This window comes from Streptomyces sp. NPDC107550 (assembly GCF_055639095.1).
The window spans coordinates 1-55,882 of sequence record NZ_JBVKBC010000034.1 but is presented as its reverse complement, the minus strand read 5'-3'; the positions used below and the strand labels follow the sequence as shown (position 1 = coordinate 55,882).

General features: G+C 72.5%; 45 protein-coding genes, 1 tRNA gene and 1 riboswitch (1 of these 47 cut by a window edge). Of the genes, 20 read left to right on the top strand and 26 right to left on the bottom strand.

The features are described 5' to 3' along the window. Positions 1-242: the 5' portion of a hypothetical protein gene (locus ACZ7LY_RS29820; protein ID WP_471627858.1), read on the bottom strand. 73 nt of this gene lie to the left of the window's left edge; the window shows 242 of its 315 coding nt (coding positions 1-242); the start codon lies at positions 240-242; its stop codon lies off the left edge, out of view. 184 nt (positions 243-426) lie between these two features. Here ACZ7LY_RS29820 and ACZ7LY_RS29815 point away from each other — a divergent pair, with 184 nt between their 5' ends. Beyond that, positions 427-999, top strand: a complete 573-nt coding sequence (locus tag ACZ7LY_RS29815; protein WP_471627857.1) for a GNAT family N-acetyltransferase — start codon at positions 427-429, stop codon at positions 997-999. A 112-nt stretch (positions 1,000-1,111) separates the two neighbouring features. Beyond that, complete coding sequence (locus ACZ7LY_RS29810) at positions 1,112-2,194, top strand: AI-2E family transporter (RefSeq protein WP_471627856.1); 1,083 nt, start codon at positions 1,112-1,114, stop codon at positions 2,192-2,194. 13 nt (positions 2,195-2,207) lie between these two features. On the opposite strand, the gene ACZ7LY_RS29805 is transcribed toward ACZ7LY_RS29810, so the two are convergent. After that, a complete protein-coding gene (locus tag ACZ7LY_RS29805; protein ID WP_471627855.1) occupies positions 2,208-4,364 on the bottom strand; it encodes an ATP-binding SpoIIE family protein phosphatase in 2,157 nt (718 codons plus the stop codon). Positions 4,365-4,512: 148 nt separating this feature from the next. On the opposite strand from ACZ7LY_RS29805, the gene aspS reads away from it, so the two are divergent. Beyond that, a complete protein-coding gene (gene aspS, locus ACZ7LY_RS29800) occupies positions 4,513-6,279 on the top strand; it encodes an aspartate--tRNA ligase (RefSeq protein WP_471627854.1) in 1,767 nt (588 codons plus the stop codon). A gap of 171 nt (positions 6,280-6,450) precedes the next feature. Next, positions 6,451-7,041 (top strand): Uma2 family endonuclease, encoded by a 591-nt coding sequence (locus ACZ7LY_RS29795; protein ID WP_471627853.1) that lies wholly within the window; start codon positions 6,451-6,453, stop codon positions 7,039-7,041. A gap of 57 nt (positions 7,042-7,098) precedes the next feature. On the opposite strand, the gene metG is transcribed toward ACZ7LY_RS29795, so the two are convergent. The 3 genes from metG to ACZ7LY_RS29780 form a co-directional block, all read right to left on the bottom strand. Beyond that, on the bottom strand, positions 7,099-8,826 hold the full coding sequence (metG, locus tag ACZ7LY_RS29790) for a methionine--tRNA ligase (RefSeq protein WP_471627852.1): 1,728 nt from the start codon (positions 8,824-8,826) through the stop codon (positions 7,099-7,101). A 176-nt stretch (positions 8,827-9,002) separates the two neighbouring features. Next, positions 9,003-10,505, bottom strand: a complete 1,503-nt coding sequence (locus ACZ7LY_RS29785) for a VWA domain-containing protein (RefSeq protein ID WP_471627851.1) — start codon at positions 10,503-10,505, stop codon at positions 9,003-9,005. A gap of 70 nt (positions 10,506-10,575) precedes the next feature. After that, on the bottom strand, positions 10,576-11,571 hold the full coding sequence (locus tag ACZ7LY_RS29780; RefSeq protein WP_471627850.1) for a LysR family transcriptional regulator: 996 nt from the start codon (positions 11,569-11,571) through the stop codon (positions 10,576-10,578). 186 nt (positions 11,572-11,757) lie between these two features. Between ACZ7LY_RS29780 and phnA the strand changes: the two genes are divergently transcribed. Both phnA and ACZ7LY_RS29770 read left to right on the top strand, forming a co-directional pair. Next, a complete protein-coding gene (phnA, locus tag ACZ7LY_RS29775; protein ID WP_471627849.1) occupies positions 11,758-13,038 on the top strand; it encodes a phosphonoacetate hydrolase in 1,281 nt (426 codons plus the stop codon). A gap of 153 nt (positions 13,039-13,191) precedes the next feature. Then, positions 13,192-14,478: an MFS transporter gene (locus ACZ7LY_RS29770; RefSeq protein WP_471627848.1), complete on the top strand. Its 1,287-nt coding sequence runs from the start codon at positions 13,192-13,194 to the stop codon at positions 14,476-14,478. A 323-nt stretch (positions 14,479-14,801) separates the two neighbouring features. Here the strand turns inward: ACZ7LY_RS29770 and ACZ7LY_RS29765 are convergent, their stop codons facing one another. Beyond that, on the bottom strand, positions 14,802-16,307 hold the full coding sequence (locus ACZ7LY_RS29765; protein ID WP_471627847.1) for an aldehyde dehydrogenase family protein: 1,506 nt from the start codon (positions 16,305-16,307) through the stop codon (positions 14,802-14,804). 101 nt (positions 16,308-16,408) lie between these two features. Next, positions 16,409-17,356: a LysR family transcriptional regulator gene (locus ACZ7LY_RS29760; protein WP_471627846.1), complete on the bottom strand. Its 948-nt coding sequence runs from the start codon at positions 17,354-17,356 to the stop codon at positions 16,409-16,411. A 128-nt stretch (positions 17,357-17,484) separates the two neighbouring features. Between ACZ7LY_RS29760 and snpA the strand changes: the two genes are divergently transcribed. Continuing rightward, positions 17,485-18,141, top strand: coding sequence for a snapalysin (gene snpA / locus ACZ7LY_RS29755; protein WP_471627875.1), 657 nt, complete (start codon positions 17,485-17,487; stop codon positions 18,139-18,141). A gap of 245 nt (positions 18,142-18,386) precedes the next feature. On the opposite strand, the gene ACZ7LY_RS29750 is transcribed toward snpA, so the two are convergent. From ACZ7LY_RS29750 to ACZ7LY_RS29740, 3 genes are all read right to left on the bottom strand, one after another. Next, positions 18,387-18,782, bottom strand: a complete 396-nt coding sequence (locus tag ACZ7LY_RS29750; protein ID WP_471627845.1) for a DUF7144 family membrane protein — start codon at positions 18,780-18,782, stop codon at positions 18,387-18,389. Between the two features lie 253 nt (positions 18,783-19,035). Then, positions 19,036-20,052 carry a hypothetical protein gene (locus ACZ7LY_RS29745; protein ID WP_471627844.1) on the bottom strand — a complete coding sequence of 339 codons (1,017 nt, stop codon included), beginning with the start codon at positions 20,050-20,052 and terminating at the stop codon, positions 19,036-19,038. A gap of 62 nt (positions 20,053-20,114) precedes the next feature. Continuing rightward, complete coding sequence (locus tag ACZ7LY_RS29740) at positions 20,115-20,531, bottom strand: hypothetical protein (RefSeq protein ID WP_471627843.1); 417 nt, start codon at positions 20,529-20,531, stop codon at positions 20,115-20,117. Positions 20,532-20,806: 275 nt separating this feature from the next. Here ACZ7LY_RS29740 and ACZ7LY_RS29735 point away from each other — a divergent pair, with 275 nt between their 5' ends. Then, a complete protein-coding gene (locus tag ACZ7LY_RS29735; RefSeq protein WP_471627842.1) occupies positions 20,807-21,469 on the top strand; it encodes an NAD(P)-dependent oxidoreductase in 663 nt (220 codons plus the stop codon). Here ACZ7LY_RS29735 and ACZ7LY_RS29730 read toward each other — a convergent pair. The 4 genes from ACZ7LY_RS29730 to ACZ7LY_RS29715 all read right to left on the bottom strand — a co-directional run bounded on the left by ACZ7LY_RS29730 (position 21,397) and on the right by ACZ7LY_RS29715 (position 25,034). After that, a complete protein-coding gene (locus tag ACZ7LY_RS29730; RefSeq protein ID WP_471627841.1) occupies positions 21,397-22,695 on the bottom strand; it encodes a PP2C family protein-serine/threonine phosphatase in 1,299 nt (432 codons plus the stop codon). The genes ACZ7LY_RS29735 and ACZ7LY_RS29730 overlap by 73 nt on opposite strands. Positions 22,696-22,936: 241 nt before the next feature. Beyond that, positions 22,937-23,773 carry a ParB/RepB/Spo0J family partition protein gene (locus ACZ7LY_RS29725; protein WP_471627840.1) on the bottom strand — a complete coding sequence of 279 codons (837 nt, stop codon included), beginning with the start codon at positions 23,771-23,773 and terminating at the stop codon, positions 22,937-22,939. Continuing rightward, entirely contained in the window at positions 23,773-24,564 is a 792-nt protein-coding gene (locus ACZ7LY_RS29720; protein ID WP_471627839.1) for a ParA family protein, read from the bottom strand. Before ACZ7LY_RS29720 ends, ACZ7LY_RS29725 begins: the two co-directional genes overlap by 1 nt. A gap of 41 nt (positions 24,565-24,605) precedes the next feature. After that, on the bottom strand, positions 24,606-25,034 hold the full coding sequence (locus tag ACZ7LY_RS29715) for an ATP-binding protein (RefSeq protein ID WP_471627838.1): 429 nt from the start codon (positions 25,032-25,034) through the stop codon (positions 24,606-24,608). Positions 25,035-25,259: 225 nt separating this feature from the next. On the opposite strand from ACZ7LY_RS29715, the gene ACZ7LY_RS29710 reads away from it, so the two are divergent. Then, entirely contained in the window at positions 25,260-26,108 is an 849-nt protein-coding gene (locus ACZ7LY_RS29710) for a helix-turn-helix domain-containing protein (RefSeq protein WP_471627837.1), read from the top strand. Beyond that, the gene (locus tag ACZ7LY_RS29705; protein WP_471627836.1) at positions 26,068-26,340 is read left to right on the top strand and encodes a DUF397 domain-containing protein; all 273 of its coding nucleotides are present in this window, start codon (positions 26,068-26,070) and stop codon (positions 26,338-26,340) included. The genes ACZ7LY_RS29710 and ACZ7LY_RS29705 overlap by 41 nt, the downstream gene beginning before the upstream one ends. On the opposite strand, the gene ACZ7LY_RS29700 is transcribed toward ACZ7LY_RS29705, so the two are convergent. Next, positions 26,257-27,531 (bottom strand): MFS transporter, encoded by a 1,275-nt coding sequence (locus tag ACZ7LY_RS29700; RefSeq protein ID WP_471627835.1) that lies wholly within the window; start codon positions 27,529-27,531, stop codon positions 26,257-26,259. The two genes, ACZ7LY_RS29705 and ACZ7LY_RS29700, sit on opposite strands and share 84 nt — an antisense overlap. 80 nt (positions 27,532-27,611) lie before the next feature. On the opposite strand from ACZ7LY_RS29700, the gene ACZ7LY_RS29695 reads away from it, so the two are divergent. Then, the gene (locus ACZ7LY_RS29695) at positions 27,612-28,565 is read left to right on the top strand and encodes a LysR family transcriptional regulator (RefSeq protein WP_471627834.1); all 954 of its coding nucleotides are present in this window, start codon (positions 27,612-27,614) and stop codon (positions 28,563-28,565) included. 319 nt (positions 28,566-28,884) lie between these two features. On the opposite strand, the gene ACZ7LY_RS29690 is transcribed toward ACZ7LY_RS29695, so the two are convergent. Beyond that, positions 28,885-29,628 carry a cobalt-precorrin-6A reductase gene (locus tag ACZ7LY_RS29690; RefSeq protein ID WP_471627833.1) on the bottom strand — a complete coding sequence of 248 codons (744 nt, stop codon included), beginning with the start codon at positions 29,626-29,628 and terminating at the stop codon, positions 28,885-28,887. 205 nt (positions 29,629-29,833) lie between these two features. Here ACZ7LY_RS29690 and ACZ7LY_RS29685 point away from each other — a divergent pair, with 205 nt between their 5' ends. Further along, complete coding sequence (locus tag ACZ7LY_RS29685; protein WP_471627832.1) at positions 29,834-30,559, top strand: DUF4232 domain-containing protein; 726 nt, start codon at positions 29,834-29,836, stop codon at positions 30,557-30,559. A gap of 4 nt (positions 30,560-30,563) precedes the next feature. On the opposite strand, the gene cobM is transcribed toward ACZ7LY_RS29685, so the two are convergent. Beyond that, positions 30,564-31,313, bottom strand: a complete 750-nt coding sequence (gene cobM, locus ACZ7LY_RS29680; RefSeq protein WP_471627831.1) for a precorrin-4 C(11)-methyltransferase — start codon at positions 31,311-31,313, stop codon at positions 30,564-30,566. Beyond that, positions 31,310-32,611 (bottom strand): precorrin-6y C5,15-methyltransferase (decarboxylating) subunit CbiE, encoded by a 1,302-nt coding sequence (gene cbiE / locus ACZ7LY_RS29675; RefSeq protein ID WP_471627874.1) that lies wholly within the window; start codon positions 32,609-32,611, stop codon positions 31,310-31,312. The genes cobM and cbiE overlap by 4 nt, the downstream gene beginning before the upstream one ends. A 756-nt stretch (positions 32,612-33,367) precedes the next feature. Between cbiE and ACZ7LY_RS29670 the strand changes: the two genes are divergently transcribed. Both ACZ7LY_RS29670 and ACZ7LY_RS29665 read left to right on the top strand, forming a co-directional pair. Next, entirely contained in the window at positions 33,368-35,260 is a 1,893-nt protein-coding gene (locus tag ACZ7LY_RS29670; RefSeq protein ID WP_471627830.1) for a DUF6049 family protein, read from the top strand. A gap of 421 nt (positions 35,261-35,681) precedes the next feature. Continuing rightward, positions 35,682-37,850, top strand: coding sequence for a bifunctional glycosyltransferase/CDP-glycerol:glycerophosphate glycerophosphotransferase (locus ACZ7LY_RS29665; RefSeq protein WP_471627829.1), 2,169 nt, complete (start codon positions 35,682-35,684; stop codon positions 37,848-37,850). Positions 37,851-38,274: 424 nt separating this feature from the next. Here ACZ7LY_RS29665 and cobJ read toward each other — a convergent pair whose 3' ends face one another. The 3 genes from cobJ to ACZ7LY_RS29650 are packed head-to-tail and all read right to left on the bottom strand — an operon-like array spanning position 38,275 to position 41,596. Beyond that, on the bottom strand, positions 38,275-39,759 hold the full coding sequence (gene cobJ, locus ACZ7LY_RS29660) for a precorrin-3B C(17)-methyltransferase (RefSeq protein WP_471627828.1): 1,485 nt from the start codon (positions 39,757-39,759) through the stop codon (positions 38,275-38,277). Next, a complete protein-coding gene (locus ACZ7LY_RS29655) occupies positions 39,756-40,397 on the bottom strand; it encodes a precorrin-8X methylmutase (RefSeq protein ID WP_471627827.1) in 642 nt (213 codons plus the stop codon). The genes cobJ and ACZ7LY_RS29655 overlap by 4 nt, the downstream gene beginning before the upstream one ends. A gap of 14 nt (positions 40,398-40,411) precedes the next feature. Further along, positions 40,412-41,596 carry a cobalamin biosynthesis protein CobG gene (locus ACZ7LY_RS29650; RefSeq protein WP_471627826.1) on the bottom strand — a complete coding sequence of 395 codons (1,185 nt, stop codon included), beginning with the start codon at positions 41,594-41,596 and terminating at the stop codon, positions 40,412-40,414. Positions 41,597-41,682: 86 nt separating this feature from the next. Further along, positions 41,683-41,810: riboswitch (cobalamin riboswitch) on the top strand. Between the two features lie 32 nt (positions 41,811-41,842). Here ACZ7LY_RS29650 and cobN point away from each other — a divergent pair. Beyond that, the gene (gene cobN / locus ACZ7LY_RS29645; protein ID WP_471627825.1) at positions 41,843-45,781 is read left to right on the top strand and encodes a cobaltochelatase subunit CobN; all 3,939 of its coding nucleotides are present in this window, start codon (positions 41,843-41,845) and stop codon (positions 45,779-45,781) included. A 181-nt stretch (positions 45,782-45,962) separates the two neighbouring features. Then, positions 45,963-46,967 (top strand): ATP-binding protein, encoded by a 1,005-nt coding sequence (locus tag ACZ7LY_RS29640; protein WP_471627824.1) that lies wholly within the window; start codon positions 45,963-45,965, stop codon positions 46,965-46,967. A 490-nt stretch (positions 46,968-47,457) separates the two neighbouring features. Here the strand turns inward: ACZ7LY_RS29640 and ACZ7LY_RS29635 are convergent, their stop codons facing one another. Together ACZ7LY_RS29635 and ACZ7LY_RS29630 are read right to left on the bottom strand one after the other, a co-directional pair. Continuing rightward, positions 47,458-49,029, bottom strand: a complete 1,572-nt coding sequence (locus ACZ7LY_RS29635) for a PTS ascorbate transporter subunit IIC (protein WP_471627823.1) — start codon at positions 49,027-49,029, stop codon at positions 47,458-47,460. A 41-nt stretch (positions 49,030-49,070) separates the two neighbouring features. Continuing rightward, positions 49,071-49,913, bottom strand: coding sequence for a PTS sugar transporter subunit IIAB (locus ACZ7LY_RS29630; RefSeq protein WP_471627822.1), 843 nt, complete (start codon positions 49,911-49,913; stop codon positions 49,071-49,073). A 164-nt stretch (positions 49,914-50,077) separates the two neighbouring features. Between ACZ7LY_RS29630 and ACZ7LY_RS29625 the strand changes: the two genes are divergently transcribed. Beyond that, positions 50,078-50,890, top strand: a complete 813-nt coding sequence (locus ACZ7LY_RS29625) for a hypothetical protein (protein ID WP_471627821.1) — start codon at positions 50,078-50,080, stop codon at positions 50,888-50,890. 54 nt (positions 50,891-50,944) lie between these two features. Here ACZ7LY_RS29625 and ACZ7LY_RS29620 read toward each other — a convergent pair whose 3' ends face one another. From ACZ7LY_RS29620 to ACZ7LY_RS29610, 3 genes are all read right to left on the bottom strand, one after another. Next, a complete protein-coding gene (locus ACZ7LY_RS29620; RefSeq protein WP_471627820.1) occupies positions 50,945-51,667 on the bottom strand; it encodes an MIP family channel protein in 723 nt (240 codons plus the stop codon). A 1,604-nt stretch (positions 51,668-53,271) separates the two neighbouring features. Beyond that, on the bottom strand, positions 53,272-53,598 hold the full coding sequence (locus tag ACZ7LY_RS29615; RefSeq protein WP_471627819.1) for an NUDIX hydrolase: 327 nt from the start codon (positions 53,596-53,598) through the stop codon (positions 53,272-53,274). Between the two features lie 314 nt (positions 53,599-53,912). After that, a tRNA-Gly gene (locus ACZ7LY_RS29610) sits at positions 53,913-53,986 on the bottom strand. Between the two features lie 269 nt (positions 53,987-54,255). Here ACZ7LY_RS29610 and ACZ7LY_RS29605 point away from each other — a divergent pair. From ACZ7LY_RS29605 to ACZ7LY_RS29595, 3 genes are all read left to right on the top strand, one after another. Continuing rightward, on the top strand, positions 54,256-54,423 hold the full coding sequence (locus ACZ7LY_RS29605; RefSeq protein ID WP_471627818.1) for a hypothetical protein: 168 nt from the start codon (positions 54,256-54,258) through the stop codon (positions 54,421-54,423). Positions 54,424-54,609: 186 nt separating this feature from the next. After that, positions 54,610-55,185: a dCTP deaminase gene (gene dcd / locus ACZ7LY_RS29600; RefSeq protein ID WP_471627817.1), complete on the top strand. Its 576-nt coding sequence runs from the start codon at positions 54,610-54,612 to the stop codon at positions 55,183-55,185. An 11-nt stretch (positions 55,186-55,196) separates the two neighbouring features. Further along, positions 55,197-55,694, top strand: a complete 498-nt coding sequence (locus tag ACZ7LY_RS29595; RefSeq protein WP_471627873.1) for a phosphoribosyltransferase — start codon at positions 55,197-55,199, stop codon at positions 55,692-55,694. Positions 55,695-55,882: the final 188 nt, after the last annotated feature.

Sequence of the window (55,882 nt, the reverse complement as noted above, 5' to 3'; positions counted from 1 at the left end):
GAGATGGGCTTGGCGAAGACGAACAGCGCCTCCTCGTTGCCCTTCTGCAGCTCCTGGAGGTGCTCGCTCGCCGAGGTCACGATGGAGCTGAGCACGGCGCGCTCGTCCGCGGTGAGCTCGCCGGCCAGCAGGCCGAGCTTTTCGGCGAGCGTGGGCAGGGCCGCTTCGAGAGCGGCCGCGTCCAGCTCGGCGTCAAGCAGAATGTCGGGGTTCTGGTCGGTGACTTCCGTCTGGTTCGCCATTTCGGCGCCTCCCATTCGGGCTTCTACAAGCCCGTTCTTCTTGCTCGAACCTTGCCTGAATGTTGCTCGGTTGAACGAGACCACAACGTAACAGTGGCAAATGATTCGCCACAGAGGGCTTTTCGCGGTCGGGTTCGTCATTGGCCGAGCAGGCGCTCTTGCGGGCGGTGGCTAGGATCGCCGCATGCCTGAGGAAAAACGCTGGCCGGCTGCCGCTCTGGTGGACTCGGAGCGTGTGCGACTGGAACCATTGACCATCGAACATGCCGCGGAAGCTGCGGCTTTTCTCGACGACGTCCGTTTGCACGAGTGGATCGGCGGCACGCCGCCCACCGCGGAGGAGCTTGATGCGCGCTACCGGCGGCAGGTGGTCGGTCACTCGCCCGACGGCCGCCATGGTTGGCTGAATTGGATGATGCGGCTCCGCGAGAGCGGGCGGCTGATCGGCACCGTCCAGGCGACCCTCTACCCCGTCGGCGCCGACCGCGTCGAGGCCGAACTCGCCTGGACCGTCGCCCACGACGCCCAGGGCGCCGGGTACGCGAAGGAGGCCGCCCGCGCCATGGCCGGCTGGCTGCGGGACCAGGCCGGGGTCGCCGGCTGCGTCGCCCACGTCCACCCGGAGCACGGCGCCTCCCAGGGCGTCGCCGCCGCCCTCGGCATGAAGCCCACCGACGAGATCGACGACGGCGAGGTCCTGTGGACCGACTTCGACCTGAGCGCCCACCCCCGCCCCCGCGCCGACGACAACGCCTGACCCGCGCCCGAAGGAACACGACCCGGCCCGCTCACCGCGGGAATTGACTGAGCGTCACCCGCGTGGCCCCGCCCGGAAGGTCGGGGCCACGCGCCCGTGATGCGGTGAGGGAGTGCAGACAGCCCGAGCCCTCCTGCCCGTGACCGCCCGCCGCGTCGCCGCCTGGTGCGCCGTCGCCCTGCTCGTCGCCGGGGTCGCCTGGGTCGGCATCCGGCTCTGCGTCGAACTGCGCACCGCCGTCGTCCCCGTCCTGCTCGCCCTGCTCGGCACCGCCCTGCTGCGGCCCGTCTATCTCGCGCTGCGCCGCGCCAAGGTGCAGCAGTCGCTCGCCGCCGGGCTGACCTGCGCGCTGATCCTCGTCGTCGTCGGCGGCGCCGGATACATCGTCGTCAAGGCCCTCATCGACACCGGCGACCAGATCGTCGCCTCCGTCAAACAGGCCGCGCAGGACCTCTCCGACCGCTTCGGCACCGGCGCCCTCGACGTCGACCACCTCGCCTCCAACGCGCAGGAACTGCTGAAGAAGTACGGCAGCGACGCCGCGTCCGGCGTCCTCAGCGGCATCGGTGTCGTCGGCGAGATCGGCGCCATGGCCGTCCTCGCGCTGCTCCTCTGCTTCTTCTTCCTGCGCGACGCCCCGCGCTTCCGCATCGCGCTGCGCCAGGCCGCGCCCGGTCCCGGCGGCGAGGCCCTGGAGGCGATCACGCGCCGCGCGTTCGCCGCGGTCTCCGGGTTCATGCGCGGCACGACCCTCATCGCCCTCATCGACGCGACCTGCATCGGCATCGGCCTGCTCGTGCTGCGCGTCCCCGGCGCGGTCGGGCTCGCCGCGCTCGTCTTCGTCGGCGCCTACATCCCCTACCTCGGGGCGTTCATCTCCGGCGCGGTCTCCATCCTGGTCGCGCTCGCCGACCGGGGGTTCGTGATCGCCGTGTGGGCGCTCGGGGTCGTCCTCGCGGTGCAGGTCCTGGAGGGGCATGTGCTCCAGCCGCTCATCCAGTCGCGGACCGTGCAGATGCATCCGGCGGTGGTGCTGCTCGCCATCACGGCCGGCGCGTCCGTCGCCGGCATCCTCGGCATGCTGCTCGCGGTGCCGCTGACGGCCGCGGCCTTCGGCATCGTCAGCGAACTGCGCGGGCGGTACGGGAGCGCCGACGCCGTTTCACGTGAAACAACGCCGCCCGCCGCCGGGTGAGCCCCCACAGTCCCTAAGCGCCGCCGCCCGCGCCCTGAGCGCCGCCGCCCGCGTCCTCGCCGCCGCCGGCACCCTCGTACAGCTCGAACCAGATGCTCTTGCCCTCGCCCCTCGGGTCGACGCCCCAGTTCTCGGCCAGCAGCTCCATCAGGACCAGGCCGCGCCCGGACGACGCCAGCTCGCCGGGCCTGCGCCGGTGCGGCAGGTCGTCGGAGGCGTCCGCGACCTCCACCCGCAGCCGGCGCGGTCCGCCGCCGGGGGCGCAGGTCACCTCCGCGATCAGCAGGGCGTCGCCGTCGGTGTGCACGAGGACGTTCGTCGCCATCTCGGAGACGAGCAGGACCGCCGAGTCGACCTGGTCGTCGTCCGCCCAGTCGTGCAGCAGCTCCCGCACCTGCTGCCGGGCCGCCGCGATCCGCTCGGGCTCGGCCTGCGCGATGGTCATCGCGGTGCGGCGCGCGGCGGGCGGCAGCGCGGGCACGGCCGAGCGGCGCAGCAGCAGAAGCGCGATGTCGTCCTCGCGGCGGTCGGCGAGCGGCCCGGTCGTGTGGTGCGAGGAGGGGCCGTGGACGGCCTGCACGAGCGCGTCGGCCAGCTCCTCAAGCTCGCCCGCCGGCCCGTTCTCCAAAGCCGTACGGATACGGGCCCAGCCCGAGTCCAGGTCGTGGCCGCCCGTCTCGATCAGGCCGTCCGTGCACAGCAGCAGCGTCTCGCCGGGCCCGAGCAGCAGCCGCGTCGTCGGGTAGTCGGCGTCCGGGTCGATGCCGAGGGGCAGGCCGCCCGCCGTGGGCCGCATCATGACCGTGCCGTCCGCCATGCGTATCGCGGGGTCCGGGTGCCCGGCGCGGGCCAGCTCAAGGACGCCGGTCGCCGGGTCGGCCTCCACGTACAGGCAGGTGGCGAAGCGGGTGTCGGCCCCGGAGCCGTCGCTGATGCCGTTGAGGAAGCGGGAGGCGCGGGAGAGGACCGCGTCGGGGCGGTGCCCCTCGGAGGCGTAGGCGCGCAGCGCGATCCTGAGCTGCCCCATCAGGCCCGCCGCCCGTACGTCATGGCCCTGTACGTCACCGATGACGAGGGCGACCTTGCCCGCGCCGGGCAGCGGGATCATGTCGTACCAGTCGCCGCCGACCTGGAGGCCGCCGCCGGTCGGCACATAGCGGGCGGCGACGTCCATGCCGGGCAGGCGCGGGCCGAGCGTGGGCAGCATCGACTTCTGGAGCCCGTCGGTCAGCTCCCGCTCCGACTCGGCGACCCCGGCCCGCGACAGCGCCTGCGCCAGCATCCGCGCGACCGTCGTCAGCACGGACCGCTCGTCGGGCGTGAACGTCACCGGGTAGTCGAAGCCCGCCATCCACGCGCCGATCGTGCGCCCGGCGACGATCAGCGGCAGAAACGCCCAGGACTGCCGGTCGAAGCGGGCGGCGAGCGGCCAGGCGGCCGGGTAGCGGCGCCGGTACTCCTGCGGCGACGACAGGTACACCGCGCGCCCCGAGCGGCAGACGTCCGCCGCCGGGTAGTCGGTCGCCAGGTCCATGTCGGTGAAGGGGCCCTCGTCGCCGGCCTGCTGCCCGTGGTGGCCGATGACGGTGAGCCGGTCGCCGGAGACCCCGAACACGGCGAGGCCGCTCGGCGTGAACCCCGGCATCGACAGGCCGGCGGCGACCCGCAGCACCTCCGCCGTCGAACCCGCCTCGGCGAGCGCGCGGCCCGCGTCCAGCAGGAACGCCTCGCGCGAGCGCCGCCAGTCGCCGGTGACCGGGGTCCTGGAGGCGGCGCCCGGGGGCGGCTCGGAGACCTCCTGGATGGTGCCGATCAGTTCGTAGGCGTCCAGCGAGTCCCCGTTGACCAGGGGCTTGGAGCGGCTGCGTACGGTCCGCAGGACATGGCCCTGCTCGTCCATGATGCGCAGTCGGGCCTCGGCGAGGGTGCCCTCGGCGACGGCGAGGCGGACGATGCCGTCGATCTCGTTCCAGTCGACCGGGTGGAACCGGGAGCGGGCGCCTGCCTCCGACAGGGTGATGGGGCGCCCGTCGGGCGAGGGCAGGCCGATGAGCCGGGCGGCCTCCGCGTCGAAGGTGACGAGGCCCGCCCGGTTGTCCCACCGCCACAGGCCGGTGGCGAGTGCGGCGAGGACGTCCTCCACCGGCGGGAGGGGCTCACCAGCACGCATGGGGCTCATCAGTACGCATGGCCCCACTGTAAGAAGAGGTGATCGCTCACGGCCACCAGAGACGGGCGGTGCCCTGCCACCGGTACCCTTGTCGGGATCCCCGGTTGTCTCCCGGGGTACCCCGAGCGCGAAGGCTGGATGAACGACGATGCACCGGTACAGGTCCCACACCTGCGGCGAGCTCCGCGCCTCTGACGTCGGCTCCGACGTCCGGCTGAGCGGCTGGCTGCACAATCGCCGAGACCTGGGCGGCATCCTCTTCATCGATCTGCGGGACCACTACGGCATCACGCAGCTCGTCGCCCGCCCCGGCACGAAGGCCGCCGAGGTCCTCGACAAGCTGACCAAGGAGACCGTCGTCCGCGTCGACGGCAAGGTCGTCTCCCGCGGCGCCGACAACGTCAACCCGGAGCTGCCCACCGGCGAGATCGAGATCGAGGCCGGCGAGGTCGAGGTGCTCGGCGCCGCCCAGCAGCTCCCGTTCCAGATCAACCAGGACGACGGGGTCGGCGAGGAGCGTCGCCTGGAGTACCGCTTCCTGGACCTGCGCCGCGAGCGCATGCACCGCAACATCATGCTGCGCAGCGCCGTGATCGCCTCGATCCGCTCGAAGATGGTCGCCCTCGGCTTCAACGAGATGGCGACGCCGATCCTCACCGCGACCTCCCCCGAGGGCGCCCGTGACTTCGTCGTCCCCTCCCGCCTGAACCCGGGCAAGTTCTACGCGCTGCCGCAGGCCCCGCAGCAGTTCAAGCAGCTGCTGATGATCTCGGGCTTCGACCGCTACTTCCAGATCGCGCCCTGCTTCCGCGACGAGGACGCCCGCGCGGACCGCTCGCCGGGCGAGTTCTACCAGCTCGACATCGAGATGAGCTTCGTGGAGCAGGAAGACGTCTTCCGGCCCATCGAGAAGCTGATGACGGAGCTGTTCACGGAGTTCGGCGGCGGCCGCGAGGTCACGAGCCCGTTCCCGCGCATCCCGTTCCGCGAGTCGATGCTGAAGTACGGCAACGACAAGCCGGACCTGCGCGCCAAGCTGGAGCTCGTCGACATCACCGACGTGTTCGAGAACTCGGAGTTCAAGGCGTTCGCCGGCAAGCACGTGCGCGCGCTGCCCGTGCCGGACACGGCGTCCCAGTCCCGCAAGTTCTTCGACGGCCTCGGTGACTACGCGGTCGAGCAGGGCGCGAAGGGCCTCGCCTGGATCCGCGTCGGCGAGGACGGTTCCTTCCAGGGCCCGATCGCCAAGTTCCTCACCGAGGAGAACGCGAAGGTCCTCACCGAGCGCCTCGGCCTGGTCGCGGGCCACGCGGTGTTCTTCGGCGCGGGCGAGTTCGACGAGGTCTCCAAGATCATGGGCGCGGTCCGCGTCGAGGCCGCCAAGCGCGCCGGCCACTTCGAGGAGGGCGTCTTCCGCTTCTGCTGGATCGTCGACTTCCCGATGTACGAGAAGGACGAGGAGACCGGCAAGATCGACTTCTCCCACAACCCGTTCTCGATGCCGCAGGGCGGCATGAAGGACCTGGAGGAGAAGGACCCGCTCTCCATTCTGGCCTGGCAGTACGACATCGTCTGCAACGGCGTGGAGCTGTCCTCCGGCGCGATCCGCAACCACGAGCCCGAGATCATGCTCAAGGCGTTCGAGATCGCGGGCTACGACCGGGACACCGTCGAGCACGAGTTCGCGGGCATGCTCCGCGCGTTCCGCTTCGGCGCCCCGCCGCACGGCGGGATCGCCCCGGGCGTCGACCGCATCGTCATGCTCCTCGCGGACGAGCCGAACATCCGGGAGACCATCGCGTTCCCCCTCAACGGCAACGCCCAGGACCTGATGATGGGCGCCCCCACCGAGCTGGACGAGTCCCGCCTGCGCGAACTGAACATCCAGCTCCGCAAGCCGGTCGAGAAGAAGTAACACCCGCGCGAAGCGCGCACCACTGGGCCCGGGGTCATTCACGACCCCGGGCCCAGCGCCGTTCCGGGGGCACGGACGGGTGAGGCGAGGGCGAACACCGAGCCGTTGTCAGTGCCGGCCCGTACCGTAAGAAGCAGAACCCGGCCCGCGGCGACGAAGGGGGAGTCCGTCATGAGTCTCGTAGAGGAGCGGCCCGCTGTGATGCTGAGCCAGGAGGACTTCGAGGACTTGGACCGCCACGCCATACGCATGAACGAGGCGCTGCGGATGGAGTTCATCGGGGGAAAACTGGGGGTCAAGGGAATGCCGGACGGCGATCACGACACGATCATCGAGTGGCTGGCACGGCTGTGCGTCCAAGCCGACAGTGGCTGGTGGCTGTACCCGGAGCGGGGTCTGCGCGTGGAGACCTACCGTAAGGGCAATGCCCGGCCGGACGGTTCGCTCGCCCGCAGTGGCACCTTCGCGGGCCAGGGCGAATGGGCCTCGACCGACGGTGTGCTCATGGTCGTCGAGGTGACCTCGCGGGACGGGGACACCAACCGCCGGGACCGCGAGGACAAGCCCCGCGCGTACGCCGAGTCCGAGATCCCCGTGTATCTGCTGATCGACCGGGACACCTGTGAGGTGAAGGTCCACTCGCGGCCCGACGGGGTGCGGTACGAGTGCGTGGTGACCGTGCCGTTCGGTAAGGCGGTGACGCTGCCGGAGCCGGTCGGCTTCGAGCTGGACACCGAGCCGCTCAAGGAGTGGGCGCGCTGAGCGTGCGGGAAGGGCCCGGAACCAGGTGGTTCCGGGCCCTTCCTCGCGGTGCGGGGGTTACGCGGGCGGCTCGCCGCCGAAGCGCTCCTTGTAGGACTCCAGGTCCTCGTCGGTGATCTTGGCGAAGAGGACCGGCGGGACCGTGAAGGCGGTGCCGGCGGGGACCGTGGTGAGGGTCTTCGCCTCGTCGGCCGTGTACCAGGTGCGGCCCTCGTCACCCGGCAGGGCGAACGCGGCGCGCATCGCGGCGGCGGAGGACGGGATGAAGGGCTCGGAGACCACCGCGTACAGGTGGATGAGGTTCATCGCCGTGCGCAGGGTGAGGGCCGCGCCCTCCTTGTCGGTCTTGATCTCCAGCCAGGGCGCCTTCTCCTCCAGGTAGGAGTTGCCCGCGGACCACAGGGCGCGCAGCGCGGCGGCGGCCTTGCGGAACTGGAGGGCCTCCATCTGCTCCTCGTACTCGGCGAGGAGACGGGAGATCTCGGCGCCCAGCTTCTGCTCGGCCTCGCCGGGCGCGGAGCCCGCCGGGACCTCCTCGCCGAAGCGCTTCTTGGAGAAGGACAGGACGCGGTTGACGAAGTTGCCGAGGGTGTCGGCCAGGTCCTTGTTGACCGTCGCCGTGAAGTGCTCCCAGGTGAAGGAGGAGTCGTCGGACTCGGGAGCGTTGGCGATGAGGAAGTAGCGCCAGTAGTCGGCGGGCAGGATCTCCAGGGCCTGGTCGGTGAAGACGCCGCGCTTCTGCGAGGTGGAGAACTTGCCGCCGTAGTACGTCAGCCAGTTGAAGGCCTTCAGATAGTCGACCTTCTTCCACGGCTCGCGGACGCCCATCTCCGTCGCCGGGAACATGACGGAGTGGAACGGCACGTTGTCCTTCGCCATGAACTCCGTGTAGCGCACGTCGGAGGCGCCGGCGGGCTCGTACCACCAGGACTTCCAGTCGCGGTTGTCCGGGTCCTGGTCCGCCCACTCCTTCGTCGAGCCGATGTACTCGATCGGCGCGTCGAACCAGACGTAGAAGACCTTGCCCTCGGCGGCCAGCTCCGGCCAGGTGTCCGCGGGGACGGGGACGCCCCAGTCGAGGTCGCGGGTGATCGCGCGGTCGTTGAGGCCCTCGGTCAGCCACTTGCGGGCGATGGAGGAGGCCAGGTGCGGCCACTCGCCGGCGACCTCGTCGATCCACGCCTCGACCTCGCCCTGCAGCTTGGACTGGAGCAGGAAGAGGTGCTTGGTCTCGCGGATCTCCAGGTCGGTGGAGCCGGAGATCGCGGAGCGCGGGTTGATCAGGTCGGTGGGGTCGAGGACGCGCGTGCAGTTCTCGCACTGGTCGCCGCGGGCCTTGTCGTAGCCGCAGTGCGGGCAGGTGCCCTCGACGTAGCGGTCGGGCAGGAAGCGGCCGTCGGCGGGCGAGTACACCTGCCGGATCGCGCGCTCCTCGATGAAGCCGTTCTCGTTCAGCTTGCGGGCGAAGTGCTGGGTGATCTCCGCGTTCTGCGGGGAGGACGAGCGGCCGAAGTGGTCGAACGCGAGCGCGTACCCGTCATAGACCGCCTTCTGCGCGTCGTGCGCCTGCGCGCAGAACTCGGCGACGGGGATGCCCCGCTCCTTCGCGGCCAGCTCGGCGGGGGTGCCGTGCTCGTCGGTCGCGCAGATGTACAGCACCTCGTGGCCGCGCTGGCGCAGGTAGCGGGCGTACACGTCGGCCGGGAGCATGGACCCCACCATGTTGCCCAGGTGCTTGATCCCGTTGATGTACGGAAGGGCGCTGGTGATGAGGTGTCGAGCCATCGGGGGCTGCTCCCGGGTTGTGACGTGGGGCGGTGGCGCGGGCGCCTGGCCGCCGGAGGAATCTAGAAATCGTATCCGACATGGCGATGCCGCCCGCGCGGCGTTTTACAGCGCGGACGGCATCGGCGGAGGCCGTTCCCGGACTTACGGGTGTACCGGCTCCCGGGGCTACGGCCTTACGGGCGCCAGGCCGCGAGCAGGCCCTTGTAGAGCTGGGCGTCGGTGAGGTCCTTCGGCCTCTCGCCCGCGTGGAAGACGGCGGCGTTGTCGGCCGACAGCTTGCGCAGGTAGTCGAAGCCCTTGGCGTCCGGGTCGCCGAACGTCACGAACTGGAAGAACAGCGGGTGGCTCGCCGCCTTGGCCAGCGCCTCGTTCGCCGGGCGCTGCACGTCCGGCGGGCCGTCCGTCTGGAAGATCACCAGCGCGGGGGCGGTGGGGTCGGCGGACTTCTCGTGGTGGGCGACGACCTCTTCGATCGCGCGGTGGTAGCTGGTGCGGCCCATGCGGCCGGCCGCCGCGTGCCACTCGTCGATCTTGCCCTCGTGGGCGTCGAGGGTGAGGTCGCCGGTGGCGTCGATGTCCGTCGAGAAGAACACGGTGTGCACGGTCGCCGTCTCGTCCAGGTGGGCGGCGAGGGCGAGGGTGCGGGTGGCCAGGTGGGTGGCGGAACCGTCCTTGTAGTACGGGCGCATGGAGCCGGAGCGGTCCAGTACGAGGTAGACGGTGGCTCGGGTGCCGGTGAGGTCGTTCTTGCGGAGGGCTGGGGTGGCGGCCTTGTACGCGTCCGCGAGTTCTGGGGCCCTGTTCTTGAGCTTGGCGGCGCTCAGTGCGGGGGTCTTTTTCTGTACGGGGGTGTCGTCGGCGCCTGCTTTTTCGGTGGGCCGGGGCGATTCTTCTTGTACGGGGTCGGACTCGTCGCCCGCTTCGTCGGTGCCCGGCGCTGAAGGCTGTGCCCACCCGTTCCGCCCTGCGGAACGAATGCCCACAGCGGCGGGGGCCTGCTCGATCGGCTCGGCCGGGGTTTCCGGCTCTGCGGCGGGGGCCTGCTCCACCGGCTCGGCCGGGGATTCCGGCTCTGCGGTGGGGGCCTGCTCGGTCGGCTCGGCCGGGGTTTCCGCTTCTGCGGTGGGGGCCTCTGCGGTGGGCGCCTCCTCGGCAGGCTCGGCCGGGGATTCCGGCTCTGCGGTGGGGGTCGGCTTGGGGTAGGGGGACTTCGGGGCCGCAGGGGGGAGCGTGATGTGGTCGAAGGCCGCCGAGACCAGCGCGTCCGCCTCACTCTTCGCCGGGGCCGGGATCCGCGCCCGTTCCGGCGTCGCCGTCACCCCGGCATCCGCTTCCCGCGCCGCCGGAACCGAAGCCGACGTACCCGAAGCCGACGTACCCGAAGCCGACGTACCCGAAGCCGACGTACCCGAAGCCGACGTACCCGGCTCCGCGCCCGCCGCCCGGGACGTGCCCGCGCTCTTCACCTCGCCCGCCGAGACAGCCGCGCCCGCCGAGACAGCCGTGTCCTTCGAGGCCGCCGCGCCCGCGATATCCGCCGCGTCCGCCGAGGCATCCGCGTCCGCCGACGTATCCGTCCCCGTCGAGACGTCCGGGTCCGCAGGGGCGGCCGTACCCGCGTTCTCCTTCTTGCGGGTCCGTCCGAACGCGCCCCGCAGCCGATCCAGAATGCCCATGTGCGCAACCTTCCGCATGAGTTGGTCCCCGAAAGTCCCTGGAACCCCTGGCCAGGGCGGACACGTAAGGTTAGCCGCCCGCTGCCGGGGTTCCGGCCGTCTGTTCGCCCGTGTCAGCGGCCTCCGTCAACTCCCCCGCCCCCGCGCCCAGTTCACGCGGCCAGATGCTGTCGGGGGAGCGCAAAAGGTGGACGAAGGCGCGTTCGGCCGGGGAGAGCAGCCGGTCCCGGCGCCGGACGAGGGAGACTGGCCGCGGGTCGGGTTCGGGGGCGACGGGCAGGACGGTGAGCACGCCGGAGCGTTCCACGTCGTCGACGACCGCGTGCTCGGAGATGAGGGCGACGCCGAGGCCCGCGCCGACGCACTGCTTGACGGCCTCGGGCCCCCAGACGTCGGAGCGGGTCACGGAGTGGTCGAGCCCCCACGCCTGGAGGACCCGTTCCTGTTCGGCGCGGGTGTGGGAGCCCGGCTCCCGCATGAGGAAGCACTCCCCGGCGAGCAGCGCCGGATCGAGCGGGCCGGGGCGGGCGGCGAGCGGGTGCCCGGTGCGGGCGACGAGGACGAGGCGTTCTTCGAGTACGGGTTCGACCAGGAGCTGGGTGCCGGTGCCGGGGCCGCCCGCGACGACGGCGATGCCGATGTCCCCGGCGAGGAGCCGTTCGGCGACGGCCCGGTTGTTGCCGACGAACACATCGCACCGCACGCCCGGGTGCCGCGCCTGGAACCGGGCGAGCAGCGCGGGCAGCAGATACGTACCGACGGTGGTGGAGCCGCCGACGAGGAGCCGGCCGTGTTCGAGGGAGGAGACCTGCTGGACGGCGGCGACGGCCTCGTCCGCGAGAAGGAAGACGCGCTTGGCGTACGCGGCGAGGACCTCGCCCTCGGCGGTGGGCCGGGCGCGGGCGCCGGAACGGTCGACGAGCGTCACTTTCAGGGACTGTTCGAGCCGGCGGACCTGGTTGGAGACCGAGGGCTGGCTCATGTACAGCTCGTGCGCGGCGGCCGAGAACCCCTGGTGTTCCACCACCTTCAGGAAGATCCACAGGCGGTGCAGGTTCAGCTCCATAGGTGCGCGAGCGTAGCCGACGCGCGGGCCGCCGGACAGGGGCCTGACGCGGGTGCGCGCGGGCCGCTCGGGCTATGGCGGCCATAGCGAAGTCCGAGGTTCTGTCGGCCGAAGTGCCGGTGGTACCCATGGGATCGAGGGCGCCTGACGGCTCCCGCACCTACGACCGATCAGGGGTGGACGTACATGAATCCTGTCGCCGGGACCACGGGAGCATCCGACGCCGACGGCCGGCTCACCGTCAACGGCCGCACCTACCCGCGCCCCGGCCGTCCGGTCGTGGTCGTCTGCATCGACGGCAGCGAGGACGCGTACCACGAACGCGCCATCGCGGACGGCCTGATGCCGTTCACCGAGGGCATGCTGGAGCGCGGCGCGGATCTGCGGGGCGCGTGCACGATGCCGTCGTTCACCAACCCCAACAACCTGTCCATCGCCACCGGCGTGCCGCCCGCCGTGCACGGCATCTGCGGCAACTACTTCTACGACGCCGAGGCCGGCGAGGAAGTCATGATGAACGCGCCGGAACTGCTGCGCGCTCCCACCCTGTTCGCCGCGTTCTCGCAGGCCGGGTCGAAGGTCGCCGTCATCACGGCGAAGGACAAGCTGCGCCGGCTGCTCGGCAGCGGGCTCGCGGAAGGCGGCATCTGCTTCTCCGCCGAGAAGGCCGACCAGGTCACGCTGGAGGAGAACGGCATCGAGAAGGTGCTGGAGGCCACCGGCTTCGAGCTGCCCTCGGTCTACAGCGCGGAGCTGAGCGAACTGGTCCTCGCCGCCGGCTGTGACGTACTGGAGCGGGACCGCCCGGACCTCATGTACCTGTCGCTGACCGACTACATCCAGCACAAGCACGCGCCGGGCTCGCCGGTCGCCAACCGCTTCTACGCGATGCTCGACCGCTGGTTCGAGCGGATCGACGCGCTCGGCGCGGTCCTCGTCGTCACCGCCGACCACGGCATGAACGCCAAGTCGGACGGTGAGGGCGAGGCGCGGGTGGTGTTCCTGTCCGACTGGTTCGACGCGCGGACGGGCGCGGGCGCGAGCCGGGTCGTGCTGCCGATCACCGACCCGTACACCGTGCACCACGGGGCGCTCGGCTCGTACGCGACCGTGCATCTGCCCGAGGGCGCCGACCGGGAGTCGCTGCGGCACCGGCTGGCGGCGCTCGGCGGGGTGGACGCGGTGCTGACCCGGGAGGAGGCGTGCGAGCGGTTCGAGCTGCCCGGCGACCGGATCGGTGACCTCGTCGTCATCGCCGAGCGCAACACCGTGCTCGGTACGACGCCCGCCCGGCACGACATCTCCGGCTTCACCGAGCCGCTGCGCTCGCACGGCGGCCTGACGGAACAGCGGGTCCCGGTGCTGGTCAACCGGCCCGTCGCACTGCCGCAGGGCCATCGCCTGCGGAACTTCGACGCGTACTGGATCGGCTGCCACGCGGCGGCCGGCGAACCGCTCCCCGCCTGACAGGGCCCGCGCCCCGCCCCGGCCCGCGCCGGGGCCTGTTCGTTTCGCGTTGCTTCCGCTCCTTCGAGGATTGGACGACCCATGGCCGAAACCGAACCACCCGCAGTCCCCGCCCCTGTCCCCGCCCGCGATCCCGCCCCCGATCCCGTCCCCGTGACGACGCGACAGGCGCAGCGCGAGGTCCATCCGCATCTGGTGAACCCCCGGCTGCGCTGGCAGATCTTCGCGGTCACCTGGATCGCGTACGCCGGTTTCTACTTCGTGCGGCAGGCGTTCTCCGTCGCCAAACTCGGCATCCTGGACGACCCGGTCCTCTCCCACACCCTGACCGAACGGGCGCTCGGCGTGATCGACGCCGTGTATCTCGCGGCGTACGCCGTGGGGCAGTTCGTGTGGGGGGCGTGGTCGGACCGGTTCGGGCCGCGGGTCGTCGTCATCAGCGGCATGATCGGCGCGATCGGCGCGGGGCTGCTGATGGGGGCGACGACCGGGCTGCTGGTGTTCGGCGCGGCGATGGTCGTGCAGGGACTCGCGCAGTCCGCCGGGTGGGCGCCGCTGTGCAAGAACATGGGCGCGTTCTTCCCGGTCGCGCAGCGCGGGCGGGTACTGGGTTTCTGGTCGACGAATTACGCGTTCGGGGGGCTCGCGGCGCCTCCGTTCCTCGGCTGGCTGGCGTACTCGGTGTTCGACAGCTGGCACGCGGCGTTCTTCTGCGGGTCGGCGACGCTCGCGGTGGTGCTCGTGCTGTTCGTCCTCTTCCAGCGGAACGCGCCGCGGGACGCGGAGCCTGATGCGGAGGGGAGTGGGTCGTCGTCGCCGGCCGCGCAGGGCAGCATCGCGCTGTACCGGGCGACGCTGCGGGACCCGATGGTGGTGACGCTGGGCGCCGCGTACTTCCTGCTCAAGCCCGCGCGGTACGCGATTCTGCTGTGGGGGCCCGTGCTGGTGAGCCAGCGGTTGCCGCAGGTGGACAAGGTGGGGGCGACGATGATCCCGGTGGCGTTCGGCGCCGCCGGGGTGCTCGCGCCCATCGCCGTCGGCTGGATGTCGGACCGCCTCTTCCAGTCCCGGCGGGTGCCGGCGGCGGTCGTCTCCCTCGCGCTGCTGACGGTCGTCCTCGGCCTGTTCATGCCGCTCACGGCGACGGACAGCGTCGGCGTGATGATCGCGCTGCTCGCGGTGATCGGGCTCGCGGTGTACGCGGCGGACTCGATGATCTCCTGCGTGGCCGCGGTCGATTTCGGGGCGGCGGAAGGGGCGGGGACGGCGGCGGGGCTGGTGAACGGGTGCGGGTCCGTCGGCGCGATCCTCGGGGGGCTGCTGCCCGGGTTCTTGTCGGGGTCGGCGCTCTTTCTGCTCTTCGCGGGGGCTGCGGCGCTGGCGGGTGTTGTCATGCTCCCGCACTGGAACCGCCGCCCCCGCGCTGCGCTGGCTCCCTGAGAAATGGGTGCGGGGAGCCCCCAACTCCCCGCCTCTCGCGCAGTTCCCCGCGCCCCTTACGGGGCTTGTCTCAGCGCCGGTAATTCAAGCCCCTCCGGCGATTGAGGAGCGGGGGCTGGGGCGGAGCCCCAGGGTGCCGGGTGCGTCGTGGCTGGTCGCGCAGTTCCCCGCGCCCCTTACGGGGGCTTGTCTCAGCGCTGGTAATTCAAGCCCCTCCGGCGATTGAGGAGCGGGGGCTGGGGCGGAGCCCCAGGGCGCGGGGTGCGTCGTGGCTGGGCGCGCAGTTCCCCGCGCCCCTGGCGGGGCTGATTCAGCCGGGGCTGTCAGTACGTGATGCAGGCTGAGTGCCAGGAGGTGTAGAAGTCGAAGACTTCGGGGGAGCACTCCGGCGGGCCGTACTGACTGGCCTTGTCCCCCACATGCGGAAGATGCGCATACGCCCCCACCCCCGCCCGATTCACATGAAGCATCCCCGCCTCGAACCGCGAAAGCGCCTCCCACACCCGCCCCTGAGACTCCGTGAACACCGTCCCCGACATCCCGTACTTCACGGAGTTGGCGATCCGCATCGCCTCCTCGAACCCGTCCGCGTCCACGACCGCGAGCACCGGCCCGAACACTTCCTCCTGCGCCAGCTCCGCGTCCCACGGCACATCCCGCACCACGGTCGCCTGCACATACGCCCCTTCGGGAAGGTCCGCCCGCCGCTCGGCACCGCCCCCGCACAGCACTTTCCCTCCGTCCCGCCGCGCCCCGGCGACCGCCGCGAGCGCCGCGTCCCGCCGGACGGTGTCGACGACGGGACACAGTTCGGACGCCGGGTCGAACCCGGGCCCGACGCGCAGCGCCCCGACCCGCGCGACGAGCCGGTCGAGGAACTCCTCCCGCACCCGCACGTCCACGACGGCCCGGCTGGTCGCCGAGCACCGCTGTCCCGCCTGCCCGAACGCCCCGTGCACGACCGCGTCGACGGCCTTGCCGAGATCCGCGTCGTCGCAGACCACGACCGCGTTCTTGCCGCCGAGTTCGAGTTGCGTACGCAGCAGCCGGTGGGCGCCGCCGGTGTGGATGGCGGTGCCGATGGCGAGCGATCCGGTGAAGCTGATGCCGGCGACGGCGGGGTTGGCGACGAGGGCCTCACCGGCGGCGGCGTCGCCCTGGACGAGGTTGAGCACCCCGTCCGGGAGTCCGGCCTCGCGGAACACGTCCACGAGCAGCGCCGAGGTCAGCGGGGTGAGCGGCGACGGCTTGAGGACGGCGGTGCAGCCGGACAGCAGCGCGGGCGCGACTTTCCACATGGGGATGGCGAGCGGGAAGTTCCAGGGGGCGATCAGCCCGACGACGCCGATCGGCTTGCGGAACGTATAGGCGAACGTACGGCGTTCCTCGGCGGGCGCGGTCACCCCGCCGAGCAGCCGCGCCTGCCCGGTCGTGAACTCCAGGACGGCGAGCGCCCGCCGCACCTCCCCGCGCGCCTCGGCGAGCAGTTTGCCCTGCTCACGCGTGATGGCGTACGCGACTTCCTCCGCGCGGCGCTCCAGGACGCGGTGTGCCCGGGTCAGGAAGGCGGCGCGTTCGACGGGTCCGATGCCGTGCCAGTCGGCGAGCGCGCGGCGCGCTTCCTCGACGGCGAGGTCCACGTCGGCGCCGCCCGATTCGGCGAACTCCCCGAGCACGTCGGAGAAGTCGGCCGGATTGATGTCGGGCCGGGTCTGCCCGGACTGCGCGTCGACCCACTTCCCGCCGATGTGATTGCGCGTCAGGCGGTCCGCCACCTCGAACCGTTCTCCCGCCACGTCGAACCGTGTCTCGCCCGGTGCCACAGCCATGGCCTGCTCCTTCGCAGCCGGTGGGATCGTTGCGGCCACCATCGCCCGGCGAACACCCGGCGAACAACGGGTGATCTGCCAATACCGTTCATAGGCCGCCGCTATGCGCCCGCGCCACCGCCGCCGCGCGCGAGCCGGTCGCGGTAGGCGGGGGCCTGCCGGGCGACCTCCTCGTACGCGGCCCGCAGGTCGGGCAGGACCGCGTCGAGTACGTCCTCGTCGCGCGCGGCGAGCAGCAGCCGTACGCCGACCGGGTCCCCGGCGAGTGGCCGGATCGCCATGTCGGGGCGGCCCAGCGAGGTCGGCTGGCACAGGGTGACGACCTCGCCGGTGGCGACGAGGGAGGCGGCGGTGAGGTAATCGCCGTGCAGGACGCGGGGGTTGAGCCCGGCGGCCCGCAGCGCGCGCAGCAGCCCGTGCCATTCGCCGTCCACGGTCGGGTCGACCATCCACCGGTCTCCGGCGAGGTCGGTGAGGCGTACGACGGGTCTGCGCGCGGCCGGATGGTCGCCCGCGAGGGAGACGAACTGCGGTTCGCGGTCGACGAGGACGCGGGTGACGAGGCCGGGCGGCAGCCGCAGCGGGCAGCCGTCCACCTCGTGCACGAACGCCACGTCGAGGCGGCCGTCGGCGAGCAGGCGGAGCAGGGCGTGGGCGGAGACGTCCATGCGCAGGGACGGTTCTCCGGCGGCGCAGGCGGGGCCCGTGCGCAGGCGGCGCAGCCAGCCGGGCAGGGCGCGGCTCGCGGTGGAGCCGATGCGCAGGGGGCCGGTGCGTTCGGCGGCGGCCGCCGCGCGGGTCTCGTCGACGAGGGTGCGCAGGGAGTCGACGAGGGGGCGGGCGCGGGTGAGCAGGACGCGGCCGAGGGGGGTGGGGCGGCAGCCGGTGCGTTCGCGGGTGAACAGGGGGCCGCCGAGGGTGTTCTCGATCCGGCGCAGCTGTGTGCTCAACGAGGGCTGCGTCAAGCCCAGTTGGCGGGCCGCCTTGTGCAGGCTGCCGGTGTCCTCGATCGCGCACAGGGCGCGCAGGTGCCGCACCTCCAGCTCCATGGACGATGAGCGTAGGACGGTGCCGGGTGTGCCGCCAGGGCGACAACTGGCCGCTGATAGCGCCGCGTTATCGCCTTTCGCCATCATCCCCGTGGGCCCCGCGCGCCTCCATCATCACTTGCATGACCATGACAGCACCCCCCACAGTCATCCGTGCCCTCGCCGCCGCGCTCGGGGCCGGCCTCTCCCTCACGGCGCTCGCCGCGGCGCCCGCGTCCTCGGCGCCCGCCGCGCCCGCCACCGCGTCGGCGCCGGCCGCCGTCGGGTACGCCGGGTCCGCCGAGGACGCCGCCGCGAACAAGGCGTTCTTCCAGGCGGTCCTCAAGTCCGTCGCCAAGAAGCGCGCCGCGAACCCCGGCGCGGCGACCGTCACCGTCCTCTACAACACGGCCAACGCGCCGTCCTTCCGGCAGCAGATAGCGAACAGCGCCTCCATCTGGAACTCCTCCGTCAGCAACGTCAAGCTCCAGGCCACCTCGTCCGGCGGGGACTTCGCGTACTACGAGGGCAACGACTCGCGCGGGTCGTACGCGTCCACGGACGGGCACGGGCGGGGGTACATCTTCCTGGACTACGCCCAGAACCAGCAGTACAACTCCACGCGGGTGACGGCGCACGAGACGGGGCATGTCCTTGGGCTGCCGGACCACTACTCCGGGCCTTGCAGTGAGCTGATGTCGGGCGGGGGTCCGGGTCCGTCCTGCACGAACCCCTACCCGAACACGACGGAACGAGCCCGAGTAAACCAACTCTGGGCGTATGGCCTCGCGGCCCTGAAGAACTAACAACAAGCGCAGTTCCCCGCGCCCCTGAGGTGACAGCCCCGGCGGGTGGGTTCTTCGTCTGACGGTCGCGTCGTGGCTGGTCGCGCAGTTCCCCGCGCCCCTGGAGGGGCGACTTCGTCGCCACCTCCTCCCCTGGGGAGCTGGGGCGCAGCCCCGCTCCTCAGGGGCGCGGGGAACTGCGCGAGACGCCCCACCGGCCGGTGGATGGTCGACTACCTAGGGGCGCGGGGAACTGCGCAATGCGGTCACTTCGGGATGCCCGCGCCCCGCTCTGAGGGGTTGGCCAGGGCCCAGATCACGAAGACTCCGATGCCGATCGAGACGACGGACCAGACAGGCGCGTAGGGCAGAAAGAGGAAGTACTCCACGATGTAGAGCGCCGCCAACGCGATCCCGGCCCCCCGAGCCCAGTCCGCCCCCTTGAGCACCCCCCACCCAGTCACGAGCACCAGCACCCCGATGACAAGGTGGATCCACCCCCAGGTCGTGAGATCGAACGCGTAGACGTAATCGCCGACCCGCCCGTACACGTCGTCCTTGGCGATCCCGGCGATCCCGTTCAGAATCCCCAGCGCCCCGCTGACCAGCATGAGCACTCCGGCGAAGACGACCCCGCCACTGACCCACGCGGCCCGCCGCAACGCGTCCGCCGACTCAGGCTCCCCCCGATGCCGCCCTCCGGCGTCACCCCCATCGCCCCCACCAGGCGCACCTGGCCCACCGGACCCACCGGAAGCCCCACCGGGCCCACCAGGCCCGCCGGAGACCCCACCAGGCCCCCCGGGCCCATCGGGACCCGCCTCACCCGCCCCACCGGGAACCCCCGTCACCGCACGGGAGCTCTGCCAGCCATCCGTCCCCGGCGTCTGCGACGCCACCCCCGGCGCGGGCGCCTCACCCGGGACCGGCCCCGGGAGGTCGCCGGCCCGTTCCGGGGGCCATGGGGGCGGGGGAGTACGAGGGTCGTGGCCCGGTTCGCGGACCGGTTCGTTCGGGGTGTTCTCGCTCATCGGGGCGCCTCCTGACGTCACTCAAATGCTCCGCCCGCCCGCCGCCCCCGGCACCTCGCGCGCCGCCGAACGGGCGACCCCACCACCCCGCGCCCCACGCCACGAGGGCGACGAAGACCCCCGCCCCGGCGATCACCCAGGAGGCCGTCCGCATGGACGCGGTGAGGGCGTCGTACACCGCGCCCGCGGCGGCCCGGTCCGCGCCGGAGGCCAGCCCGTCGAGGGTCAGCGCCCGCGAGAGGGTGAGCGCCAGCGGCAGGCACGCGGCGGCGAACGCGACCCCCGCCGCCGTCAGGGCGAGCGCGAGCCGCCGGCGCGGGGCGAGCAGCAGTCCCGTAAGTCCGCAGGCGAGGGCCGCGCAGGGCAGCCAGGCCCCGGCGAGCTGAAGACCCCGGAACAGGTACCGCAGCCGCCCGAGGTCACCGGCGGAGAGCAGGGTGATCTCGGTGTGGGTGACGGGGATGCGCCCGGCGAACGGCACCCCGTCCGACCGCAGCCGCTCCCGCACCTGCGCGGTGACCGGCGCGAGGTCGAGGGTGACGGGGCCGGTGCTGCCGGAGTCGAGGGCGCGTTGCACGGCGTCGTGGGCGGCGCGGTTGGCGGTGTCCCAGGCCCCCTGGAAGGCGTCCGTGCCGGTGAACGACACCACCGCGTCGTGCAGGTACTCCCCGACGGCGCCCCGCAACGCCGCCGGGCCGGTGTCGAGGCCGTCGAGGACCCCGGCGGTGACGGCGTCGGCGACGGAGTTCTGCACGGCGGGCTCGGTGGCGAGCGGGGCCATCGTGCCGACGTAGCGGTCGCTGTCGCCGATCTCGTACGCGGCCCAGGTCGAGAGCGTGCCCACGGGTACGAGGAGGCAGGCGAGGACCAGCAGTACGGCGGAGGCGCTTCGACGGATCACCGTCCCAGCGAACCCCGGCGCGGCCCCCGGAGCGACCCGGGCCCCGCATCTGGCGTACGCCGCTAGACGTACTCGCTGGCCGAGTAATACCGGTAGTACGTTGCTACGAATGTCGCCGCGCCGATGATCGCGCCGAGCAGGATCGCCCAGAGGACGGCGGAGCCCGACAGCGAGTTCAGGAAGCCGACGCTCACGCCCGCGAGGGTGCCCCAGGCGGCGGCGCGGGCGAAGAAGTGGCGTCCCGCCTGGGCCGCGGACCATTGGTGTACGGCGAAGCAGAGTACGGCGAGCAGGGCGCCGGAGATCAGGCCGAGGGCGATGTTGCCCGCGGTGACCTCGCCGCCGTCGCGGGCGGTACTGGCCGTCCAGAAGCCGTAGGCGATGCCGGCCAGGGCGGGTAGTGCGGTGCCGGTGCCGGTCGGACTGAGGGTGTTGCCGCCGACCCGGCGACGAGACACACGCCCCACATACTGAGCCATCCCAACCACCTCCATCCCCCCAATCCATTGACCCCGCTCCATAGACCCCCCGCAACTCAGCCCCGCCAGGGGCGCGGGGAACTGCGCGAGAAGCCCCACCGGGCTGAACTGAACGCACAACGTGCACCGACCCGGCGCGGGGGCGGGGGCCGCCCGATAGGCACCGGCGCTGGCAGCCCCGCCAGGGGCGCGGGGAACTGCGCGATCAGCCACGACGCAAGCCGCACCCGAAGAACCGACATGCGGCGCAAGCCACCCCGTGTTTCGCTGACCCCATGGATGCCACGAACCCCGTACACCTCATCCTGTTCGGAGCCACAGGCATGATCGGCAGCCGCATCGCCGCAGAGGCGACCGCCCGCGGCCACAAGGTCACCGCGGTGAGCCGCTCGGGCGCGAACCCGACCCCGGATTCCCCCGGCACCACCCCGGCCAGGGGCGACGCCGCCGACCCCGCCCAGGTCACCGAGCTGGCCGCAGGCCACACCGTGGTCGCCTCCGCGCTGTCCCCGCCGAGGGACGGCTCGGACCCCCGCACCCCGTTCGTGGAGACGTACCAGTCCCTCCTGGAAGGCATCCGCGCGGCCGGGGTGCACCGCCTGGTCGTGGTGGGCGGCGCGGGCGGCCTGGAGGTCGCCCCGGGCGAGGTCCTGTCGGACCAGCCGGGCTTCCCGGACGCGTATCTGGGCGAGGCGCTGGCCCAGCGGGACCTGCTGGCGCTCCTGGAGACGGTGGAGGACCTCGACTGGACGTACGTCTCCCCGGCGGCGGAGATCGCCCCGGGCGAGCGCACCGGCGACTTCCGCATCGGCGGCGACCGCCTGATGACGGACGCGAACGGCGAGAGCCGCATCAGCGCGGAGGACTACGCCATCGCCTTCGTGGACGAACTCGAACGCGACGCCCACGCCAGGGGCAGGATGTCCGTCGCGTACTGACGCCGGCCCTTCCACCCGTCGCCGCGCGGAACGTAGAGCGCCAGGTCCGCGTCGGACGTGTCGCGGGCCGGGAGCATCGCGGCGGTGCGCCGGATGACGGTGATGGCGGCGTCGTCGCTGGGCGGCCCGGCGCGGTGGGCATGGAGGTCGATGGCGAGCCGCCGCAGCAGTTCCGCGGGGTGTTCGCTGCCGGTGCGCGGCCCGGTGAGCGCGGGCAGCCGTTCCCGTACGGGGTAGAACGCGCCCTCCGCGTCCCGGCACTCGGTCACCCCGTCGGTGAACAGCACGAGGGTGTCGCCGGGCCCGAACGGCAGCCGTACGGCCCGGGGCGGTTCGCCGCCGAGGCCGTCCATGCCGAGGGGGAGGCAGGGCGGTACGTCCGGGGTGTGGACGGTGCCGTCGGGGGAGACGACGAGGGGCGGTTCATGCCCGAAGTTGATGACGTCGACGACGCGCCCCTCGTGCGGGAAGTGCAGCAGCAGCCCGGTGGAGAACACGTCGGGGTGGTCGGGGTGCCGGGTGGCGCGGGCCCACGCGTTGTAGCGCTGCATGGACACTTCGAGCCGGCGCGCGACCTCGGCGACGTCCTCCTCGTGGTACGCGGCCTCGCGGAACGCCCCGAGGAGTGACGCGGACGCGGACACCGCCGGCAGCCCCTTGCCGCTGACGTCGCCGAGGACGGCGCGGACGCCGTGCGGGGAGGGCTGGAAGTCGTACCAGTCGCCGCCGATGCGGGCGGCCCGTGCGGCGGGCTGGTAGAAGTCGGCGAGGTGCAGGGTGCCGATGCGTTCGGGCAGGGGGCGCATGACGGCCCGCTGGGTGGCCTCGGCGACGTCGGTGACGGCCTGGAGGCGGGCCTGCTGTTCCTCCTTGCGGCGGGCGATGAGGACGCCGAGGACGCCTCCGCTGCCGATCATCAGCGTGCCGAGCCCGCCGAACGGGGTGGGGCCCACGACCTGGAGGACCATGCTCGCGCCGAGCAGCAGCCCGCTGACGACGGCCGTCGTGAGGACGGGGGCGATCTGCGCGACGACGACGGGGACGAGCCCGAGCAGGAACCGGGCGCGGAACTCGTCGGGCGTGAACCCGTCGAGGGCGATGATCGGGACGACCATGCCGACGACCACGAGGACGACGGCACGCCAGCCGCCCGCGGGGCGGACCGTGCCGTGCCGGGCCTCGCGGGCGGGTGTCTGGTAGTAGCTGCTGGCGGTACGAAAGGGCATCGCACGTACAACCCTCCAACACCCCCCACCCCGCAAACAGGGCCAAAAGTCCACAACCCCAGGGGGGTAAGCCCCGCCCCCCGATCCCCGCCAGGTTCCAGCGCCCCGTAAGGGGCGCGAGGAACTGCGCGAGAAGCCCCACCGGCGGAAAGCCGACCCCCGACCCCAAGGGGCAGCCCCGTAAGGGGCGCGGGGAACTGCGCAAAACGCCCACCCCAGCGGACCTGAACCCCAGATCTCCCTACTTCCCGCCCACCCCCAAAAGCTCCCGCACCCGATCCACCGCCGCAGGCGCGAAATGCCGCCGCAGCACAGCGACCACCTCCTCAGGAGAAGCCCCCGCCTCCAACTTGATTACGCCGTAATCACGCCCCCGCCCCCCACCCCGGGCAGCAGGCACGAACCCCGCACCCCCCGACTCCGCCCCGTCACCGGGCAGCCTCTGCTCCTCCCGGGGCAGCCGCGCGATGCGCCGCGCGTCCTCCACACAGATCCGCCCATCGGCGAGCGCCTCCTGAAGATCCTCCCGGAGCTTCATCAGGGACAGCCGCTGCGAGACGAACCCCTGCGTCTTCCCGATCCGCGCGGCGACCTGCCGCTGGGAGTACCCGTACGTACGGATGAGCCCATGGATGGCCTGCGCCTGCTCCAGCTCGGTCAGATCGTCGCGCTGGACGTTCTCGATGAGCGCGTCCTCGTCGGACCGGGTGGCGTCCTCCCGTACGAGCACCGGCACCTCGTCCAGCCCCGCCATTTTCGCGGCGGCCAGCCGCCGGTGCCCGTGCAGCACGACGTACGGCGCCGAACCCACCGCCGCCTCGTGCTGCGGCCGGGCCGCGAGGAAGACGGCGGCGGGGACGACCCCGAGCGCCTGGAGCACTCCGCGCTCCCGCAGGGTCTCCGCGAGCCCGTCGAGGTCGCGCAGCTCGTGCCGGGGGTTGTCGGGGTTCTCCACGAGGTCGCTGACGGGCACGGTCAGCGGTGTGGTGTCGGGCCGCCGGGGCGCGGGCGCGCCGCCGGAACCGGCCCCGGCCTCGCCCCCGGTGAGCAGCGACGACAGATCGGTACGGCGGCCCATCAGGTGGTCACCTTCTTCTTCGGCTTGGCGGCGGAGCCGGACGCGGACTTCTTGCGGGGCGCCCGCGCGGGCTTGGGGATAGTGGCGAGGCCGACTTCGAGGGCGAGCCGGAAGAAGTCCTCGCGGGCCTGGAGGGCGACCTTGTTGGCGCCGTACTGGGTGACGACGAGCCCGTCGGCGCTGGCCCGGGTGTGCAGCTTGTAGTGGCGTACGACGGTACGGGCCAGGGGCCAGCCCTGCGCCTCGACGAACGCCCGGGTCTGCTCCAGATCCGCCTTGCCGTCGCGCGGGTCCCAGTTGTTGATGACCACGCGGAACGGCAGCCCGCGCGGCCGGACGACCTTCTCGACCGTGCGCTGAGTGGGCTGGAAGCCGAGGGGTTCGGGCTCGATGGGCACGATGACGTCGGTGGCGTTGGACAGGACCGCGCGCAGGGCGTCGGCGGCGGCGCCCTTGCCGAGCGGGTCGCCGCCCTCGGACTCGGCGAGGTCGAGCCAGCCCGGGGTGTCCACGAAGACGTGCTGCGCGGACGGGATACGGGACAGCGCGGCGAGGCCCGCGAGGTCGTCGTGGGCCTGCACGAAGTCGAACGGCAGTCCCTCGCCCACCCGCTCGGACCACCACACGGCCGAGCCCTGCGGGTCGATGGAGACGGCGACGACCGGCGGCCGGCCGTCGTCGCCGGGCCGGGCGCCGCCGAGCACGTCGGCGGTGACGGCGGCCAGGTTCACGGCCAGCGTGGACTTACCCACGCCGCCCTTCTGATTGAGGATCACATGTACGCGTGCCACGAAGACTCCCTAAGTGGTGCATTTGGGGCGCGTGTTCGTGGTTACTGTGGCAGTGGCGCGTCGGCGTCGCGCGCTGTACACGCCGTGGGGGCCTTGGAGGGCTGCGCGTCACACTCGAACCAGACCGTCTTGCCGGGCCCGCTGCGGTACGTCCCCCAGCGGTCCGTCACCGCCTCCACGAGCAGCAGCCCGCGCCCGCCCTCGGCCATCCCCGGGTCCGCGCACGGCCGGGGCGGACGCGGGTCGCCGTCCCCGACCTCGACGCGTACGCCGCCCTTCTGCCGCAGGATCAGCAGCGAGCAGCGGCTGCCGGGGACGTGGCGGACCACGTTGGCCAGGAGTTCCGTGGCGGCCAGCTCGACCGCGTCCGTCAGCTCCGGCATCTCCCATTGCCGCAGGTAGATCCGGATGATCCGGCGCACATGCTGGGCGGAGTGCGCGCTGACGGTGATGTTCATGGTGTGCTGCACGGTGACTCCCGTGTCCGTAAGGCCAGTTGAGCATCACCCAGCGTGGGGGCTCGCGGGCGCGACACGGCAGGGGTCCACCGCAAACAAGTGCGCTTGTGAGAGCGGGCCAAACGAGTGGGGAAGTTGGGGCCGAACGCGCCTTCACGCCCTGTTGCGCGCCCCCGCGCCGCCGCTACGTTCTGTCACGGCGGGGAGACCAACCGTGACACCTGTTGGGGGTCCATCATGAGCACCATCCGGCAACTCGACCCGAGCGCGTCGCCGCTCGACCACTTCGGTTCTGAGCTGCGGTATTGGCGTGAGGCCGCGGGTCTCAGTCAGACGCAGCTCGGCCGGCAACTGTTCTGTACGGCGTCGTTGATCGGCCAGATCGAGACGGCGCACAAGGTTCCCACCCGGGAGTTCGCGGATCGGGTGGACGCCATCTTCGACACCAGGGGCTCGTTCGGGCGCCTGGTCGGCCTCGTCCTGCGGTCGCAACTCCCGTCCTGGTTCCAGGAGTACGCGGGTCTGGAGGCGAAGGCGACCTACATCTCGACGTACCAGCCGCAGGTGGTCCATGGCCTCTTGCAGACGGAAGCGTACGCGCGAGCCGTGATGCAGGCACCGCATCCGCCGAACCTGGACGAGCTGGTCGCCGCTCGTCTGGATCGGCAGCGAGTCCTGGACGGGAAGGACGCCCCGCAGGTGTGGGTGGTGCTGGACGAAGCGGTCCTGTACCGAGCCATCGGCGGCCGGGACGTTATGTGGAACCAGCTCGCGCACCTGCTGGAATTCCAGGACAAGCGGCACGTCAACGTGCAGGTGATCCCCTTCGCGGCGGGTCAACACACGGCGCTCAGCGGCTCATTCACGCTCATGAGGTTCGCTGCGGACCCGGACATCGTGTATACGGAGGATTTCGTCCAAGGGCATGCGACCGCCGATACCGAGAAGTACAAGGATGGGTCGTTCCTCTATGCTCGCTTGCAGGCTGCTGCCCTCTCCGTAGAGGATTCAGCGGCACTGATCAGCCGCGTGATGGAGGAGCAATATGGCGAGGACCCTGATGCTGGAGAACGCGGCCTGGCGTAAGTCCAGCTACAGCGGCAGCAACGGCGGCGAGTGCGTCGAGTGCGCGCCTCTCCATGGCGTGACCTGGAAGAAGTCCTCGTACAGCGGCGACAGCGGCGGCGAGTGCGTCGAGGTCGCCAATCGGCCGCACGTGATTGCGATCCGGGACTCAAAGAACCCGCACGGCGGAGCCCTCACCGTCGGTCCCGCGGCCTTCGCCGCGTTCACCGCGTTCGCGGCGGGGCGGCGCTGACCGCAGCGGCATCAACAGGATCGGCGTCGCCAGGGCCATGAGCCCGGCGGCGCCGACCGCGTTCCGGGGCCCGACCAGGACCGCGAGGGCGCCCCACGCGGCGGTGAGCGAGGCCGTGACCAGGCCGTTGGTCACGGACCACGCCGACAGCACCCGCGCCACCTTGTCCGGCTCCGCCCGCCGCAGGCGATACGTGGCGAAGGCCGGGTTGAAGACTCCGCAGGCCGTGACGAGGCCGAACTCGACGGTGACGGCGACGGCGAGCCCGTACGGGCCCGGGCCGATGAACACGAGGCCGAGCGGCCAGATCGCGCGGGCGATGCCGGACGCGAGGACGATCCGGCGTTCGCCGTGGCGGGCACACAGGGGGCGGGCGAGGCGGGCGCCGAGGAGGCCGCCCAGGCACGGCAGGCCGCCGAAGGCGAGCCCGTACTGCCAGGGGGCGAAGCCGAGTTCGCCGACGAGGCGGACGACGAGCAGGGGGACGGCGACCATGACGGAGGCGTTGAACAGCAGCGTGTTCAGGAACATGCCGCGCAGCAGCCGGTCGCGCCAGACGGAACGCCAGCCCTCCGCGATCCCGGCGAGCCCCGGGGGCGTACCGGCGCGGCGCGGCGGCTCGGGCTCGGGGGAGCGCAGGGCCCGTACGCCGAGGGCGGAGAGCAGGTAGCTCACGGCGTCCGCGGCGACCGTCACGAGCGGCCCGAACAGGCCGATGGCGGCGCCGCCGAGCGGGGGGCCGAGGGCGGTCGCGGTCCAGTTCGTCACTTCGAAACGGGAGGAGGCGAGCAGCAGACCGTCCGCCGGGACGAGCCCCTTGAGGTGGGCGCCGCTCGCGGACTTGAAGACGAGATCGGCGCCCGCGACGACCACGGCGACGGCGACGAGCTGCGCGAACGTCAGGGCGTCGAAGGCGTAGGCGAGCGGCAGCGTGGCGAGCGCGGCGCACCGCAGCAGGTCGGCGCCGATCATCACGGGCCGTTTGCGGCGGAACTCCACCCACGGGCCGAGCGGCACCGCCGCGACCGCGCCCGCCGCGAGGCCGGCCGCCGCGAGGAACGACACCTGGCCGGGCGAGCTGTGCAGCGCGAGCACCGCGACGAGCTGGAACGCGCCCAGCGCCAGCGCCGAACCCGCCGCGCTCGCCGCGTACGCGGCCCACAACCACCCGAAGTCCCGTCCCAGTCGCATCCCCGCATCCAACGGCCGGGGGCCCGCGTGCGGCAAACAACCGGCGGGCCCTGAGCCACAACCGGTGGTTGTATGGGCGGGTGACTCAAGACAGGGATCTGGACCCGCGGGCGCTGCGGACGTTCGTGCTGATCGCGGAACTGGGGTCGTTCCAGGCGGCGGCCGACGAGGCGGGTATCAGCCAGCAGGCGGCGTCGAAACGGGTGGCCGTGCTGGAGCGGGGGCTCGGGGTACGGCTGTTCGCGCGGACGGCGCGGGGGGTGCGGCTGACGCCCGAGGGCGCGGTGCTCCTGCCGCACGCCCGCGAGGTGCTGGCCGCGCTCGAACGGGCGGTGCTGGCCGTCGCGCCCGGGCGGCGGGCCCTGCGCGTCGATGTGCAGGGCACGCGGTCCGTGATGGCGGGGCTCCTCCAGGACTTCCACGCGGCGCACCCCGATGTGGAACTGGAAGTCGTCGCGCGGGCGGGCGGGCTGGCGGCCGTGGCGGCGGTGGGGGAGGGGGAGATCGACGCGGGGTTCTGGGCGGGGAGTCTGGCGGGCGGGCGGCGGCCGTCCTGGCTGCGGTCCGCGCGGGTGCTTGATGAGCCGGTGGAGCTGGTCGTCGGGCCGGGGCATCCGTGGGCGGCGCGGGCGTCCATCGGGCTCTCCGAGCTTCGTGGGGGGCGGGTGTGGATGCCGGCGTTGGATCTGTCCACGGAGTGGGGGATGTACTACGCGGAGTTGGCGCGGGCGTTCTCCTTCGAGCTGGACGTCTCCGGGCCGTCCTTCGGGCCTGATCATCAGGCGCGGGCGCTGGCGGCGTCTTCATCTCTGATGACGTTCTTCGGCGCGCGCACGCCGTTGCACCGGCCGGCGTCCTGGAACCTCCGCTACATCCCCCTGACGGATCCGACGCCGGTCTACCCGATCTCCCTGCTCTGGCGGTCAGACCCCGCGCACCCGTCCCTGCGGGCGCTGACGGCATCCCTGACATCGGCGTACACGCCACCAACGCCGCCAATCTGGACGCCCTGGCCTCCGGCCCGGTCAACCTGACGCGTTTTTAGCGCCGCCCCTTAAGAGTGACTCCCTGCGCCCCTGGGGTGAGTGGGTGGCTCAGCCGGTGGGGATCCTCGACTCTCGTCGTGGCTGGTCGCGCAGTTCCCCGCGCCCCTGGGGAGTTCCCAGGCGGAGGCTGCTTGTAGCTGAGGTTGCGCAGTTCCCCGCGCCCCTGAGGAGCGGGGCTTCGCCCCAGCTCCCCAGGGGGGAGGTGGCGACGCAGTCGCCCCTCCAGGGGCGCGGGGAACTGCGCGAGAAGCCCCACCGGGCGAAAGGTGATCGACTGCCAAGGGGCGCGGGGAACTGCGCAAGACGTTCAGGTCAGCGGGGCTTGGGTGGTCAGCCAGGTCAGGGTTTTGGGGACGTCGGGGGTTGTCGGGATACCCGGAGGGGCGGGTGGGCGGGTGATCAAAAGGACCGGGATGTTCAGGGCTCGGGCCGCTTCCAGCTTGGGGGCCGTGGACGCACCCCCACTGTCCTTGGTGACGAGGAGGTCAATGGCGTAACGGGAGAGGAGAGCACGTTCCTCGTCCAGAGTGAAAGGCCCCCGGGCGAGCAGGAGTTCCATCCGGGGCGGGACCGGCCCCTCGGGCGGCTCCACCGAACGTACGAGGAAGAACACATCCGGCACCCCGGCGAACGCCGCAAGCCCCGTACGCCCCGTACTGAGAAAAACCCGCCGAGCCCCCCGCAGGGCCCCCGCCGCCTCCCCAAGCGACCCGCACAACCGCCAGTCGTCCCCCGCCCGCCGCTCCCACCCGGCCCGCCGCAACGCCACCAGCGGAACCCCGGTCAGTTCAGCCGCCCGCGCCGCGTTGAAGCTGATGCGTTCCGCGAAGGGATGCGTGGCGTCGACGACGGCGTCCACCGCGTTCTCCCGCACCCAGGCGGCCAGCCCCTCCGCCCCGCCGAACCCTCCGACCCGTACCTCTCCGGGCGGCAGCCGGGGCGACGAGACGCGCCCCGCGAGCGAACTCGTCACCCGGACCCGGCCGTCCCCGGCCAGCGCCGCCGCCAGTTTCCGGCCCTCGGTCGTCCCGCCGAGGATGAGCACGTGCATCGGGAAGCCCCGCCCTTTCGTTCCGTCGTCCCGGTGGCCCGGGGCCTCCAGCACAGCACATGGCCGCCGGGTCCCGGCCGCCGCCCGCCACGGAAGCGTGACGGCCGTTCGCGCGGTCGGTAACAGGTCGCGTACGGGCGGGAGCGGCGCCCCGGCGCGGGGCAACACTCGGTTACGTCAGCACGACCGATCACGGGGGATCATCATGCCGATCACCATGCCCGCGCCCGCGAAGTGCGTCCTGGGGGCCGTCGCCCTCACCGCCCTGCTCGCCGTCACCGCCTGCGAACCCACCGGCTCCGACCAGAACGGCCCCGGCGCGACCGGCCAGGCCAGTTCCCCGGCCGCGCCCACCACACCGGCGACCGCGAAGAAGCCCACGGCCCACACGTCACCCACAGCGCCCACGGCCAAGGCCCCGGCGACCAAGACTCCGGCGACCGGAACTCCCGCCACCGCGACCCCCCGTACCGCCGCCCGGGCCTGCGCCGACCCGGACCTCTCCCTCACCACGTCCTTCTGGGAGCGGGACTCGGGCCAGCACCTGCTGATCACCGCGAAGAACATCGGCGGGACGTCCTGCACGCTGTACCACTACCCGTACGTGTTCCTCGGCCAGCGCACACGCTCCCCGCTCGGCCCGCTCGGCACCCCGCCGAAGGCGCTCGCCACGCTGGCGCCGGGGCAGCGGGCGTACGCGGGCGTCGCCGTGTTCAAGGGCGGCGAGAAGACGACGACGGTGACCTCGATGGGCGTCGGCTACCAGGGCCGCGAACCGGGCAGCAACAAGGACGTGGCCCCGCTGGACGTCCGCCTGCCCGACGGCGACCACGGCTTCCTGACCGTGGGCCCGCACCCGGCGGTCACGTACTGGAACGGCGACCGGCGCGCGATCGAGGACCTGCTGTTCCGTTCCGGGAGCGCCCGCTAGCGGTTCAGCAGGTGTGCCGGTCGCGTTCGGGCGAGTACAGGTGGCTGTCGCGGAACTCGGCGGCGGCCAGCGTCCGGCCCACGAGGATGACGGCGGTCCGCAGCACGCCCGCCTCCTTCACCTGGGCGGCGATGTCACCGAGGGTGCCGCGCAGGACGAGTTCGTCGGGGCGGCTGGCGTAGGCGACGACGGCGGCGGGGCAGTCGGCGCCGTAATGCGGCAGGAGTTCGCCGACGATGCGGTCCACGTACCGCGCGCCGAGGTGCAGCACGAGCAGGGCGCCGCTCGCCCCGAGCGTGGCGAGGTCCTCCCCGGCCGGCATGGGCGTGGCCTGCTGCGCGATCCGCGTGAGGATGACGGTCTGGCCCACGGTCGGCACGGTCAGCTCCCGCTTGAGCGCCGCGGCCGCCGCCGCGAACGCGGGCACGCCCGGCACGACCTCGTACGGGATGCCGCGCGCGTCGAGGCGGCGCATCTGCTCCGCGACCGCGCTGAACACCGACGGGTCGCCCGAGTGCAGCCGCGCCACGTCAAGCCCGGCGTCGTGCGCGGCGGCGAACTCCGCCTCGATGGCGTCCAGGTCGAGCCCGGCCGTGTCGACGAGCCGCGCGCCGGGCGGGCACTCGGCGAGGAGTTCGCGCGGGACGAGGGAGCCCGCGTACAGGCAGACCTGGCAGGCGGCGAGGGTGCGGGCGCCGCGCAGGGTGATGAGGTCGGCGGCGCCGGGTCCTGCGCCGATGAAGTACACGGTCATGGTGTCGTCCAGCCTGGGTCAGTTCGCGGGAGGTGGAGTTCCGGGGAAGCGGGCGGCTTGGTCACCGACCACTGCGTCACCGGCATCGCCTGCCGCCACCCCGTGAACCCGCCGACCGGCACGGCGTGCGCGACCGCGAGCCGGGTCAGTTCGCCGCCGTGGCGCCGGTGCCAGGCGCCGAGCAGCGCCTCGGACTCCAGCGTCACGGTATTGGCGACGAGCCGCCCGCCCGGGCCGAGCGCGTCCCAGCAGGCGTCGAGCAGACCGGGCGCGGTGAGCCCGCCGCCGATGAACACGGCATCGGGGCGCGGCAGTCCGGCGAGCGCGGCGGGCGCGGCACCGGTGACGACGGTGAGGGCGGGCACGCCGAGCCGGGCGGCGTTGCGGCCGATGCGGGCGGCGCGCTCGGGGCCGCGCTCGACGGTGACGGCACGGCACGAGGGGTGGGCGCGCATCCACTCGATGGCGATCGACCCGGAGCCGCCGCCGACGTCCCACAGGAGTTCGCCGGGGGCGGGGGCGAGCGCGGCGAGGGTCGCGGCCCGTACGTACCGCTTGGTGAGCTGCCCGTCGTGCTCGTACGCGGCGTCGGGCAGCCCGGGGACCGCGCCGAGGCGCAGGGCGTCCGGGGCGCGGCGGCAGGTCAGCGCGATGACGTTGAGGGGGTCGCCGGGGGTCGCCGTCCACGTCTCGGCGACACCCTCGTACGCGGCTTCGGCCTCGGAGCCGAGCTGTTCGAGGACGGTGAGCGTGCTGGGCCCGTACCCCCGGTCGGTGAGGAGGGCTGCGACCTCGGCGGGGGTCGCGGCACCGGTCGACAGGACGAGCAGGCGGCGCCCGTCGTGCAGGGCGGCGGCGAGCCGGTCGGCGGGACGGCCGACGAGGCTGACGACGTCGGTGTCCTCGACGGGCCAGCCGAGGCGGGCGCACGCGTACGAGACCGACGAGGGGTGCGGCAGCACGCGCAGCAGGCGGGGGTCGCCGAGGGCGTCCATGAGGGTGCGGCCGATGCCGTAGAACATGGGGTCGCCGCTGGCGAGCACGGCGAGGGCGCGGCCCTGGTGGGCGGCGAGCAGGCCGGGGACGGCGGGGCGCAGCGGGGACGGCCAGAGGACGCGTTCGGCGGATATCTCCGGGGGGAGCAGGGCGAGCTGGCGGGGGCCGCCGATGACGGTGGCGGCGGCGCGCAGCACGGCGCGGGAGGACTCGGGCAGGCCGGGCCAGCCGTCGGCGCCGATCCCTACGACGCTCGCCACGGGGTCGGGGGTCGCGTCGCCGGTCCTGACGGTGCTCGCCACGGGCTCGGGGTTCGCGTCGCCGGTCCCGATGGTGCCCGCCACGGGGTCGGGGGTCGCGTCGCCGGTCCTGACGGTGCTCGCCACGGGGTCGGGGGTCGCGTCGCCGGTCCCGATGGTGCTCGCCACGGGGTCGGGGGTCGCGTCGCCGGTCCTGACGGTGCCCGCCACGGGGTCGGGGGTCGCGTCGCCGGTCCTGACGATGCCCGCCACGGGGTCGGGGGTCGCGTGGTGCGCGGGTGTCACTGCCAGGTACCTCGTGCGGGGTGCGGGGCGCGGCGGCCCTCAGGGGGCGGGCGGGGTCGGCGTGGGGCGGGCGGAGTGGCGAGGGGCGGGCGGCGCGTCAAGTGCGCCCCCCTCGGATGCCGCACTCTATCGGGCGACACGGGCGGGGCCGCCGAGCGCCCCGGACGGGCCGGGGCCGACGCGCCGCCGGGCGGGGCGGTCCCCGTACGGGCGCGTCGCACGGTGTTGGCTCGGAGCGCGACGGGGTCGTGCGCGGCCCGGCGCGGGCGGTGAGGGCTGCCGGCGGGGTGCGGGCGGTCTGCGCTGTCCGGTGCGGGCCGCGGGTGCCGCTCGGCGTGGGAGGTCTGCGCTGCGTGGTCAGGCAGTCGGTGCCGCGTGGCGCGGGCGGTCGGGCGCCGCGTGGCGCGGACAGTGGGTGCCGTTCGGTGCGAGTAGTGCGTGCCGCTCGGTGCGGACAGGTGGCGGTGCCCCGCGCGGCAGCGGGCGTGGCAGGGAACGGGAGGAGCGAGGGTCATGGCGAGGGTCTTTCGTGGGGGCCGGGCGGCGGGCTCCCGGCGCGGGGCCGCGCGGGCGTGGGTGCTGGCCGCCGTGGTGCTCGGCTCGGCGGCGCTGCCCGGAGCGGCGGCCGGGGCCGGACGGGCGCGGGACGCGGCGGACGCGGCGGACGGCACGGTGCACGCGGCCGTCGTGTGGCCGGTGACGGCGACCCCGCACATGACGGCGGCGGCGCTCGGCTCGGGCCCCCAGGCCCAACCGGTGTTCGACGACGACACGCTGGCGAAGCTGTTCGCGGACGGCGGGCGGCTGCGGGAGGTCGTGGACGCGGGCCGGGGGCGGGACGTGAGCTGGGTCCTGGACCCCGACCTCGTACTGGCGGCGCAGGCGATGGCGGACGGCTACCGGGTCGCCGACCGGGCGGGTTCCGCGAGCCCGAAGAACAGCACGCAGGGCGGCGGCCGGGACGCGGCGCGGGACTGGCTGGCGGCGCTGCGCGACGCGGTGAAGGGGCGGGACGTGTGGCTGCTGCCGTACGCGGACGCCGACCTCGTCTCGCTCGCGCACCGGCCGTCGGCGGACGCGGACGATCTGCGGGAGGTCGTGGCGGGCCTCGACGACGACACGCGGGAACGGGTCGAGAAGGCGCTCGGGACCGGTACCCGGCAGGGGCTCGCGTGGCCGGCCGGGGGTGCGGTCGACACGCGCGTGACCCAACTCGGGGAGAAGTTGGGACTTTCTCGCGTGCTCACGTCCGGGCGGGGGCTCTATCCCGACGGGCCGGATCCGGTGCGGCTCGTGCCGGGGGGTGAGCCGGGGGGCAAGCGGGCGGTGACGGCTCTGCCGTACGACACGGCTGTGGAGAAGGCGCTCGCGTCCCTCAAGGACCCGGGCGGCCCGACGCCGACGCCCTCCGGCTCCCCGTCCCCGTCCCCGTCTACTTCTACGGCGCCCCCAACGCCCAAGGGGGCCCCCTCCCTCTCGTCCTCTCCTTCGTCCTCTCCCTCGTCCTCGGCGTCGGACGGTGACCGGGAGGAGGACTCCGACACGCCCGATCCGGATACGGTGACGCGGCTCGCGGGGCTGCTCAAGGACTCCGCGCGGCCGGTGATCGTGCCGCCGCGCGAGATGTCCGGTACGGCGGCGCAGGCGCTCGGGGCGGCGGTGGACTCCGGGACGGAGGACGGGTGGCTGGACCTGGAGGACATCCCGGCGGCGGGGGGCGGAGCGGTCGACGGGTACGCGGTGCACTCGTCGGTGTACCCGGACTCCCTGCGGGCGAGCGAGCTGACGCAGCCTCAACTGGCAGCGGTGGCACGCTCCTTGGACGAACTGGCGACGCTGTCGAAGGTCCTCGCCGACCCGAAGGCGACGACGGCGTCCGTGCACGCGGCGATGGCACGGGCGCTGTCCACGGCGTGGCGGGCGGGCGGGAGTGCGGCGCAGGGGGCGTTCCAGGATCGTACGGAGGACTTCCTGCGGACGTCGGTACGGTCACTGCGGCTCGTGCCGAAGTCGAGGGTGACGGTGACCTCCGGGGACGCGACGGTCCCGGTCACCGTGGACAACGGGCTGCAACAGCCGGTCGCCGGGCTTGAGTTGCGGGTGACGTCCAGTGACAAGCAGCGGTTGCGGGTGAACGATCCGGCGGTGGCGGTGGAGGCGGCCGGGTCGGCGAGTCACTCGTTGCACATCGGGGTGACGGCTCGGGCCAGCGGGAAGTCGACGCTGACGGCGCGGTTGTACACGACCAGTGATGGGCGGGCGTGGGGGGAACCGGTGACGTTCGATGTCGAGGTGACGTCGGTTCCGACGGGCGCGATCGTGGTCGTCGGCGCGGGGGCGGCCCTCATCCTCCTGGCCGCGACTCTCCGCTTCCGCCAGGTGAGGCGGCGCCGCGCCTTGAAGTGACGGGTGCTTGCAGCGCGGGGAGCTTTCTGGCGGGGGCTGCTTGTAGCTGAGGTTGCGCAGTTCCCCGCGCCCCTGTCGGGGCGCTGCCCCCTGGGGTTGTCGTTCACCTGCGGGTGCGTCGTGGCCGGTCGCGCAGTTCCCCGCGCCCCTGGGGAGTTAATCGGCGGGGGTCGCTTGCTGTGACCGTTCGCGCAGTTCCCAGCGCCCCTGGGGGGTTCTTCGGTGGAGGCTGCTTGTAGCTGAGGTTGCGCAGTTCCCCGCGGCCCCTTGGCGGGTCGGCGGGGGTTGATCTGAGGTCGGGACCTTTGGGTGGGGGGTGGGTACTTTTGGCCTGCTGTTCGGGGGTGTTTGGGTCCATAGGGTCCCCGGGGGCGGTGCGGGTCGCACGCCCTGCGTCAAGCGTCCCTGGAGAGGTCTTCTCATGCCCCGGTTCAGCGTCGTCGTCCCGGTGTTCAAGGTGCAGGGCTATCTGCGCGCCTGCCTGGACTCCGTGCTCGGGCAGTCGTTCACCGATGTCGAGGTGATCGCCGTCGACGACTGCTCCCCGGACCACAGCGGGGCGATCCTCGACGAGTACGCGGCCCGCGACCCCCGCGTCACGGTCCTGCATCTGCCGGAGAACGTCGGCCTGGGCCGGGCCCGTAACGCCGGTCTCGACCGCGCCACCGGCGACTACGTGCTGTTCCTCGACAGCGACGACACCTACCGGCCGGGCCTGCTCCAGCGCCTCGCCGACCGGCTCGACCGCGACGGCCTTGACATCCTGGTCTTCAACCACATCCGCACCTACTGGTGGGGCGACGGCGGCCGGACCGACGCCGCCGATCTGATCGAGGCCGCCGGCGACGACATCTTCGCCGTGGCGGACCGCCCCGCGTACCTGGACCTGTTCCTCGTCGCCTGGAACAAGGCGTTCCGCCGCGAGTTCTTCCTGGAGCACGGCTTGCGGTACCGCCCCGGGCTCTACGAGGACGCCCCGGTCACGTACGCCGCGATGGCCTGCGCGCAGAAGGTCGGGTGCCTGGACTTCGTGGGCGTCGAGTACCGCCAGCGGCGGCAGGGCGCGATCACCCGCACCCCCGGGCGCAAGCACTTCGACATCTTCGAGCAGTACGAGGGACTGTTCGCGTTCCTCGCCGAGCGGCCCGAACTCGACTGGGCGCGGGGGCCGTTGTTCGACCGGGCGGTGCGCCACATGCTGTTCGCGCTGGTGCGTCCGCACCGGGTCATGCCCGCCGACCGCGCCGAGTTCTTCGCCCGCTCGGCGGCCTTCTACCGCGACCACCTCCCCCACGGGCACGTCCCCGACGAGGCCGCCGGGGAGCCGAGGCTCGTCCAGGCCCTGGCCCGCGGGAACTACCGGGCGTTCCAGGCCGCGCAAACCATGCGGAACGTCACCGAGAAGGGGCGCAAGACGCTCGGCAAGCGCAGGAAGCAGCTCACCAGGCGGGCCGGCAGCGCCTACTACCGGCTCCAGCGGCGCCGCCCCCTCGACGACCAGCTCGCCGTCTACAGCAGCTACTGGAACCGGCTCCCGGCCTGCAACCCCCTCGCCATCTACAACAAGGCCGAGGAACTGGGCGTCGGCCCGCACGGCGTGTGGATCGTCAAGGAGCAGTTCGCCGACCAGGTGCCCGACGGCATCGACTTCGTCACACCCAACTCCCCGCGCTACTGGGAGGTGATGGCCCGCGCCACGTACTTCATCAACAACGTCAACTTCGGCGACCACTACGTCAAACGGCCCGGCCAGTTCCACCTCCAGACCCACCACGGCACGCCGCTCAAGCGCATGGGCCTCGACCAGCGCCTGTACCCGGCCTCCGCCAAGGGCATGAACTTCACCAAACTGCTGAAGCGCGTGGACCGCTGGGACCTGAGCCTGTCCTCGAACCCGCACTCCACCGAGTACTGGTCGATCGTCTACCCCAGCGGCTTCGTCTCCCTGGACGCCGGCTACCCGCGCAACGACGTCTTCCACACGGCCACCGCCGACGACGTCGCCGCCATCCGCGCCCGCCTCGGCATACCCGACGGCAAGACCGCGCTGCTGTACGCGCCCACCCACCGCGACTACGAGCGCGGCTGGCGGCCCCGCCTCGACCTGGGGCGGCTCAGCGCGCGGCTCGGTGACGACTTCGTCCTGCTCGTGCGCAGCCACTACTTCTACGGTGAGGACGCCGCGCTGCGTGCCCTCACCGACGCCGGCGCGGTCATCGACGTATCCCGGTACCCCGTCGTCGAGGACCTGTGTCTCGCCTCCGACGCGCTCATCGCCGACTACTCGTCCCTGACGTTCGACTACGCCAACCTCGACCGGCCGATCGTCATCTACGCCGACGACTGGGAGGTCTACCGGGCCAGCCGGGGCGTGACCTTCGATCTGCTGTCCGGGCGGGAGGGGGAGACGCCGGGGGCGGTGGCGCGGACGGAGGACGAACTGGTGGAGGTCTTCCGGTCCGGGGAGTTCTGTGGGGAGGGGGCGGGGCGGTTGCGGTCGGCTTTTCGGGGGCGGTTCTGTCCGTGGGACGACGGGGAGGCGGCGGCGCGGGTCGTCCGGCACGTCTTCTCCAACGGGTTCCCAGGCTGAGGCCCGCTGCCCTGAGGGGGCGGTGCCCCCTGGGGTCGCCGTTCACCTGCGGCTACGTCGTGGCTGGCCGCGCAGTTCCCCGCGCCCCTGGGGAGTTCTCCGGGTGAGGCCGGCTGCCCTGAACGTTTTGCGCAGTTCCCCGCGCCCCTGAGGAGTTCATCGGCGGAGGCCGCTTGTAGCTGAGGTTGCGCAGTTCCCCGCGCCCCTGAAGAGCGGGGCTTCGCCCCAGCTCCCCGGGGGAGGAGGTGGCGACGTAGTCGCCCCTCCAGGGGCGCGGGGAACTGCGCGAGAAGCCCCACCGGGCGAAAGGTGAAGGACTACGGGCAGGCCCGCCCACCCAGGGGCGCGGGGAACTGCGCGATCAGCCACGACGAGAGTCGAGGATTCCCACCGGCAGAGCCACCCCCACCCCCCCCGGGACGGGTCAGTCTGGGTAGCGGCGGGGGGTCCACGTTGCGTGGGGGGTCGCGCGGGTTTGGGAGGAGCCCACTATGAGGAGCGTGCGCATGTCCACCTCGGAGGGGGCGAGGGCGCCCAGAGTCACCGTACGGACGGACTCCGAACCGCCGCCCACGTCCCGCGCCACCACCACCGGCGTATCGGCCCCCCGGTACTCAAGGAGCAGGTCGACGGCCTTGGACACCTGCCACGTACGCGAGCGTGAACCCGGGTTGTACAGGGCGAGGACGAGGTCCGCGGACGCGGCGGCCCGCAGCCGCCGCTCGATGACGTCCCAGGGCTTGAGCCGGTCGGAGAGGGAGATCGTGGCGTAGTCGTGCCCGAGGGGCGCCCCCGCGCGGGCGGCGGCGGCGTTGGCGGCGGTCACCCCGGGCAGCACCCGTACCGGAACATCCGCGTACCGCTCCTCGGAGGCGACCTCCAGGACCGCCGTCGCCATGGCGAAGACGCCCGGGTCACCGCCCGAGACGACGGCGACCCGCCGCCCCCGCGCCGCGAGGTCGAGGGCGAACTCGGCCCGCTCGGACTCGACCTTGTTGTCGGACCCGTGCCGGCGCTGGTGCCCCCGTACCGGCACCCGGTCGAGGTAGGTCGTGTAGCCGACGAGGTCGTCCGCGTTGGCGAGCGCCCCCCGCGACTCCGGCGTCAGCCACGGCGCCCCCGCGGGACCCGTGCCGACGACGACGACCTCCCCGCGCCCGGCGCGGCCCTCGTCCGCGACCGGCTCCGCGTCGATCCGCGACGGCAGCACCGCCACCGAGAAGTACGGCACCGAGTCCGGGTCCACGTCCGCGAGCCGCCCGGTGCGCTCCCCGGCCATGAACGCCCGTTCCACGTACCGCGCGTCGTCCAGCCGCCCCGCGTCCGCGAGCGCCGCCCGCACCTTCGTGAACGTACGCCCCAGCTTCATCACGACCGCCGAGTCCGCCGCCGCGATCCGCGCCGCCAGTTCGTCCTCGGGCAGCGTGCCCGGGATCACCGTCAGCGTCTCCTTGTCCTCGCACAGAGGCTCCCCGAGCCGCGCAGCGGCCGCGCTCACCGAGGTCACCCCGGGGATGACGGTCGTGTCGTAGCGGTCGGCGAGCCGCTTGTGCATGTGCTGGTACGAGCCGTAGAACAGCGGGTCGCCCTCCGCGAGCACCGCGACCGTGCGCCCCGCGTCCAGATGCGCGGCCAGCGTCGCCGCCGCCTCGGCGTAGAAGTCGTCGAGCGCGCCCCGGTAGCCGCCCGGATGGTCCGTCGTCTCGACCGTGAGCGGGTACATCAGCCGCTCCTCGATCTGCTCGGGCCGGATGTGCGCGGCGGCGATGGAACGCGCGATGGACCGCCCGTGCCGCGCGCAGTGGTACGCCACGACGTCCGCCTCCGCGATGGCGCGCGCGGCGGCCAGCGTCATCAACTCCGGGTCGCCAGGCCCGAGTCCGACCCCGTACAGCTTGCCCTTGCTCATGACTGGATCTCCACCTCGGTCGCCACGGCGTTGAGCGCCGCCGCCGTCATCGCGCTGCCCCCGCGCCGGCCCCGCACCACGAGGTGTTCGAGCCCCAGGTCATTGGCGGCGAGCGCGTCCTTGGACTCGGCGGCGCCGACGAAACCGACGGGGATGCCGAGCACGGCCGCGGGCCGGGGCGCCCCGGCGGCGATCATCTCCAGGAGGTGGAACAGCGCGGTCGGCGCGTTCCCGATGGCGACGACGGCGCCGTCGAGACGGTCCCGCCACAGTTCGAGGGCCGCGGCGCTCCGTGTCGTACCCAACTCCTGGGCAAGTTGGGGTACTCGGGGGTCGCGCAGGGTGCACACCACGTCGTTGTCGGCGGGCAGGCGCGCACGCGTGACCCCGCTGGCGACCATGTGCGCGTCGCACAGGATGGGCGCTCCGGCGCGCAACGCGGCGCGCGCCGCCGACACGACCCCGGCCGAGTAGCCGATGTCCTGGACGAGGTCCACCTGCCCGCAGGCGTGGATCATGCGGACCGCGACCTGCGCCACGTCCGGCGGCAGCGCGGCGAGCGGGGCCGCGGCCTCGGCGCGGATGGTGGCAAAGGACTCGCGGTAGATCGCCGCGCCGTCCTTCTCGTAGTCATACACGGGTTTCGGCTCTTTCACCTGGGTGCGGGCTCGGGCAGGCGGGTGTCGTACGTGCCGTCGGGGCGCGCCACGACATCGACGTACGGGACGGTCGGGCGGCCGCAGCGGCGCTCGCAGCCGGACCAGTACGTGGGCAGGACGGGGTGCCGGGAGACGGCGTCGGCGCGGATGTCGGCGTGCGCCTTGGCGCAGCCGGGCCGTCCGATGCAGGCGCCGGTGCGGGCGGCGGGGGAGTCCGGGTCGGTCAAGAGGCCGGTGGCGGTGAGGAGTTGGGCGTGGCCGGCGTCCGCGCCGGGGACGACGACCGTACGGGCCGGGGTCAACCGCAGTTCTCCGGCGGGGAGTCGGCCCGCCAGGTCCGTCAGCGCCCGCCACTGCTCCGGCGTCGCGGAGCCCAGCGGGAGGACCGCTTCCAGGGGCGCGGGGCCGGTCGGCGGCGCGGGCTCGCCGTGCTCGCAGCCGGGGTGCGCGGCGAACGGAACACCGGTCAGCGCCCGCGCCAGACGCGCCGTCAGTTCGCTTGCGGGCGTGGGCAGTTCGGACGTACGCCAGACCCGGGCGGGCGCCGCCTCGCGGGCCGCCGCGACGAAGACCTCCGCCGCCCGCACCGCCGCCCGCGCCGCGTCCTCGTACGGTACGTGGAAGCCCGTGCCGTCCGCCCCGAGCCGCACGCAGCCGCCGCCGTCCGGCAGGCCCCGCACCAGCACGTCCGGGCCGAGCGCCGGTATGTCCCCGCGCCCGTCGTCCAGGCCGAACAGGAACCGCCCCGACAGCCCCGGCGTCACCCCGCTCGCGCACACCTCGGCGTCCAGCGCCCGCAGCCACCCCCGTACGTCCACGAAGCCGCCGCCGTCGAGACCCGAACGCGGCGACGCCACCACGTTGCGCACCCGCTCGTGCGCCGCCGACGGCAGCAGCCCGGCGTCCGCGAGCCGCGCCGCGAGTTCCCCGCCGCATCCCTCACGCAAGCCTCTGAGCTGCACGTTCCCCCGGGACGTCAGATGCAGGGCGCCGTCACCGAGCGCGCCGGACGCCTCCGCGAGCGCCCTTGCCGCCGTCGCGGGGAGCACCCCGCCGGGCAGCCGCACCCGCGCCAGGAACCCGTCGTCCGCCGCGTGCAGCCGCAGCGCGCCGGGACACGCGTCGCCCCGGGACGTACCGGACGAACCGGGATCAGAGGGTATGAGGGAGTCGGACATGCCGGGGAGCATACCTACCGCACGGACCGCCCACCTGTGACCGGCGTCCCGTACCGGCCCCCGCCCCCGACCCGTACGATGCAGGCAACAACATCGCCAGCGACGGCGACAGGGGAGGAAGCCCGGTGCGAATCCGGCGCGGTCCCGCCACTGTGAGCCCCCGTTCTTGAGACGGGGGTGAGCCAGGAACTCCCGCCGTCACGCACTACCCGGGGCGCGGACACCCCGAGGAAGGCCAGACGCCGCATGCCCCAGCAGCTCCTGCTCCTGTCGACGTCCGACACCGATCTGCTCAGCGCCCGCGCGGCGAACGCCCGGGACGGCGCCCCCCTCGCGTACCGCTTCGCCAACCCCTCCCGGCTCCCGCTCGACGACCTCGACGCCCTCCTCGACGGCGCCGCACTCGTCGTCGTCCGCCTCCTCGGCGGCGTCCGCGCCTGGCAGGACGGCATCGACCGGCTCACCGCCGCCGGTGTCCCGCTCGTCGTCCTCAGCGGCGAACAGGCGCCCGACGCCCAGCTCATGGCCGCCTCCACCGTGCCCGTCGGCATCGCCGCCGAAGCGCACAAGTACCTCGCGCACGGCGGCCCCGCCAACCTGGAGCACCTGGCCCGCTTCCTGTCCGACACGGTCCTGCTCACCGGCCACGGCTTCGACGCGCCCGCCCCCGCCCCCACCTGGGGCCCGCTGGAGCGCACCCCCGCCGGCGGGGAAGGACCGGCCGTCGCCGTGCTCTACTACCGCGCCCACCACATGAGCGGCAACACCGCCTTCGTACACGCCCTGTGTGACGCGATCGAGCAGGCCGGAGCCCGCCCGCTCCCGCTGTACGTGGCTTCTCTGCGCGCCCCCGAACCCGAACTCATCGACGCGCTGCGCCCCGCCGACGCCATCGTCACCACCGTCCTCGCCGCCGGCGGCACCCGCCCCGCCGAGGCGAGCGCGGGCGGCGACGACGAGTCCTGGGACGCGGGCGCCCTCGCCGCGCTCGACGTACCGATCCTCCAGGCCCTGTGCCTGACCTCCTCGCGCGCCGACTGGGAGGCCAACGACGAGGGCGTCTCCCCGCTCGACGCGGCCAGCCAGGTCGCCGTGCCCGAGTTCGACGGCCGGCTCATCACCGTCCCGTTCTCCTTCAAGGAGATCGACGCCGACGGCCTCCCCGCGTACGTCGCCGACCCCGAGCGCGCCTCCCGCGTCGCCGGCATCGCCGTACGCCACGCCCGCCTGCGGCACATCCCCGCCGCCGACAAGAAGCTCGCGCTCGTCCTGTCCGCGTACCCCACCAAGCACTCCCGCATCGGCAACGCCGTGGGCCTCGACACCCCCGCCTCCGCCGTCGCCCTGCTGCGCCGGCTCGTCGCGGAGGGGTACGACTTCGGCGACCCCGCCGACATCCCCGGCCTCACCTCGGGCGACGGCGACGAACTGATCCGCGCGCTCATCGACGCGGGCGGCCACGACCAGGACTGGCTCACCGAGGAACAGCTCGCCAAGAACCCGGTCCGCATCCCCGCCGCCGACTACAAGCGCTGGTACGCGACGCTCCCCGCCGAGCTGCGCGAGTCCGTCGAGCGGCACTGGGGGCCGCCGCCCGGCGAGATGTTCCTCGACCGCTCCCGCGACCCCGAGGGCGACATCGTGCTCGCCGCCCTGCGCCGCGGCAACCTGCTGATCCTCATCCAGCCGCCGCGCGGCTTCGGCGAGAACCCCATCGCCATCTACCACGACCCCGATCTGCCGCCCTCCCACCACTACCTCGCCGCCTACCGCTGGATCGCCGCGCCCACCGCCGACGGCGGGTTCGGCGCCGACGCGATGATCCACCTCGGCAAGCACGGCAACCTGGAGTGGCTGCCCGGCAAGAACGCCGGCCTGTCCGCCGCCTGCGGGCCCGACGCGGCCCTCGGCGACCTGCCGCTGATCTACCCGTTCCTCGTCAACGACCCGGGCGAGGGCACCCAGGCCAAGCGGCGCGTCCACGCCACGCTCATCGACCACCTCGTCCCGCCGATGGCCCGCGCCGACTCCTACGGCGACATCGCGCGGCTCGAACAACTCCTCGACGAGTACGCGCAGATCGCCTCCATGGACCCGGCCAAGCTGCCCGCCATCCGCGCGCAGATCTGGACGCTCATCCAGGCCGCCAAGCTCGACCACGACCTCGGGCTCGAGGACCGGCCCGACGACGACGGATTCGACGACTTCCTGCTGCATGTCGACGGGTGGCTGTGCGAGATCAAGGACGCGCAGATCCGTGACGGGCTGCATGTCCTCGGCTCCGCGCCGGAGGGGGAGGCGCGGGTCAATCTCGTCCTCGCGATTCTGCGGGCGCGGCAGGTGTGGGGCGGGAACGTGGCGTTGCCCGGGCTGCGGGAGGTTCTGGGCCTGGACGAGTCCGCGCCGTCTCGCGTGAACGCGGATGCGGTCGAAGCGCAGGCCCGAGCCTTGCTGGAGGCCCTGGACGCAGCCGCCTGGACCCCGGAAGCAGCAGCGTCCCTGGCCACTTCCAACCCCCTGAGCTCCGAACCCTCTGCCTCACCTACAGCGGACGCCGAGGCCGGCAGCGCCCCCCGCCCCCGCCTTGGGCAGTCTGCCGCCTGGGGCGGCACGGGTGGGCAAGGCGGCACCCAGCGCGGGGTGACCGATACAGCCGGCGGCGCCGCCAACACGCCACGGGGCTCCGCCCCGGACCCCGCTCCTCAATCGCCGGAGGGGCTTGAAAATGCGGACCCGGTGTCCCAGGCTCCCGGGCTTGAAAATGCGGGCCCGGCGTCCAAGGCCCCGGGGCTTGATCTGGCCGGTGTTGACGAGGGGGACCTTGGGCGGGTTTTGGCGTTCGCCGTGGAAGAGGTCGTGCCCCGTCTGGCGAAGACCACCGCCGAGCTGGACAACACCCTCCACGCCCTGAACGGCCGCTTCATCCCGGCAGGGCCCAGCGGAAGCCCCCTGCGAGGCCTGGTCAACGTCCTCCCCACAGGCCGCAACTTCTACTCCGTAGACCCGAAGGCCGTCCCCTCCCGCCTCGCCTGGGAGACGGGCCAGGCCCTCGCCGACTCCCTCCTCGCCCGCTACACCGAGGACAACGCGGGCACGTACCCCACCTCCGTGGGCCTGTCCCTGTGGGGCACGAGCGCGATGCGCACCGCCGGCGACGACGTGGCCGAGGCCCTCGCCCTGCTCGGCATCCGCCCGGTCTGGGACGACGCCTCCCGCCGCGTGACGGGCCTGGAACCCATCCCGTACGAGGAACTGGGCCGCCCCCGCATCGACGTCACCCTGCGCATCTCCGGTTTCTTCCGCGACGCGTTCCCGCACACCATCGGCCTGCTCGACGACGCGGTCCGTCTCGCCGCGTCCCTCGACGAGCCCGCCGAGCACAACCACGTACGGGCCCACGCCCAGGCCGACCTCGCCGAGCACGGCGACGAACGCCGCGCCACCACCCGCATCTTCGGCTCCCGCCCGGGCACGTACGGCGCCGGCCTGCTCCAGCTCATCGACTCCAAGGACTGGCGCACGGACGCGGACCTCGCCGAGGTGTACACCGTGTGGGGCGGTTACGCGTACGGCCGCGGCCTGGACGGACGCCCGGCGCGGGACGAGATGGAGACCGCGTACAAGCGCATCGCGGTCGCCGCGAAGAACACCGACACCCGCGAGCACGACATCGCGGACTCCGACGACTACTTCCAGTACCACGGCGGCATGGTCGCCACCGTCCGCGCGCTGCGCGGCACCGCCCCCGAGGCGTACATCGGCGACTCCACCCGCCCCGAGACCGTCCGCACCCGCACCCTCGTCGAGGAGACGTCCCGCGTCTTCCGCGCCCGCGTCGTCAACCCCAAGTGGATCGAGGCGATGCGCCGCCACGGCTACAAGGGTGCCTTCGAACTCGCGGCCACAGTCGACTACTTGTTCGGCTACGACGCCACGACGGGCGTGGTGGCCGATTGGATGTACGACAAGCTGACGCAGACGTACGTACTCGATGAGGCGAATCGTCAGTTCCTCTCCGACGTCAACCCGTGGGCCCTGCACGGCATCGCGGAACGTCTGCTCGAAGCCGAGTCGCGCGGCATGTGGGAGAAGCCCGACCCGGCGGTCCTGGAGGCGTTGCGCCAGGTCTACCTGGAGACGGAAGGCGACCTGGAGGCCGACGAGCCCGGTCCTGACGCCTCCTGAACCACCTCGGACGCCGCCTCCCGCCAAGTCCCGGCGGGAGGCGGCGTCCTGGCCTGCTCCGAGGGCAAGTCCCCAGGCGGTGCCTGAGTAGAGGTACGCGTTACCACATCCGCGATCGGGTGTGCCGCATCCGTACGAGTGCGGATACGACCCGGCCCGCGACCGGTCACACTCAATGCCCATGAACGCCACTCCGGCCGGGAACCCCCGCCCCGCACTCGTCGGCCGCGCCGAGGAGACCGCCATGCTCGTGCGGGAACTCGGCGAGGCCCGGCTGGTCACCGTCAAAGGCCCCGCCGGCGTCGGCAAGAGCGCCCTCGCCGCCGCGGCCGCGCGCGCCGCGGGCCGCCCCGTACGCCGCGTCGACCTCACCGAGCTGCGCGAACCCGTCCTCGTCCCGCACGCCCTCGCCCGCGCCCTGCGCGTCCCCGAGGACCCCTCGCGCGGCGTCCTCGAATCCATCGCCCGCACCGTCGGGCCGCGCGCCGTGCTGCTCCTCATCGACACGTGCGAGCACCTCGCGGAGGCGGTCGCCCGTACGCTGCACCGGCTGCTCGGCGCCTGCCCCCGGCTGACCGTCCTCGCCACCAGCCGCTGCGCGCTCGGCGTCGCGGGCGAACGCGCCGTCGTCCTCCAGCCGCTGCCCCGGGCACGCGCGGAGGAACTGCTGCTGACCCGGGCCCCGTTCATGGCCGGCGCGAGCAACCGCACCCGCGACCAGATCGTCGAGCGGCTGCACGGACTGCCCCTCGCCGTCGAACTCGCCGCGCGCCGGCTGCGCCGCCACAGCACGGGTGACGTCCTCGGGCGGCTCAGCGCGCCGGGCGGACTGCTCGCCCTCGCCGACGAGTCGGGGGTACGGCGGCCGGCCCGGCACCGGTCGATGCGGACCGCTGTCGGCTGGAGCCACGCGCTGTGCGATCCGCAGGAACGGTTGCTGTGGGCGCGGCTCGCCGTCTTTCCCGGGGCGTTCAGTGCGGCTCGGGCGGTGGCGGTGTGTGCGGACGGGGTGCTCGCGGAGCGGGATGTGCCGGTTGCTCTGGGCGGGCTCGTCCGTGCGTCGGTCGTCCGCCGGGTCCCTGCGGGGTTCGAACTTCCGTTGGCGGAAGGGCAGTTCGGCCTCGAGAGCCTCCGCTCTGTGCCGGGCCAGGAACCGGTGTTGCGCCAACGAGAACGCAACCACTAACGCCCCGCTCTCCCGCATAAACGTTCCTTCAGCCCCCTCGAAGGGCCGCTGCCCCTGGACGTGGTTCTTCACCTTTCGGCCGGTGGGGCTTCTCGCGCAGTTCCCCGCGCCCCTAGGTAAGTGGGCCTGCCCCTGGTTCTTCGTCCTCGACTTTCGTCGTGGCTGGTCGCGCAGTTCCCCGCGCCCCTATCGGGGCCCGGAGGAGGTGGCGACGTAGTCGCCCCTCCAGGGGCGCGGGGAACTGCGCGAGAAGCCCCACCGGCCCGCAGATGACCACGCACGGTCGTGCCCCGAAGGGGCGCGGGGAACTGCGCAAGGCGGTCAGGTCAGCGGGCCTCAGCCGGAGAACTGGGCTGGATCGAGTCGGGGGTTGTCAAGATGGTGCTGACCGCCCCCGCGGCCACCGTCCCGCCCGGGGCCCTTGAGGCGGTGCTCACCCCTGACCCCGGCACCCGCGCGGCCCGCGCAAAGCACCCCCGGCGCGTACGCCTCAGTCCGCCGGGGGCGGCGGCACCGGCGCGCCCGCGGGCGGCGGGATCTTCGCGTACGTACGGGAGACCGGCGTCTCGCCCGCCCCCGCAGGATCGTGCTGCTCGGGCCGGTCCTCGGGCGGCAGCAGGGCCGCGCGCCGCGCGCCGGGGTCCCAGCCGGTCTCCACGACCCGCTTCTGCCACACGATCGCCGCCACGAGGATCACGAGCGCGACCAGCAGCGTGAGGACGATCCCGCCGGCCCTGCCGGTCTTGGCGACGTTGCCGAGGATCAGCCCGAGCCACCCGAAGTCGGCGTCACCGAACGTGGTGTTGGCCGACCCGAACGAGCCGAGCACCCCGAGCAGGAACGCCGGCAGGAACGTGATGAGCACGCCGTTGAGGAACGAGCCGACGGCCGCCCCGCGCCGCCCGCCCGTCGCGTTGCCGAAGACCCCGGCCGCGCCGCCCGTGAAGAAGTGCGGCACGAGCCCCGGCAGCACCAGCGCCGTCCCGAACGCCGGCTTGAACACCCCGACCAGCAGCGCCAGGCTGACGAGCCCGCCGACGAACGAGCAGATGAAGCCGACGAGCACCGCGTTCTGCGCGTACGGGAAGACGATCGGCGCGTCCAGCGCGGGGATCGCGCCGGGCACGACCTTCTGGGCGATGCCCTGGAAGGCGGGCACGAGTTCGCCGAGGATCGTACGGACACCGAAGAGGATGACAGCGACCGCGATGCCGAACTGGAGGCCCTGACTCAGCGCCGCCATCAGGTAGTTGCCGACCCCGGTCGAGCCGGACGCCCCGTTCACCGCGAACGCCTTGAACGCCTCGTCCCGGCCGACCTTCGCCAGGAACACGATCGCCATGATCATGTAGATGAGGACCATCGACAGCGCCGTCGCCACCATCGAGTCGCGCAGGAAGCGCAGGCCCTCGGGCAGGTTCATCTCCTCCGTCGAGCGGCTCTTCTTGCCGACGGCCTGCCCGGCGGCGCCCGACACGATGTACCCGGCGGTGCCGAAGTGCCCGACGGCGACCGTGTTGTTGCCGGTGACCCGCTTGGTCCAGGGGTGCGCGAACGCGGGCATCGCCACGAGCATGATGCCGAGCACGACCGCGCCGACCACCACCACGACCCACGAGTCCTGCCCGGCGGTGGCCAGCACCATCGTCAACAGCGTGGCCATGAACAGCATGTGATGCCCGGTCAGGAACACGTACGACAACGGCGTGAAGCGCGCGAGCAGCAGACTGATGAGGAAGCCGAGGATCATCAGCCACGCCACGCGCGAGCCGTACTCGGCCTGCGCGATGCCGACGATGGCCTCGTTGGTCGGGATCACGCCGTGCGAACCGGTCGCGCCCGTGATCATCGTGCCCAGGGGGGCGAGGGAGTTGGTGACCAGCGTCGCGCCCGCGCCGATCAGCAGGAAGCCGAGCGTCGCCTTGATGGCACCGCCGACGACCTGCCCGGCGGACTTCTTCAGGGCGATCAGACCGACGGCCGTGATGATGCCGATGAGGTAGGCGGGGACGCTGAGGATCTCGTTGACGACGAACTTGGCGATGTCGACGAGGACGTTCATGGGGACTCCAGTGGGTCCGGGGGTGGGGGCGGGCGGGGCGGTCAGACGTCGTAGAGGTCGCGCAGGGCCGCGTCGACCTCCTTCGTGCTGGTGAAGTCCTCGACGACCCGTACCGGCACGCCCACGTCCCCGAGCGTGCGGGCGATCTCCCGCGAAGTCAGGATCGCCACGGCCTCGGACGCCTTGCCCTTCGCGGAGATCGTGTCGGTGGCCTCGGTGGTGACGTACCGTCCCCACTTCCACCGGTCGAGGACCTTGTCGAGCGTCGACTTCAGGAACAGGCTCGTGCCGACGCCGTTCCCGCACACGGTCAGGATCTTGTGCATCCCGTGGCCGCCCGAACTGCCTTTGCCGGCCGCCGACTTCGCCCCGGCGGGCACAGCTCCGGCTCCGGCTCCCGCTCCCGCTCCCGTGCCCGCTCCCGGGTCCTCACCCGCGCCGCCGGCGAGGATGTCCCGTACCGCCTGCGGGGTGGGGGCCCGGTCGAGCGCGGCGGACGTCGTCTCGTCGGCGAGGAGGCGGGCGAGCGCGCCCATGGCCTGCGTGTGTGCCCCGGCGTCGGTCGCGGCGAGGGCGACGACGAGGCGTACCGGGTCGTTCGTCTCGTGCCCGAAGTTCACCGGCGTCGCCAGCCGCACCCAGGACATGCCGGTGCGGTGGACGGCGGGGGAGGGGCGAGCGTGTGCGAAGGCGAAGCCCGGCGCGATGACGATGTACGGGCCGTTCTCGTCGACGTTGCGGGCCATCTCCTCGGTGTACGCGTCGGTGCTGACGCCCTGCGCCACCAGCAGATCGCCGGCGGCCTGCACCGCCGCCCGCCAGTCCGGGGCCGCCACGTCGAGCCGGATGGCCTCGACGGGGATCAGTTCGCTCAGTTCACTCATGCGAGCAGGAGCGCCGACATGGCGGGTCCACGTCACGCCGACACGCGCCGCGTTATCTTTCCGTTATCGGCCGACGGTCCGACCGCCCCGGGCTGCGCCCGTGCCGTACCCCGGTACCCGCGTCGCGCCCACCGTGTCCGATCCGGGTGTGTTTGGGTGCGGGCATGTGTGCAGCAGCGAACGAACACGCCACCCGGGACCAGGGCGCCGTGGCGGCGGCGGACCGCAAGGGCGGCCCCGGCCACACCGTCCTGCTGGCCCTCGCCCTCGCCGTCCCCGCCGCGAAGGTCGCGTACACGGTCGGCGGCGGTTCCTCCGTACGGGACGTCTTCGTGGCCATGGAGCCGGCGAACTGGCCCGACGTCCCCCTCGGCATGGTCCTCACCGACCCGCTCCTCGGCTGCGTACTCGGCGTCGTCGTCTCCCGCGTGGTCTTCGCGCTGTTCGCGGCGCGCGGCGCGATCCCGCACGGCGGCGGCCTCGCCGGCACCGTGCGCCGTCTCGCGCTGACCGTCGTCAACCCGCTCGCGGTCGGCGTCCTCGCCCTGTGCGTGTACGGGCCCTGGTGGGGCCTGGGCACCGGCCTCGTGGCGTACGGGCTGCGCCAAGGCGTCGTCGTCGAGTACCGCACCGGCCGCCGAGGGCGCCGGCACGGCCGCGCCCACGGCGACGACGGCTACCGCCCGCCGCCCTGGCTGCGGCGGGCGGCGGCGGCCGAACAGTGGGTCGCCCTCGCGCTGACCGTCGTCGTGCTGCCGCTGCTGGCCCTCGCATCGGCGGTGGACGGGCGCGCCTGGACGTCCGTCCTGGACTGCCAGGTGCAGAACGGCACGCACACCTCCACCGAGCGCCTCATCGAACTGGGCCGCAAGGGCAACGGCGTCGTCGGCTGGAACCTCGACACCGACGAGGTCTCCAACGGCGTCGGCTGCACGGACGCCGGCTCCCTGCGCGTACGCCCCGCGTGGTGGCAGTGACGTACGGCGGCGGGGGCCGGGGCCCGTCCTCGGCCCCTGAGCCCGGGGCGCGGGTCAGACGACGGCGTCGTCGGCGCTGACGCGCGGGGCATCCGCCGGATGGGTGACGCGGATGACCAGCGCGGCGATCACCCCGCCGACGAGCGGCGCCACGATGAACAGCCAGAGCTGCGACAGCGCCTGCCCGCCCGCGAACAGCGCGGGGCCGAGCGAACGCGCCGGGTTCACGGACGTGCCGGTCAGCGGGATGCCGACGATGTGGATGACGGCGAGCGCGATACCGATGGGCAGGCCGTCGAAGCCGACGACCGCGACCTTGTGCGTGACGGCCAGCACGACGTAGGCGAGCAGGAAGGTCAGCACGACCTCGGCGAGGAACGCGCCGCCGCCGCTCAGCCCGACGGAGGACCGGTCCCCGTACCCGTTGGAACCGAACGCCTCATGCGTCTGGAGCCCCGGGATCGACTGCACCAGCCAGTACAGCAGCGCGGCGCCCGCGATGCCCCCGGCGAACTGCGCCACCCAGTACAGCAGCGCCCGCCGCACATCGATGCGCCCGGCGCCGAGCATCGCCATGGTCACCGCCGGGTTCACATGACACCCGGAGATCGGCCCGATGGCGTACGCGAGCGCGAGCAGCGTGAACCCGAACGCGAGGGCCACTCCCAGGGGCCCCATGAACTTCAAGCCGATGACGGCGGACCCCACGGCGAAGAACACCAGCAGCAGGGTGCCGAGGAACTCGGCGAAGACAGCGCGGGTCTCGGATCGTTCCATGACCACCTCACAGAGCCGAAATATCCGATACGCGCCAATTCTCCCCGCCCCACCCCAAACCCACATGTCGAACGACCTGGGGGCCCGGCCCTCCCGACATCACCGACCTCGACGTCCGCGAGGACGACGCGCCGGGCTGGGCCGCGCCCGCCCAACTCCGAGGAGGCGTCGGAGCTGGCGGTGCTCCGGGCGCCCGGTCATCGAGATCTGCCGGACGGCCTACTCATTGGAATCGGACGGACGTCCCGTGGAGGTCAACCGGATGCTGCTCGACGCGGGTGCCTACGCGCTGCGCTACACATTCGAAAACTGACACCCGGCGTACGCCCTTGCCGGTGTCAGCCGCTGATGCCAGACGGCCTAGGAGAAGAACAGGAGCACTCCGACTCCGATCAGAAGGGCCCCGATCGCAATCGACCCCACTCTGGTTCGGTGGACTTTCCGGGCTACAGCGGAACGCCCCGCCTCGTCCTCCTCCCGGATCACCTTGCTGGTGAGGGCGGCGAAGATGAGGAAGCAGCCTCCGAGGAGCGCGAGAAAGCTGCCCGAGACCCTGCCAAGATCTGCGCGTCGCTGTCCGCAAGCCTCACTGATCCCCCTCCGCTCCGACGCCGTCCACCGGCCGGCCCCATCCTCAGCGGGGCCGATCAGGCGGTCAAGGGATGTGCGTAGGGTGCGGCCGAGGCGACCGCGCCGACAAGCAAAAAGACCCAGGTCGATGACCTGAGTCTCAGTGGTGGAGCGGGTGACGAGAATCGAACTCGCGCAGCTTGGGAAGCTCGGGTGATCTAGGGGGGTGGGCGTCTGACCTGCACTGGAGCGACCTCGGCGTGCTCAACGTTGATGCGTAGTCACCCGCGATTCCCCGTGGCTCCCGCCCAACCTGGCACGCGAGTGGCATGGACGTGGAGGCGATCAGGCCGCAGTCTCAACGGTGTGGCCCAGGGCGAGTAGCCCCAGCCCGATCACGAACAGGGTCGCACTGCCGAACCCAAGACACGCGACGAGTATCGCACCGACTCCCCAGAGCCTTGGTTGTCGGACCCATCTCGCCAACCGTCGCCCTGGCAGGCGCCCGAGTAGCAGGCCATGGATGCCAAGAACGACACCAGTGAGGCAGAGCCCGCCGACGATCACCACCAGCGGCAGAAGCATGATCGCGAATGACGTTGACACGGCTCCCCCTCCGTACCTCAAGCCCCTGTGGGTAGCTTAGAACCAAGAGAAGCAGGGCCAAGGCCCGGTAGCGAGACCTGTCGGCTGCAGTCTTGAAAACCGTCGTGGCGCAAGTCACCGTGGGTTCAAATCCCACACCCACCGCAGATGAACGGCCCCTGACCTGGTGAATCGGTCGGGGGCCGTTCTTGTGCATGCTGCCCGTCAGGCTCCGTGGTTCCCCGTCAGATCCCGGTCGATCGGGCACGGGAGGGGCACGGAGAACCGACTGTGGCAGTGGCGGTACACCGTTGCCGTACTGAGCCCGGCAAGCACAACGAGACGGGTTACGAGGTCCACGACGTCGTTCAGCACGCGAACGGGGACAGGCGACAGAGCGGAGCGCAGCCGGGCTTGATGAGGTAGAGAAACTTGTAACAACTCGGGGGTCAAGGTCGCTTGGGCGGGCTGTCTGGCGGGCTGGTGAGCCTGCGGCCAGCATGGGTACGGATGGGTGGGGCCATGTCGTCGGTGAGGGCGTCTGCGAGGCGGACGCTGTGGGGCTCGCTCATCGCGGCCATGGCTTCGGCCGGCTCAAGCCAGGTGACTGCGGTCGGCTCGGTCGAGGGCTGTTCGTGGACGCCGGCAGGGCTGGGCTGGAAGAGCAGGGCAACGACCCCGATCCGCATGTTCTTGTAGAAGGCACCGGTCAGCCGCTCGATGCGGACCTTGATCCCTGTCTCTTCGTAGACCTCGCGGCGTACCCCGTACTCCATGGCCTCGTCCCGCTCGGCGGCTCTCATCGCCCGTTGCCGGCGCGACGGGTCACCAGGACACCCCCGTCCTCACGCACCACGATCCCCACCACGGACACCGAGTGGAGAGGCGTTGGCGGGTTCGCCGGGTGGAGTGCTGGTCGGTGGGGATCGGGCGGCTTGTGAAGCCTTCGCCGCGTAGTCGCTCGTATGCCTGGAGCGCGTCGTCCGGCACGTTCTGGCGGATCATGAAGCCCTGTTCCGGGTGGGTCAGGAGCCGTTGCAAAAAGGGCACCCGCACGGCAAAAAGCCCCGGGCCGGTGGCCTGGGGCTGGTGGAGCGGGTGACGAGAATCGAACTCGCGCTCTAAGCTTGGGAAGCTTATGTTCTACCATTAAACTACACCCGCGTAGTACCGCCGTTGGAGCGGCTGTGTACTGCCGGACACTGTACCTCATGACGGGCCCCGGGCGCTTGCGCCCCGGGGCCCCGCTGCGTTCCGGGGCCCGGAAGTGACTGCGGGTGAAGGGAGTTGAGGCGTACGGTGGGCGGACCGCGAGAGGGCTGACGAAGGTCGGGGAGTCGCCTGGATCGGCGCCCCTTTCGTCCCGTAATGTGCCTCTCGTCGTCGGCCAGGAGACTGGCCCAAGGCTCGTGGGGAAGGGACTCCAGGACTTGATGGACTCGATGGAGCGCACCGTCGTCCGCTGTGCGGAGGGGCACGTGTTCAGCACCTCTACGTTCCCGATGCAGCAGGCCGACCGGCTCGGACCCGGCCGCCTCATCCGCTGTCCCCGCTGCGCCCGGCTGCGGCACGCCGTACCCGTGGGGCAGGACAAGGGGTAACCGGGCGAGGGATCACCGGGCCCCCGATCACCGGCCGGCCAGAGGCCACCGGCCAGAGGTCACCGGCCAGAGGTCACCGGCCAGAGGTCACCGGGGAGCCCGGAGGGCAAGCGCAGGCAGTGAGCCCGGGAGCGCGCGGCGCCGTCCGATTGTGGCGGGTCCGCGCGCTCTGCGTATCCTCGGTGCGTGCTTCTCTCAGACAAGGACATCCGGGCCGAGATCGACGCCGGACGGGTCCGCATCGATCCCTACGACGAGTCGATGGTTCAGCCGTCGAGTGTTGATGTGCGTCTCGACCGGTTCTTCCGGGTGTTCGAGAACCACAAGTACCCCCACATCGACCCGAGCGTCGAGCAGAGCGACCTGACGCGCCTGGTGGAGCCGGAGGGCGACGAGCCCTTCATCCTGCACCCGGGCGAGTTCGTGCTCGCGTCGACGTACGAGGTCATCAGCCTCCCCGACGACCTCGCCTCCCGCCTGGAGGGCAAGAGCTCGCTGGGCCGGCTCGGCCTGGTCACGCACTCCACGGCCGGCTTCATCGACCCCGGCTTCAGCGGCCACGTCACGCTGGAGCTGTCGAACCTCGCCACGCTCCCCATCAAGCTGTGGCCCGGCATGAAGATCGGGCAGCTCTGCCTGTTCCGGCTGTCGTCGCCCGCCGAGTTCCCGTACGGGAGCGAGCGGTACGGTTCGCGTTACCAAGGGCAGCGCGGTCCCACCGCCTCCCGTTCCTACCTCAATTTCCATCGGACCCAGGTGTGAGCAGCAGCGACATGAGTGACGTGCGCGAGAACCTTACGTACGAGAAGTTCGGGGTCGCGGTCCGCGAACTCGCTCAGACCATCGCCGACGACGGCTACGAGCCCGACATCGTCCTGAGCATCGCGCGCGGCGGCGTCTTCGTCGCCGGCGGCCTCGCGTACGCGCTGGACTGCAAGAACATCCACCTGGTGAACGTCGAGTTCTACACCGGCGTCGGCACCACCCTGGAGATGCCGGTCATGCTGGCGCCCGTGCCGAACGCGATCGACTTCAGCGACAAGAAGGTCCTGATCACCGACGACGTCGCCGACACGGGCAAGACGCTCAAGCTCGTGCACGACTTCTGCCTCGACCACGTCGCCGAGGTCCGCTCCGCCGTCGTCTATGAGAAGTCCCACTCGCTCGTGAAGTGCGAGTACGTGTGGAAGCGCACCGACGACTGGATCAACTTCCCGTGGAGCGTCCAGCCGCCCGTCGTGCGCCGCTCCGGCCAGGTCCTCGACGCCTGAGCCGCCCCCGCCGGGCCGCTGTCGGCAGCAGAAGGGCCCCGTCCGCGTGATCAGCGGACGGGGCCCTTCGCGCGTACGGGAGCGGCCAGAACTCCTAGGGCGTGTCCGCAAAGTCCCGTCGTCGTCCGAAGGACGGCCCCGCGGCGTCTGGTGCGTGCTCTCGGCGTGCCGGGTGCAAGGCCTCGTAC

What these genes read in the sequence shown, in the direction of transcription:
- ACZ7LY_RS29815 (WP_471627857.1), top strand. Translation starts at nt 427, where the DNA reads ATGCCTGAGGAAAAACGCTGGCCGGCTGCCGCTCTGGTGGACTCGGAG.
- ACZ7LY_RS29805 (WP_471627855.1), bottom strand. Translation starts at nt 4,364, where the DNA reads ATGCGTGCTGGTGAGCCCCTCCCGCCGGTGGAGGACGTCCTCGCCGCA.
- aspS (WP_471627854.1), top strand. Translation starts at nt 4,513, where the DNA reads ATGCACCGGTACAGGTCCCACACCTGCGGCGAGCTCCGCGCCTCTGAC.
- ACZ7LY_RS29795 (WP_471627853.1), top strand. Translation starts at nt 6,451, where the DNA reads ATGAGTCTCGTAGAGGAGCGGCCCGCTGTGATGCTGAGCCAGGAGGAC.
- metG (WP_471627852.1), bottom strand. Translation starts at nt 8,826, where the DNA reads ATGGCTCGACACCTCATCACCAGCGCCCTTCCGTACATCAACGGGATC.
- ACZ7LY_RS29785 (WP_471627851.1), bottom strand. Translation starts at nt 10,505, where the DNA reads ATGGGCATTCTGGATCGGCTGCGGGGCGCGTTCGGACGGACCCGCAAG.
- ACZ7LY_RS29780 (WP_471627850.1), bottom strand. Translation starts at nt 11,571, where the DNA reads ATGGAGCTGAACCTGCACCGCCTGTGGATCTTCCTGAAGGTGGTGGAA.
- phnA (WP_471627849.1), top strand. Translation starts at nt 11,758, where the DNA reads ATGAATCCTGTCGCCGGGACCACGGGAGCATCCGACGCCGACGGCCGG.
- ACZ7LY_RS29765 (WP_471627847.1), bottom strand. Translation starts at nt 16,307, where the DNA reads ATGGCTGTGGCACCGGGCGAGACACGGTTCGACGTGGCGGGAGAACGG.
- ACZ7LY_RS29760 (WP_471627846.1), bottom strand. Translation starts at nt 17,356, where the DNA reads ATGGAGCTGGAGGTGCGGCACCTGCGCGCCCTGTGCGCGATCGAGGAC.
- snpA (WP_471627875.1), top strand. Translation starts at nt 17,485, where the DNA reads ATGACAGCACCCCCCACAGTCATCCGTGCCCTCGCCGCCGCGCTCGGG.
- ACZ7LY_RS29740 (WP_471627843.1), bottom strand. Translation starts at nt 20,531, where the DNA reads ATGGCTCAGTATGTGGGGCGTGTGTCTCGTCGCCGGGTCGGCGGCAAC.
- ACZ7LY_RS29735 (WP_471627842.1), top strand. Translation starts at nt 20,807, where the DNA reads ATGGATGCCACGAACCCCGTACACCTCATCCTGTTCGGAGCCACAGGC.
- ACZ7LY_RS29730 (WP_471627841.1), bottom strand. Translation starts at nt 22,695, where the DNA reads ATGCCCTTTCGTACCGCCAGCAGCTACTACCAGACACCCGCCCGCGAG.
- ACZ7LY_RS29725 (WP_471627840.1), bottom strand. Translation starts at nt 23,773, where the DNA reads ATGGGCCGCCGTACCGATCTGTCGTCGCTGCTCACCGGGGGCGAGGCC.
- ACZ7LY_RS29710 (WP_471627837.1), top strand. Translation starts at nt 25,260, where the DNA reads ATGAGCACCATCCGGCAACTCGACCCGAGCGCGTCGCCGCTCGACCAC.
- ACZ7LY_RS29705 (WP_471627836.1), top strand. Translation starts at nt 26,068, where the DNA reads ATGGCGAGGACCCTGATGCTGGAGAACGCGGCCTGGCGTAAGTCCAGC.
- ACZ7LY_RS29700 (WP_471627835.1), bottom strand. Translation starts at nt 27,531, where the DNA reads ATGCGACTGGGACGGGACTTCGGGTGGTTGTGGGCCGCGTACGCGGCG.
- ACZ7LY_RS29690 (WP_471627833.1), bottom strand. Translation starts at nt 29,628, where the DNA reads ATGCACGTGCTCATCCTCGGCGGGACGACCGAGGGCCGGAAACTGGCG.
- ACZ7LY_RS29685 (WP_471627832.1), top strand. Translation starts at nt 29,834, where the DNA reads ATGCCGATCACCATGCCCGCGCCCGCGAAGTGCGTCCTGGGGGCCGTC.
- cobM (WP_471627831.1), bottom strand. Translation starts at nt 31,313, where the DNA reads ATGACCGTGTACTTCATCGGCGCAGGACCCGGCGCCGCCGACCTCATC.
- ACZ7LY_RS29670 (WP_471627830.1), top strand. Translation starts at nt 33,368, where the DNA reads ATGGCGAGGGTCTTTCGTGGGGGCCGGGCGGCGGGCTCCCGGCGCGGG.
- ACZ7LY_RS29665 (WP_471627829.1), top strand. Translation starts at nt 35,682, where the DNA reads ATGCCCCGGTTCAGCGTCGTCGTCCCGGTGTTCAAGGTGCAGGGCTAT.
- cobJ (WP_471627828.1), bottom strand. Translation starts at nt 39,759, where the DNA reads ATGAGCAAGGGCAAGCTGTACGGGGTCGGACTCGGGCCTGGCGACCCG.
- ACZ7LY_RS29650 (WP_471627826.1), bottom strand. Translation starts at nt 41,596, where the DNA reads ATGTCCGACTCCCTCATACCCTCTGATCCCGGTTCGTCCGGTACGTCC.
- cobN (WP_471627825.1), top strand. Translation starts at nt 41,843, where the DNA reads ATGCCCCAGCAGCTCCTGCTCCTGTCGACGTCCGACACCGATCTGCTC.
- ACZ7LY_RS29640 (WP_471627824.1), top strand. Translation starts at nt 45,963, where the DNA reads ATGAACGCCACTCCGGCCGGGAACCCCCGCCCCGCACTCGTCGGCCGC.
- ACZ7LY_RS29635 (WP_471627823.1), bottom strand. Translation starts at nt 49,029, where the DNA reads ATGAACGTCCTCGTCGACATCGCCAAGTTCGTCGTCAACGAGATCCTC.
- ACZ7LY_RS29630 (WP_471627822.1), bottom strand. Translation starts at nt 49,913, where the DNA reads ATGAGTGAACTGAGCGAACTGATCCCCGTCGAGGCCATCCGGCTCGAC.
- ACZ7LY_RS29625 (WP_471627821.1), top strand. Translation starts at nt 50,078, where the DNA reads ATGTGTGCAGCAGCGAACGAACACGCCACCCGGGACCAGGGCGCCGTG.
- ACZ7LY_RS29620 (WP_471627820.1), bottom strand. Translation starts at nt 51,667, where the DNA reads ATGGAACGATCCGAGACCCGCGCTGTCTTCGCCGAGTTCCTCGGCACC.
- ACZ7LY_RS29615 (WP_471627819.1), bottom strand. Translation starts at nt 53,598, where the DNA reads ATGGAGTACGGGGTACGCCGCGAGGTCTACGAAGAGACAGGGATCAAG.
- ACZ7LY_RS29605 (WP_471627818.1), top strand. Translation starts at nt 54,256, where the DNA reads ATGGACTCGATGGAGCGCACCGTCGTCCGCTGTGCGGAGGGGCACGTG.
- ACZ7LY_RS29595 (WP_471627873.1), top strand. Translation starts at nt 55,197, where the DNA reads ATGAGTGACGTGCGCGAGAACCTTACGTACGAGAAGTTCGGGGTCGCG.